The organism is Streptomyces sp. NPDC055025 (assembly GCF_053608565.1).
The window spans coordinates 14,117-69,059 of sequence record NZ_JBSGVS010000052.1; the positions used below are offsets into that span (position 1 = coordinate 14,117).

Below are 54,943 nucleotides of genomic sequence, written 5' to 3' on the forward strand. Positions count from 1 at the left end.
TGTGCGGCGGCGCGCGGGCCGGCGGGGGCGGGGGGCCCCCCCCGCTGCCCCGGGGCCCGCGCCTCCTTGCGCGGGGGTTGGGGGCCCGCCCACCGGCATCGGCGCCGCCCCCGCCGACCCGCCCCTCACAGCTGACCCGCACCCAGTCCCCGACCCGCACCCCGTCTCCGATTCGCGGCTCACCCCCGAGGAGCTCCGTACCCTCGCCTCCTGGGACCGCGATCTCGACGCCCTCACCGGTGAGCTGCGCCGCGCCCGCGCCACCGTCCGCGATGTACCCGTACCGCCCTCCCTCTCCGCCTCACAGCTCCTGCGTCTCGCGGCCGACCCCGACGGGTTCGCCCATGAGCTGGCCCGGCCCATGCCGCGTCCGCCGCAGCCCGCCGCCCGCCGGGGCACGCGGTTCCACGCCTGGGTGGAGTCGAGGTTCGAGGAGCTGCCGCTGCCGATGCTCGGCCCCGACGAACTTCCCGGTGGGGAGGAGGACGAGCCGGAGATCGCCGACGAGCGAGACCTGGCCGCGCTGAAGACCGCCTTCGAGCGCACTCCGTACGCCCGGCGCACGCCGTACCGCGTGGAGGCGCCCTTCCATCTCACCCTCGCGGGGAGGGTGATCCGGGGCCGTATCGACGCCGTCTACCGCCATGCCCGTACCGACCCGGTGACCAGCGCGGAGACGTACACGTACGAGATCGTCGACTGGAAGACCAGCCGGGCCCGCACCGCCGACCCCCTCCAGCTCGCCGTCTACCGCCTCGCCTGGGCCGAGCAGCACGGTCTCCCGCCGAGCGCCGTGACAGCCGCGTTCCTCTATGTGCGGACCGGGGAGGTCGTACGTCCCGAGCACCTCCCCGGCCGCCCTGAGCTGGAACGCATCCTCACCGGAGGCCCGCCCGGCGCGGAGAATCCGTACGATGACACAGGGCGTGGGCCGGACGGCACGGGACGTTCGTACGAGGACGCCGACATGCCCACGGACGGGGGATCCCCGGAACCGGCAGACGAGACCGCTCCCCGGGCCCGTTAGGCTCGACATCATGAGCGACACCCCGGACAGCGTCGTCCGTACGTACATCCGTACCCACCGCGCGGCATTTCCCGACGACCTCGCCGGCCGGCCGCGCGTTCCGTCCGTATCGGCACAGCCCGACCACGACGCTGATGTACGGCGCGGCACCGGCCGGCTCGTCGGGAAGCTCAAGGAGACCGGCTTCCCGGTCGCCGAGATCCGGAGGACCCCGCGCGGGCCCGCCGTCTCCGCCGAGCGGCCCTCCGCCGGCCCGGACACCCCCACCGGGCCGGTCCACGGCCATGACGGCATCCGGCGGGCCGCCCACGAGGACGGCCCGCACACGGACCATGTCTCCGTACCGTCCGGCGGCCGGCACGCGGCGAGCGAGAAGGCCGGACCGGTCCCGCCCCTCGAAGACGTACTCCTCGAAGACCTGCTGCTCAACGAGGGGGAAACGACGGCCCGCCCCGGGGGCGACCTTGCCACCGCGCCGCGCTGAGGGCGCCGCGCCCCGCACCCGGAGCGCGGCCGAAGACTTCACCACACACTCCGCTGATCAGAAACCCAATCCACCCGGGGGAGTTGGAAGTACCTGTGAGCACCATCAGCAGTGACGCCACCGCACACCGACCCATCGGCCTGACCGCTCCGAGCGGTATCGACCGCGCGGCGCACCACCGGCTCGACGAGGCCTGGCTCGCGGCGGCGTGGAGCCATCCGACGACCCGCGTCTTCGTGGTGTCGGGCGGCCAGGTGCTGATCGATGACACCCCGGACGGCCGTACCGAACTGGTCATGATCCCGTCCTTCGAGGCACCCGTCACCGAGGCCCACCGCTACTTCCTCGGTACGGGCGCGGACGGTGTCCGCTATTTCGCGCTCCAGAAGGACTCGCTCCCCGGCCGGATCGACCAGTCGGCGCGGGCCGCCGGGCTGCGCGAGGCCGGCATGCTGCTCTCCGCCCGTGACGCGGGCCTGATGGCACACGCGGTGGCGCTGGAGAACTGGCAGCGGCTGCACCGCTTCTGCTCCCGCTGCGGCGAGCGCACCGTGATCGCGGCGGCCGGGCACATCCGCCGCTGCCAGGCCTGCGGGGCCGAGCACTACCCGCGGACCGACCCCGCCGTGATCATGCTGGTCACGGATGAGGAGGACCGCGCGCTCCTGGGGCGTCAGGTGCACTGGCCCGAGGGCCGTTTCTCCACGCTGGCGGGGTTCGTGGAGCCGGGCGAGTCGATCGAGCAGTCAGTGGTGCGCGAGGTCTTCGAGGAGGCGGGCGTCACGGTCGGCGAGGTCGAGTACATCGCCAGCCAGCCGTGGCCGTTCCCGTCGAGCCTGATGCTGGGCTTCATGGCGCGTGCCACCTCGTCGGAGATCACGGTGGACGGCGAGGAGATCGAGGAGGCGCGATGGTTCTCCCGGGAGGATCTGCGGACCGCGATCGAGTCCGGCGAGATCCTCCCGCCGGCCGGAATCTCGATCGCCGCGCGTCTGGTGGAGCTGTGGTACGGCAAGCCCCTCCCGAAACCGGCCGGCTGAGCGCGACACGCGACACGTGCGTACGCGACAACGGACGACGGAGCCGTACGACGGCCGGACGTATGACGACGGCCGGACGTACGGCGACTGAGCGCCGTACGACAGCGTGACGACCGAGCCCCCGCCGGAATCGCTCCGGCGGGGGCTCGGTCGGTGGGCCGCTCGCGGCACCGCCGCGCGCGGTACGCGGTGCTCAGACGCCGATCTTCTGCTTGACCTGGGCCAGCGAGGGGTTCGTCAGCGTCGATCCGTCGGAGAACAGCACGGTCGGCACCGTCTGGTTGCCGCCGTTCGCCTTCTCGACGAAGGCCGCCGACTCCGGGTCCTGCTCGATGTTGATCTCGGTGTACGCGATGCCTTCGCGGTCCATCTGGCCCTTGAGCCGACGGCAGTATCCGCACCATGTGGTGCTGTACATCGTCACAGTGCCCGGCATGTCTCTCGCGCTCCTCTGTCTCGGTCCCGCCGAATGCGTCGTCCGCAATCTGTCGAACGTACGCGGCCCGGCCGCCATTCCCGTACGGACGCGGTACGGCCTTCGACGCGGTACGGGCTTCGCCGGGCGGCGGGCGGCGGGCGCAGGACGGTGGGTGCAGGACGGTGGGTGCAGGACGGCGGGGGTGGGTGCGGCGGGTGTGTTCATACGACCAATGCGGCTCCCCTGTGGACAACCGCCGCGTCCGTCCCGGGGGACCTGGCAGCATGGCGGGGTGACAGCAGCAACGCACTCCCCACTCTTCCCGCGTGAATCCGAGGGCGGCCAGATCGTGGCCCCGCCGCGCGACGCCGACGCGGTGCTCGACGGGCTCGACCCCGAGCAGCGCGAGGTGGCGACGGCTCTGCACGGTCCGGTGTGTGTGCTGGCGGGGGCCGGCACGGGCAAGACGCGCGCCATCACCCACCGGATCGCCTATGGCGTGCGCGCGGGCATACTCCAGCCCGCCAGTGTGCTGGCCGTCACCTTCACCAACCGGGCGGCGGGGGAGATGCGCGGACGGCTGCGCCAGCTCGGCGCGGGCGGTGTCCAGGCGCGTACGTTCCACTCGGCGGCGCTGCGCCAGCTCCAGTTCTTCTGGCCCAAGGCGGTCGGCGGGGACCTGCCGAGACTGCTCGACCGCAAGGTCCAGCTCGTCGCCGAGTCCGCGGCCCGCTGCCGCATCCGGCTCGACCGCAATGAGCTGCGTGATGTCACCGGCGAGATCGAGTGGGCGAAGGTCACCCAGACCGTCCCGGCCGACTATCCCGCCGTGGTGGCCAAGTCCGTCCGCGAGGCCCCGCGCGACCCGGCCGAGATCGGCCAGATCTACGGGACGTACGAACAGCTCAAGCGCGAGCGCTCGGTGATCGACTTCGAGGACGTCCTGCTGCTCACGGTCGGGATCCTCCAGGACCGGCACGACATCGCCGACCAGATCCGCCGGCAGTACCAGCACTTCGTGGTCGACGAGTATCAGGACGTCAGCCCGCTCCAGCAGCGGCTGCTCGACCTCTGGCTGGGGGACCGGGAGAGCCTCTGCGTGGTGGGCGACGCCAGCCAGACGATCTACTCCTTCACCGGCGCCACCCCCGACCATCTGCTGAACTTCCGCACCCGCCACCCGGGCGCCACCGTGGTCAAGCTGGTCCGGGACTACCGCTCCACGCCCCAGGTCGTCCATCTCGCCAACGGCCTGCTGAACCAGGCGCGCGGCCGGGCCGCCGAGCACCGGCTCGAACTGGTCTCGCAGCGTGATCCGGGCCCCGAACCGGTCCGCACGGAGTATGCGGACGAGCCCACCGAGGCCGAGGGCACCGCGCGCAGGATCCGCGATCTGATCGCCGCGGGCGTTCCGGCCGGCGAGATCGCCGTGCTGTACCGGATCAACGCCCAGTCGGAGGTCTATGAACAGGCCCTGGCCGACGCGGGGGTGCCCTATCAGCTCCGGGGCGCGGAGCGGTTCTTCGAGCGCCAGGAGGTGCGGGAGGCGGGCGCCGCGCTTCGGGGCGCGGCCCGCTTCGGGGGCAATGACTCCCTGCTCGACGATGTCGTCGAACTGCCCGCGCAGGTCCGGGCGGTGCTCTCCACCAAGGGCTGGACCACCGAACCTCCCGCGGGCTCGGGCGCGGTCCGTGACCGCTGGGAGTCCCTGGCCGCCCTGGTCCGTCTCGCCGAGGACTTCGTCCGGGCGCGGCCGGGGGCGACGCTCGCCGATCTGGTGGCCGAGCTGGACGAGCGCGCCGCCGCACAGCACGCGCCCATGGTGCAGGGCGTCACCCTCGCCTCGCTGCACGCGGCGAAGGGCCTGGAGTGGGACGCGGTCTTCCTGGTGGGTCTCGCCGAGGGCATGATGCCGATCACCTACGCCAAGACCGACGAGCAGATCGAGGAGGAGCGCCGGCTCCTCTATGTCGGGGTCACCCGGGCACGGCTGCATCTCTCTCTTTCCTGGGCGCTCTCCCGCTCCCCGGGAGGCCGGGCCTCCCGTCGCCCCACCCGCTTTCTGAACGGGCTTCGTCCGGGCTCCACGGCTCCCGGGGCACGGAGCGCGGGGGCGGTCCCGGGCGGCGCCCCGGAGCACGGCGGCGCGGTCGGCCGGCGCAAGCGCCGTGGCCCGGTGCTCTGCCGGGTCTGCGGCAAAACGCTCACCGACGCGGGCGAGATGAAGCTGATGCGCTGTGAGGACTGCCCGTCCGACATGGACGAGGCGCTCTACGAACGGCTGCGTGACTGGCGGGCGGACCAGGCACAGCGGCTGGGCCAGCCCGCGTATTGCGTGTTCACCGACAAGACGCTGATGGCGATCGCCGAGACGGTGCCGGGCGGCGACCGAGAGTTGGCCGCGATCGCCGGCGTCGGCGCCCGCAAGCTGGACCGCTTCGGAGCCGATGTACTCGCCATCTGCGCTGGTCAGGAGCGTGCGGGAGACGCCGGGGACGACTGATGCGAACTCGTCGGAAAAATAGTTTGCGCCCGCCCGGGGAATCCCCATAGGTTCTTAACCACGGGAACGGCGGGCTTCACCGAAGCCCTGTCCCCATGTTCTACTTATCCAAAGCAGTACTTGTCCGCTATACGTGCGACTGGCTCAGGCCGGTCCTTGAGACGCCGAGAGGAGGCGATTCCAGTGATCAGCATCAACCGCAGCAACTTTGTCAGCACCGACAAAATGACCGATCGCTCGGTCGTCTCCGCCTGCTCGCTCGGCTTCTCCGGTTCCGAACTCATTGGCAGTGGCCTGTCCGGCGTCTCCGCCGTCCGGCCCGTCTCCCTGTCGGGTCTCCCCGTCCGCGAGCGCAATGAGCGACCGACCAGGGCACTGGAAGCAGCAGTAGCGAAGGCAGCGGCCAAGGCCTATGCCTTTGCGGCGACCGGTGCCGAAACGAAGCAGCAGACGCAGCACCACTTGATGTGGGCCTTCCGTGGGCTCGAACCCTGGAGTGATCCAGTCTGATCGAGGATCAGACCGGCGCCTTCAGGGCCGCGGAACCCCACCCGGGATCCGCGGCCCTTCTGTTTGTCCCGAACGGGATGGACGGAACCGAAGGCGCCTCGGAACTAGCACTACTCGGTACCAGCCGACACCCGGTCAAACAGGCCGGACCGACCAGACGAGGAACGAAACCCGTGCAACTCGAAGCGCACGCCCCGTCCGTACCGCCTTCCGAAACGATCTCCCCGCCCGTCCCCACGGAGGACTCCACCTTGACTCCGCTCACCGCGCTCACCGCGCTCGACGACGCCATCGAGAGCCTCGGCGTACCCGTTCCCTGCCGTGCCTACGACCCGGAGGTCTTCTTCGCCGAGTCCCCGGCCGATGTCGAGTACGCCAAGGCACTCTGCCGCACCTGCCCGCTGATCGAGGCCTGCCTCGCCGGTGCCCAGGAGCGGCGTGAGCCGTGGGGCGTGTGGGGTGGCGAACTCTTCGTCCAGGGCGTGGTCGTGGCCCGCAAGCGGCCGCGTGGCCGTCCGCGCAAGAACCCGGTCACGGCATGAACGCCACCGGAACCATCGACCGTCCCTTCACGCACGATCCCCAGAAGCAGGCTCCGATGACCTCTTCCCTGAGCGAGCCGTCCGGCTCCGCGACCCCAGCAGTCACCACGATGGGCGCGAACGACTCGCGTCAGAACAGGACCCGCGAGATGCAACTCATCCCAGAAGCCATGGCACGCGCGCATATGAACGAGCGCCTGCGTGAAGCCGACGCGGAACGCCGGGCCGCGCGCCTGGTCGCCGCCCGGCGGATGCAGCGCCGTGCCGAGCGCGTATCGATGCGCGCCCGCCGCGCGCTGGCCATGGCCGTCATGCAGTAGGCAACCAGCCAGTCGGTGCGCGATCACTGTCACCACGTGGGGGGCCGGTCCCGAGGGACCGGCCCCCCACGCCGCTTTCCCCGGCCGGAACCGGCCTGACGGAACCTGCTGCCGGGACAGGGCCTAGGTTCTGTCCGACCGGACAGGGCTTAGTCGTCCACCTGCTCCGTCTCGCCCGGTTGTTCCGGTATGAACGGATCCGCCACGAACCCGGGCAGCCAGGCCTCCAGTTCGTCCCTCAGCCGTACGGTCGCGCTGAGCTGGCAGAGCACACCGATGGTGCTCAGCGTGACGCGGTGTATCAGCAGATACGACGGCGGGAGATTCAACTGCTTGCCCAACTGATGGGCGGGGGAGCGCGGATCCGCTATCCGGGCGGCCTGATCGCGCATCCAGCTCCGGGTGAAGGTGAACGCGTCCACCGCCGCCGGCTCGATGATCGGATGCAGATAGTCCAGCACCGCGTCCGGGTCGAGATCGATGGACTCCTTGACGAACCCTTCCTCGCGCAGCAGGTCGTACACCGCCTCGGCGTCGCTCTCCAGCGTCAGCCGCAGGGCCTCACCGATGGTGCCGGGAAGTCCGCCGGGCAGCCGGTCCACCGTGCCGAAGTCCAGCACCCCGAGCCGCAGTTCACCGCCCTCGCCGTCCGTGCCGTCCTCGTCGGAGGCCGCCGGGGGAAGCAGTCGGAAGTTGCCCGGATGCGGATCGGCGTGCAGCAGACCCGTGCGCGCCGGGCCCGAGAAGAGGAATCTGGCCAGGAGCTGCCCCGCCCGGTCGCGCTGCTCGGGCGTCCCGTCGGAGATCACCTCCGACAGCGGTATCCCGTCGATCCACTCCGTCACCAGCACCTGGTCGCCCTGGTGCACCACGTCGGGCACCACCACATCCGGGTCGTCCGCGAACTCCGCCGCGTGCTCGCGCTGTGACTCGGCCTCCAGCGCGTAGTCCAGTTCCTCCGAGACCCGGTCGCGCAATTCGGTGATCAGCGGCTTGATGTCCATCCCCGGAATCAGCGGCCCCAGCAGTCGGGCGAACCGGCTGAGCTGCGTCAGATCGGAGAGCAGCGCCTCACCGGCCCCCGGATACTGCACCTTGACCGCGACCTGGCGCCCGTCGTGCCACACCGCCCGGTGCACCTGGCCGATCGACGCGGCGGCCGAGGGCTTGTCCTCGAACTCCAGGAACAGCTCACGCCACTCCTCGCCGAGCCGCTCCGCCAGCACCGCGTGGACCGTACGGACGGGCATGGGCGGCGCCGCCTCCTGGAGCTTGGTGAGCGCCGCCCGGTAGGGCCCGGCGATCTCCTCGGGCAGCGCCGACTCGAAGACGGACAGGGCCTGCCCGAACTTCATCGCACCGCCCTTCAGCTCGCCGAGCACCTTGAAGAGCTGGTCCGCCGTGCGCTGCTGCAACTCCCGGGCGACGATCTCCGCGGACTTCCCGCCGATCCGCTTGCCGAGGCCCCAGGTGGCCCGGCCGGCGAAGCCCAGCGGCAGCGTGGCCAGCTTCGCGGTCCGGGTGACCGCCTTCCGGGGAAGATCAGACATGAAGCCCCTCCAAGTCCCAGACAGCCGAGCCGCCTGCGGCGGATACCCCGCCATTGTGTCGTGCGACGCCCCCGTCTCCGCCAGGCGCACCCCTCTGCGGCCTGTCGGCCGCCCCACAGAGGCAGTCCGGATGCGGCTCGGTCCGCTCCGATCGCCAGTCCAGCAGTGGAAGCGATGCCTCCCATCGTGCACCCGCGCTGGCGGGGAGCTCACCGTCCAGGAACGACAGCGCGTGAGCCGCCGCCAGCCCCGCCACCGTGGTGGCCAGCCCCAGATCACAGGCCGGCACGGCGGCCGCCCCGCGCCCCGAGCGCCACTGTGCCAGCATCCGGGGCCACCCCGGATCGCGGTCGGCCCGCGTCCGTGCCACACACCCGGCGCAGGCCGTGCCACCGGGCAGCACCAGCGGTCCGACCACGCCTGTGGCCTCGATCACCCCCGTGTAGAGATGGGGAGTGCCCGTGGCGATCCAGGGCTCGGCCGCCGTCTGGTCGGGGGCATAGGCGGCGAGCCCGTCCCGAGGAGCGACAATCACCAGGGAGAGGCCCGGCTCCGCCTCCTCGCGGGACGCCCCGCGCTCCGTCACACCCGGCGCCCGGCCGGGCGCGGACCGCCGGACCAACTGCCGAGCCGCCGTGTCCCTGCGCTCTCCCACACAGTGGGCGGGCAGCCCGGCGGGTGACACGTCCCACTCCTGCGTGAACCCGCCGTCGAGCACATCGACCCGCCCCACCCCGGAGGCGGCGAGCACCGCCGCGACAGCCGCCCCCACCCGCCCCGCGCCCCGCACCTGGACCCGAGTCGCCCGCCGCGCCGCCAGCCGCCGTGCCCCCGCCCCCGGCTCCCGGTGCAGCACGGAGAGGGACGCGAGATCCGACCGCACCCGGTCGAAGACGGCCGTCCGCTTCCGCAAATCCTCGGACGCCCTTCCTCCCGCGTCCGGATCGTCGAGCACCCCCGCCGTGGTCAGCCGCTTCACCAGCGAATCGGCCAGTCCGTCGGGCAGCCCCATCGCCCGTGCCTCCTCCCGCAGCAGCGGCAGTCCGCGAGTCCCGTCGAGGAGCTCCAGAAAGCTGCCCGTGGCCGTATCGACAGGACCCACCAGCACCGCGTGTGCGGGTGTGACCCCGAACTGCACGGTCTGCCGCTCCCGCCACGCACGCCGCAGCGCGGGTTTCACCATCGGATGCATATCGGTCTCCCCTCGATTTCCGCACGACGGACTTCTTCGGATCGCCTGTTCCGATCCGGTTCTCAGAATGCAAGGCGGCGCGCGGCGGTGCCGAAAGTTATCCACAGCCGAGGGCATTAATCGTTCAAATTCCGGGGACCGAAAAGTGGATCAAGATCGAACTGTCCCGGAGGCGGGACTTCCCCCACACGCAGCGGGTAACGTCGGGGCGTGTCCGCCGATTCTTCCCCTCGCCTCGCTGGGGAGCCCGCCCGCCGCCCGCCGCGCGGCTCGGGGACGAGCGCCGTAGAGGTCCGCAGGAGCGCCCGTCGCAGCAGAACGGTCTCGGCGTACCGCGAGGGCGACCGGACCATCGTGCTCATCCCCGCCCGGATGTCGGAGGCGGAGGAGCGCCGCTGGGTCACGGTGATGCTCGACAAACTCGCCGCGCAGGAGAGCAAACGCGTCCTCGGCGACAGCGAGCTGACCGAGCGGGCGGAGCGGCTGTCCGCTCTGTACTTCAACGGCGGAGCCAGGCCGGCCTCCGTGCGCTGGGTGACCAACCAGAACACCCGCTGGGGCTCCTGCACCCCGGCGGAAGGCAGCATCCGGCTGTCGCACCGGTTGCAGGGCATGCCGGAGTACGTCGTCGACTATGTCCTCGTCCACGAGCTGGCCCATCTCCTCGTACCGGGCCACGGGCCACGGTTCTGGCGGCTGCTGGAGGCCTATCCGCGCACCGAGCGCGCCCGCGGCTATCTCGAAGGAGTCGTCGCCGCCGACCGGCTGCCCTATCTGCCCGTCGCGCGTGGTGACGGGGACGACGGAGCGCCGGACGGGGACCCGGGCGCGGAATGAAACGCTCCGTACGCGCGGGATGATCTCCGCCCGCCGCTCGCGGCAGGGGAAACGGCGCTGACCGTGTGCCGAGTCCGTTGATCGTGTACCGAGTCTGTACCGGCTCGGCTCAATGTCGGACATAGCCGTTAGCCTGGCGCGACGCAGTCACATTCGGGATGGGGGACGGTCGTTACGCATGGCCAGGGAATTCCAGCGCGGCCACAAGGCCAGGATCAGTGATCTCACACCGGGGACGGATCTGTACGTAGGCGTGCAGATCGCCGCTCCCGGGCTGACCTTCGACATCAGCTGTTTCGGCCTCGACGCCAATGAACAGCTCTCGGACGACCGTTACTTCATCTTCTTCAACCAGCCCAAGTCACCTGAGGAATCAGTTCAGTTGCTGGGCGCCCAGGCCGGGGACACCGAGTCCTTCAGGGTGACGCTGGAGCGTATCCCGGCACAGATCCACAAGCTCTCGTTCACCGCCACCATCGACGGCGCGGGCCAGATGTCCCAGGTCGGCCCCGGATATATCCGGGTGGTCGCGGGCGGCGAGGAAGTCGTCCGGTACGCCTTCGACGGCTCGGAGTTCACCACGGAGCGCGCCGTCATGCTCGGCGACTTCTATCTCAAGGACGTATGGCGGTTCGCCGCCGTCGGCCAGGGTTTCGACGGCGGGCTCGACGCGCTGCTGAAGAACTTCGGCGGCAAGGTCGCCGAGGAGGAGCCCGCGCCGCCGCAGCCGCCGGCCGGTGGTCAGGTGCCGGGCTTCGCGCCGCCCGCGCAGAGCGCGCCCCCGCCCGCCCCGGCGTTCGGTGCCCCGCCCGCCCCGGCCGCCCCGCAGGCACCTCAGATCCCGCAGGCACCTCAGGCTCCACAGCCCGCGCCCTCGTTCGGCGCTCCGGCCGGGCCTCCGGTCCCTGCCCCTGTCCCCGCGCCTCAGCCGATGCATGGGGCGCCGACCATCGCCGCGCCCATGACCCCGCCCGGCGGCACCGTACCCCCGCCGCCCGCGCCCGCCCCGTACGGACAGCCGCCCCAGCAGCCGCAGTTCGGCCAGATCCCGGGGCAGACCGCGGGCCAGATTCCCGGTCAGGCACTGCCGCCGCCCGCACCGGCTCCGTACGGACAGCCCGTACCGGCTCCCTACGGCCAGCCCGCGCCCGCGCCTTACGGCCAGCAGCCGCCAGGTCCGCCCCTCGGCGGCGCCCCCCAGGGTGTGCCCCAAGGCGTGCCGCCCGGCGGGGCCGGTCTCCAGGCCGCCCTTCAGCCGTACAAGGAACTGCCCACGGGCCAGCGCTGGACCCCGCAGAACGGGCAGCTCATGCGGGTCGACCTCGGTATGGGCGGCACTCCGGTCCTCGCCCGCCAGGGCAGCATGGTCATGTACCAGGGCAAGGTCGACTTCAGCTACAAGGGCGCCGGTTTCGCCGGCCGTATCGTCGGCAACGCCACCGGCCAGGAGATGCAGCTCATGCGCTGCACCGGGCGCGGCCAGGTGTTCCTCGCCGAAGAGGGCGCGCATCTGCACCCGGTGGAGCTTCAGGGCGACGGCATCTGCGTCTCGGCGGAGAACGTCCTCGCCTTCGACGAGTCCCTCCAGTACGAGATCCGCCGTATCGAGGGCCACGGCATCCCCGGCGGCGCCCTGTTCACCATGCTCTTCCAGGGCACGGGCACCGTCGTCGTGAAGACCCACGGCACCCCGGTGGTCCTGCCCGTCACGCCCACGACCTTCGCCGACTGCAATGCCGTCGTCGCCTGGTCGGCCGCGTCCCAGGTGATCATCTCCAGCCAGGTCAGGCTGCGCCGCAACGCGTATCCGGGCCACAGCGGGGAGACCGTGAACCTCCAGTTCCGGGGTGCCCCCGGCAACTTCATCGTCGTCCAGCCGTACGAGGTCTGAGGGAGCCCGGACCATGAACCAACAGCTCGCGGGCTACGCCCCCACCCCCATCGCGGCCCGGATGGAGAACCACGGCCGTGCCATGCTCAAGGTCGCCATGGCCTCGGGGCACGACCTCTTCGCGCGGACCGGCTCGATGATCGCCTACGAAGGCTTCATCCAGTATGAGCCGAACCCGCCCGCCATCCGCCAGATCGCCTCGCAGTGGGTCACCGGCGAGGGAACGCCCCTCATGAAGTGCTCCGGCGACGGTCTGCTCTATCTCGCCGACTACGGCGCGGATGTCGTCGTCATCAACCTCGACAACGACGCCATCTCCGTCAACGGCACCAATCTGCTGGCTTTCGACGCCCATCTCCAGTGGGGCGTCGAGCGGGTGAAGGGCCTGGCCAAGTTCGCCGGCCAGGGGCTGTGGAACGTACAGATCTCCGGGACCGGCTGGGTCGCCCTGACCTCGCGCGGCACCCCGATCGTCGTCGACTGCGGCCGTGGCGAGGACGAGACCTATGTCGACCCGGACGCCCTTGTCGCCTGGTCCCCCGCCCTCAAGGTGAAGGGCAAGCGGAGCCTGAAGGCCTCCGCGCTGATCGGGCGGGGCAGCGGAGAGGCCTTCCAGATGGCCTTCTCCGGTCAGGGCATCGTCGTCGTGCAGCCCAGCGAGGACAGCACCGACCGTCTCCGGATCCAGGGCTGAGAGGAGCGAGAACACACCATGCAGAGTCCGCTTTTCGCCTATACGGAACAGCAGTCCCAGGAGCGGTACGCGGTGCAGAACCCGCAGCTCCTGCGGGTGGCGCTCACCGGCCAGGACGATGTCCTCGCCCGCAAGGGCGCGATGGTCGCCTACCAGGGGCTGATCGACTTCGACGGTGAGTACCAGTCGCAGAACCAGCGGCGGGCCCGCGCCCGGACCGGTGAGGGCCTCGACCTGATGCGCTGCTCCGGACAGGGCACGGTCTATCTGGCCAATCTCGCCCAGTACATCCATGTGGTGGAGGTCGAGCAGGAGGGGATGACGGTCGACAGCGCCTATGTGCTGGCGCTCGACTCCTCGCTGCACACCGAGGTCATCGCGGTGGACAGCCAGTACGGCATCTCCGGTTCCGGCAAGTACCAGCTCAATGTCTCCGGCCGGGGCAAGGTCGCCCTGATGACCTCGGGCCAGCCTCTGATGCTCCAGATCACACCCGAGAAGTACGTCAACGCCGACGCGGACGCGATCGTCGCTTGGTCCTCCTCCCTGCGGGTGCAGATGCAGGCCCAGACGCACTCCTCAGGGGTACGCAGGCGACGCGGCAACACCGGCGAGGGCTGGGAGCTGAGCTTTCTCGGGCAGGGGTTCGCGCTCGTACAGCCCAGTGAGGTCATGCCGCCGCAGAACGCGCAGCTCGGACAGGGGCTGGCCGCGCAGTTCGGCGTGGGCCAGCAGGGAGCGCACGGACAGAACCAGAACAACGCCTGGAGCAGGTGATCGCGCTCCGGCGCGAGCCGCGCGAGCCGCGCGAGCCGCGTGAGCGGAAGGGGGCGGCCGCCCGGGAGGCCGCCCCCTTCCGCTCACACCGGTCCGCTCGGCCCGACGGGGGCCGTCCAGCCCTCGCGTTGTCGCCACGTCCGGATCGGGCGGGGCTCAGGGCGTGTTTCGACCGTCCAGCGCGGCGCGGGTGCGCTCCACCAGCCGTACGACCGAGCCGTCGGCCACCCGCGCCGCCTCCTCGTAGGAGAACCAGCGCAGATCCAGTGACTCCTCGCTGATCCGCTCGATGGCCCCGGCCGGAGCCAGCGCCGCGTACTGGACATCGAGATGCCAGTGGCACGGTGCCGGGATGGCATGCCGGTCGAGCTGGACGGGACCGCCCGCCAGTGGTCGCAGACCGAGGATCCCGGACTCCTCCATGGCCTCCCGCAGCGCGGCACCCTCCAGGGTGTCGTCATCGGGCTCGCAGTGACCGCCCATCTGGAGCCACATACCGAGCTTCTTGTGCAGGGTCAGCAGCACCCGGCCCCGCTCCGGATCGATCACCAGCGCGCTGGCCGTGAGATGCCCCGCCGCGCAGGACTTCCACATCGCGTCCGGATGGGCGGACAGATGATCCAGATAGAGCCCACGCAGCAGGTCCTGGCCCTCGTACTCGCCTTCGTGGCCCTTCAGTACGAGGACGGCGTCGTCGTGCAGGCTCACTTGTCGGTGTCGTCCTTGTCGTCCCCGTCGTCCTTCTTGAGGTTCGGCCTGCCGTCCGGGCCGTCCGGGGTGTCCGCCGCCTCGCCGAGCATCCTGTCCAGCTCGGAGAAGTCCAACTGCTCGTGGTGGACGAAGCCGTCCGGGTCGTCGAGATCGGAGGCCGTCGGCAGCATGTCGGGGTGCTCCCACAGCCGGTCCCGGCCGTCGGCCCCGCGCGCGTCCGTGAGCGACGCCCACAGCCGCGCGGCGTCGCGCAGCCGGCGCGGACGGAGCTGAAGGCCGATGAGCGTGGCGAAGGTCTGCTCGGCGGGACCGCCGGAGGCCCGGCGCCTGCGCAGCGTCTCGCGCAGCGCGTCGGCTCCCGTGAGCCTTGTCTTCGCCGCCTCGTGGACCACCGCGTCCACCCAGCCCTCGACCAGCGCGAGCGCCGTTTCGAGCCGGGCCAGCGCGGCCTTCTGCTCAGGGGTGTCCTCAGGCTGGAACATGCCCTGCTGGAGCGCTTCCTGAAGCTCCTCGGGGTGGGTGGGGTCGAACTGGCCGACCACGTCCTCCAGCTTGGTGGTGTCGACCTTGATCCCCCGGGCATAGCCCTCGACCGCGCCGAACATATGCGACCGCAGCCAGGGCACATGCGCGAAGAGCCGCTGGTGGGCGGCCTCGCGCAGGGCCAGATAGAGCCGGATCTCGTCCTTGGGCACGCCAAGGTCCTTGCTGAACGCCTCGATGTTCAGCGGCAGGAGCGCGGCCTTGCCGGCCGGGCCCAGCGGCAGCCCGATGTCCGTGGAACCGACCACCTCACCCGCCAGCACACCCACGGCCTGCCCGATCTGCTGGCCGAACATGGCGCCGCCCATGGAGCGCATCATCCCGATCAGCGGGCCCGCCACGGACTGCATCTCCTCGGGCAGCACCTCGCCCATGGCCGTGCCCACCCGCTCCGCCACCGGGTCGACGAGCTGCTGCCACGCGGGCAGAGTCGCCTCGACCCACTCGGCGCGGCTCCACGCCACCGATGTGCTCGCGCCGGACGGCAGGGACGTCACACCGTCCAGCCACAGATCGGCCAGCCGTACCGCCTCGTCGACCGCGGCGCGCTCCGAGGGGCCGACACTGGCGTCCTTGGTGCCGTCGGGGGTGCCCTGCGCCACCGTCTGGCGGGCGATCTGCTTGGCCATGTCCCAGTTGACGGGACCGCCCTCATAGCTGAGCATCTGGCCGAGCTGCTGGAAGGCCGCGCCCAGATCGCTGGGGTTCAGCGAACCGAACATCGCGGCGAACGGATTGTCCGCACCGCCCGCGCCGCCCGGCAGCCCGAACCCGAAGTTTCCGAAGGGATTGCCGGGACCGCCCTGACCACCGGCACCCTGACCACCTCCGGCAGGGTCCTTCTTCTTGCCGTCGCCGTCCTCCGGCTCCTCCGGCGGAAGGCCGAATCCGAATGGGGTGTCACTCACGGGGTTCCTCGGCTCGTAGGGCCGCCGGCTTCTGCCGACGGCGGCTGCCCGACTACACCACCCAGCCTAAGCGGCACCGGGTGGACAAGGGCGGTGCCGCGTGCCGTCGGCCGGGCCCGGCCGTACGACCCGGACTCCGCCTTCGGCCTGCTCGGTCCGCCGCCTTCGGCGGCCTCGCACGGCTGCGACACCCGGGCGGCTTCCGGGCTCAGTGCTCCGCCGGCCTGTGGCCTGCGGCAGGATGGACGTCACCTGGTACGTACGCGTCATTCACGTACGTATTGAAGACAACCGCTGGAGACGCCCGGTGAGTTCCCCAGATCCGCAGGTTCGCGCAGCGCGAAACCGCTCAACCACGCACCCGTCCCGGGGCCCCGTCGTGGCGGTCACCGGCGCCGCCTCCGGCGTCGGTGACCTGCTCACCCGGCGCCTCGCAGCCTCCGACGAGATCAAGCAGGTCATCGCCATCGACGAGCGCCGGGGCGAGGTCTCCGAGGCGCAGTGGCACATCCTCGATGTGCGTGATCCGGCCATCGCGGAGAAGTTGCGCGGCGCGGACGTGGTGGTGCACATGGCGCTCGATCTCGATCTGGAGACCGATCCCGCCGCCCGGACGGCCTACAACGTGCGCGGCACGCAGACCGTCCTCACGGCCGCGGCCGCGGCGGGGGTCCACCGGGTCGTGCTGTGCACCTCGGCGATGGTCTACGGCGCGCTGCCCGACAACGACATCCCGCTCTCCGAGGACGCCGAGCTGCGCGCGACGGCGGAGGCCACGGGGGTCGGCGATCTGCTGGAGATCGAGCGGCTGGGCCGCCGGGCGCCCCGCGCGCACCCGGGGCTCAATGTGACGGTCGTACGGCCCGCCGTCCTGGTCGGCGGTACGGACACGGCCCTCACCCGCTATTTCGAGTCACCGCGGCTGCTCGTGGTCGCCGGATCCCGTCCCACCTGGCAGTTCTGTCATGTCGAGGACCTGGTGAGCGCTCTGGAGTACGCGGCGCTCGAAAAGGCCGACGGCGAGTTCGCGGTGGGCTGCGACGGCTGGCTGGAGCAGGAGGAGGTCGAGGAGCTGAGCGGTATCCGCCGGATGGAGCTGCCGTCCGCGGTCGCCCTGGGAGCCGCGGCAAGGCTGCACAGGATCGGTCTCACGCCCTCTCCGGCGGGGGATCTCGCGTACACGATGCATCCCTGGGTGGTCAGTGTCAGCAGGCTGCACGACGCGGGCTGGCGGCCGCGGTGGACCAACGAGGAGGTGCTCGCCGCGCTGCTGGAGGAGGTGGAGGGCCGGCACACGGTCGTGGGGCGCAGGCTCGGCCGCAAGGACGCCACCGCGGCGGGCGCGGCGGGCGCGACGGTGGCGCTGCTCGGTACGGCAGCGCTGGTACGGCGGGCCCGCAAGGCGAGACGAGGCCGCTGAGGCCGGGCCGGACCCCCGGCCGGACCGCCGCCGGACGTCCGCCGGACACCGGCAGGACCGCCTGCTGGAGCCCCCGGCCGACCGCCTGCCGGGCCCCGGCCGGGGAGGCGGTACGCGCTGTTCCTGGATGTCGGTGCCGTACGGCACGATGGGGACCATGGCGAGCACGCATTCCCATCCGGGCGAGCAGGCCGGGCAGGATCCCATCCGGCTGCTGGAGATCCGCGACACCCCGATCACCGTCGACGAGGTCTTCCGCGCGGTCGGGGACGACGCCTCGGGCGGTACGGCCCTCTTCGTCGGTACGGTGCGCAACCACGACGGGGGCGCCGATGTGGACACCCTCGGCTACTCCTGCCATCCCTCCGCGGAGACGGAACTGCGCCGCGTCGCCGAGAAGATCGTCGCCGGCCATCCGGTGCGCGCGCTGGCGGCCGTCCACCGAGTGGGCGATCTGGAGGTCGGAGATCTGGCGGTCGTCGTGGCGGTCTCCTGCCCGCACAGGGCTGAGGCGTTCGAGGCCTGCCGGAAGCTGATCGACGACCTCAAGCACGAGGTTCCGATCTGGAAACACCAGAAGTTCTCCGACGGAACCGAGGAATGGGTCGGCGCGTAGCGCCTCGTCGAGGGGACTGCCGAAGAGCTACGGCCGGGGCGCCTTGCCGCAGTGGGACCGGCCTGAAACCTGGTCCGTCCGGGACGGCCCGATTTGCGTAACCGCACCCCTGCCAGCAGCGTTGTCTCAGCAGATGGTTAATCTGCTGATCGGTCAGTTCACAGACGCTCATGCACGTCGGGAGGTCGGTATGGCCGCACTTGCCTGGTTGTTGATTCCGCTATTCGCTGTCGTAGGCGCAGCGATATGGGGAAGCTGGGCCTCAAGAGATCGCACGGTCGGGGATATCGCCGAGCTGAATGGCTACGCCCGCTTCCGTGATGCCATGGAAAAGGCGCACTCCGCTCCGGATCGGTTCTGACGTCGTACGCCGTGGCAGCCGCCCGTACGCATTCGCTACGCGGATCCGCGCGCAGCCCCGTACGGACGGCCCCAGCGGTGCACAGAGGGACGCTTACCGTACTGTCGTTCCATGCCACGCCGCACCGCGACGATGCTCGCCTCCACCCTCATCCTCATCGCGCTGCTCTGCGCGGGAGTGCTCATCAAAGTGCCGTATTCGGAGATGAGCCCGGGACCGACGGTGAACACGCTCGGCAACGCCGGTGGAGAACCGGTCCTTCAGATTTCCGGGCACAAGACCTATCCGACGTCGGGTCATCTCAATATGACGACGGTCAGGGTCACGGGCGCGGATTACAACATGAACATCGTCGAGGCGGTCTACGGCTGGCTGGCACACGACAACGTCGTGGTGCCGCACGACACGCTCTACCCGGGCGGCAAGACGGAGGAGCAGTCCACCCAGGAGAACGCCGAGGAGTTCAGCCAGTCCCAGGAGAGCGCCAAGGTCGCCGCCCTGAAGGAACTGGACATCCCGGTCTCCTCGCGCACTGTCGTCTCCTCGGTGATCAAGGACGGTGCCGCCGAGGGCACGCTGCACGCGGGTGACGTGATCAAGCAGGTGGACGGGTCGCCGGTGCGGGAGCCGGCCGATGTCGCCAGGCTCGTCACCAAGCACAAGCCCGGTGAGGACGTCATCTTCAGCATCGTCCCCGCGGCGGACGCGAAGGCGGCGGAGAAGCTCGGCAAGGAGCCCGAGGGCATCGAGCTGATCACGCTGACCACACAGCGGTCCGAGGAGGGTGACCGCGCGGTCGTCGGTATCCAGGCCGGGACCGACCACACCTTCCCGTTCGATGTCGACATCAAGCTCGCCGATGTGGGCGGCCCGAGCGCCGGGCTGATGTTCGCCCTCGGCATTGTCGACAAGCTCACGCCCGGTGCTCTCACCGGTGGCGAGTTCGTCGCCGGTACGGGCACGATCGACGACCAGGGTCAGGTCGGCCCGATCGGCGGTATCGAGATGAAGCTCGTCGGCGCGCGCGGCGCGGGCGCCGAGTACTTCCTCACCCCGGAGCAGAACTGCGCGGCGGCGGCCTCCGACGTCCCCGACGGCCTCACCCTGGTCAAGGTGAAGACGATCGACGACGCCAGGAAGTCGCTGAACAAGATCCGTGACGGGGACACCGGCGGTCTGCCGACCTGCGCGGCAGGCTGACCGGCCGTCTCCACCGCTCACGGCCACTCACGCGCGGAACTCCCCACGGGAGCGGCGCGCCCACGCGTAGCCGCCCTGGTCCGCGGCCGGATCTCCGCTGCGGACCAGGGCGGAGATCCGGCCGCGGACCCTGCCAGGCCGGGTCCGACGCCATGTGCCGGACGCGGCCTGCGCCTCGAAGCGGCCTACGCCTCGAAGGTGGCCGCCAGGGCCTCGGCCAGGCCCGGCACCAGACCCGAGCCGGTGAGCACCTCGTTCGGCGAGTCCTTCTCGCGCAGCCGCAGGGCCGACTCACGGGCGCCGTCACGCAGCACGGCGACCGTCATCCGGACCTCCTGGCGCTCCGGGTGGGCGGAGACCCACCGGGCGAGACCCGCGTCGTCGAGACCGTCCGGTACGGACGCCTCCGCCGACGGCGGCAGCATCAGCCGTTCCACCGTCATCGCGCAGCCCGCCACCGCCCCGGGCCACGCGATGGTGCCGAGGAACTCGTCCAGCGGGGTGCCGGACGGGATCTCGTCCTGCTCGATGGGCGTGAGCGGAGCGACCGCCCCGCCGTCGTCGAGACCGAGCTGGGCGGCCAGCTCCGGCTCGTCGGTGCGCAGCCGCGCGGTGTCGACGAGCGCGAAGAGCCGGGCGGGCTGGTCCCAGCCGAGCCCCGACGCGTACTCGTCGATTTCGAGCACCGCGCGGGTCAGCGGGCTCGCGGCCATGGGGGTACCTGAGGGAGAGACGTTGGACATGGTCGATATCCTGCCTCCTTCGGGCCCCGGTGCGGGAACTAGGTAAAGCCTCAGTAAGTTGCATGAGTGGGCCCTTACGATCGCGGGGCCCGCTTCACACGCTGAAACACGACCGCGAACTTCGAGGTGCGCACGTTGGCTTTCCAGATGCCGGACCGCGGCGGAGGCCCGACCGGGCCACGGATCAGAGTGGGCCGGCCGTCCCGTCGGGCCCGGACCCTGCTCATGACGCTGGGAGCGCTGGCCGTGCTGGCCATGCTCTTCGTCATGTTCGCGGGGTTCTGGACCGACTGGCTCTGGTACCGCTCGGTGAAGTACTCATCGGTTTTCACGACCACGCTCTGGACCAAGGTCGGCCTGTTCGCCGTCTTCGGACTGCTGATGGCCCTCGCCGTCGGTCTGAACATCTGGCTGGCGCACCGGCTGCGGCCGCCGCTGAGCGCGATGTCGATGGAGCAGCAGAACCTCGACCGGTACCGGATGGGGATCGCACCGTACAAGAAATGGGTGCTCCTGGCGATCACGGCGCTGGTCGGGCTGATCGCCGGCGCCTCCGCCTCCGGCCAGTGGCGTACGTGGCTGATGTGGGTCAACGGAGTGCCCTTCGGCCAGAAGGACCCCCAGTTCAAGATGGACGTGTCGTTCTACGCGTTCGATCTTCCCTGGTACCGCTTCCTGCTGGCCTTCGGTTTCGCCACCGCCGTGCTGTCGCTGATCGCCGCCGCGCTGACGCACTATCTGTACGGAGGGCTGCGGATCACCAGTCCGGGCGCGCGCGCCACGGCCGCCGCCACCGGCCATCTCTCGGTGCTGATCGGCGTCTTCGTCTCGCTGAAGGCCGTGGCGTACTGGCTGGACCGGTACGGGCTGGCGGTGAAGTCCAGTGACTTCAAGGCCGCGGGCAACTGGACCGGACTGCGGTATGTGGACGCCAACGCCTATCTCCCGGCGAAGACGATCCTCTTCTGCATCGCCGTCATCTGCGCCGTGCTGTTCTTCGCGACACTCTGGCGCCGCACCTGGCAGCTCCCGGTGATCGGCTTCGGTCTGATGGTGCTCTCGGCGATCCTCATCGGCGGCCTCTACCCGGCGATCGTGCAGAAGTTCCAGGTCCAGCCGAACGAGCAGGCCAAGGAAGCGCCGTACATCAAGAAGAACATCGACGCCACGCGCGCCGCGTACGGCATCGACGACGCCGATGTGCAGGACTACGAGGGCAAGGGCGACCCGGCCAAGAAGGCCGACCAGCGCCAGGCGGCCGACTCCGCCGCCAGTTACCGGCTGGTCGACCCCAATGTGGTCTCGCCCGCGTTCCAGCAGCTCCAGCAGGAGCGTAAGTACTACCAGTTCCCGGCCACGCTGGACGTCGACCGGTACACCGACACCGACGGCAAGATCCAGGACACGGTCGTCGGTCTGCGCGAGCTGAACATCACGGGTATTCCCAAGCGGAACTGGATCAACGACCACTTCACGTACACGCACGGGTACGGAGCGATCGCGTCCAAGGGCACGAACACCGTGACCGACGAGAACAAGGGCACGGTCGGCGCTCCCGACTTCACCGAGTCCGGTCTGCCGACGACGGGACAGCTCCCCGAGTACGAGCAGCGGATCTACTACGGCGAGAAGACCGAGCAGTACTCGATCGTGGGCGGCCCGCAGAAGGAGCTCGACTACGAGAAGAACGGCGAGCAGACCACGAGCTACGCGGGCAAGAGCGGAGTCGATCTCTCCAACCCGCTGAACCGCGCGGCGTACGCCGTGGCCTTCAGCGAGCCGCAGATGGTCTACTCCGGCGCGATCGGTGACGGCTCGCGCATTCTCTACAACCGCACGCCCAAGGAGCGCGTCGAAGCCGTCGCGCCCTGGCTGACGATCGACGGCGACGCCTATCCCGCGGTGGTCGACGGCCGTATCAAGTGGATCATCGACGCGTACACCACGACGAACGGCTATCCGTACGCGTCCCGTACGACGCTGGGCGACACCACGGCCGACTCGCTGACCGACAACCAGCGCGCGGTCGTCGCGCAGCAGAACCAGGTCAACTACATCCGGAATTCGGTGAAGGCCACCGTCGACGCCTATGACGGCACGGTCAATCTGTACCAGTGGGACACCGAGGACCCGGTGCTCAAGACCTGGATGAAGGCCTTCCCCGGCACGGTGAAGGCGCGGGACGAGATCAAGCCCGATCTGCTGGCCCACTTCCGGTATCCGCAGGACATGTTCAAGGTGCAGCGTGAGTTGCTCACCCGCTACCACGTCACCAACCCCGCGCAGTTCTACAGCGGCAGTGACGCGTGGCAGGTGCCGAACGATCCGACCAACAAGAACAGCAGCGCGGTCCCGCCGTACTATCTGAGCCTCAAGATGCCCGGTCAGGACGACCAGAGGTTCTCGCTGACGACGACCTTCACACCCAACGGACGCCCCAATCTCGGTGCGTTCATGGCGGTGGACGCCGACGCGACCAGTACGGACTACGGCAGGATCAGAGTGCTGAGGGTGACCTCCACCGTGCCAGGGCCGCAGCAGGTGCAGAGCGAGCTGAACGGTGTTCCCGAAGTCGCCACGTTCGTGCGGGACTTGAGAGGTACCGACTCGGACATCGAGTACGGCAATCTGCTGACCGTGCCACTTGAGGGGGGCTTCCTCTATATCGAGCCGGTGTACGCGCGCGGCGGCACCGCCAACTACCCGCTGCTGAAGAAGGTGGCCGTCTCCTACGGAGGCAAGCCCGTCTTCGAGGACGGACTCACCCAGGCGCTCAACGCCGTCTTCGGCGAGGAGAGTTCCGAGCCGCCGGTCACGACGCCGCCACCGTCCGACGGCGACACCACCAAGCCGCCCGCCACCGGCGACAAGGCGCTCCAAGAGGCCATCGCGGACGCGCAGAAGGCGTACGACGACGGCGAGGCGGCGCTGGCCAAGCAGGACTGGACGGCGTACGGCAAGGCGCAGGAGGCCCTCCAGGACGCCCTGCGACGGGCCGCCGCCGCGGACAGCACCCCGGCAGGCGGCTCGGAGAGCGCGTCGCCCGACGCGTCGGGCGACGGCGGCGCCGACAGCGGCTGAGCAGGCATCACTCCGCGTCGTGGTACGGTTGGGACACAACGACGCGGGGTGGAGCAGCTCGGTAGCTCGCTGGGCTCATAACCCAGAGGTCGCAGGTTCAAATCCTGTCCCCGCTACGCGAAGTCAAGGGCCCGGATCCAACAGGATCCGGGCCCTTGACGTGTGTCCGGCGTGTAAGCCCCCATGAACGGTGTTTCAAGGCGCGGGACTTGGGTCCGAGCGTGTTTGACTTGTCTCTCTGTGGGCATGTCGACAAAACGCTGAAGTGACCTTGTGGGTCGCGGTATACCTGCTGTACGCGGGTGGCAGGTGGTGCGACGATGGAAATTATGGGGGATAGGACAACTCTGTTGGAGACAGGGCGGTTTGTGCAGCGCCATGCGGCAGGCGCGGCCGACGCCGCGAGCGCCGCGGATTCTCCTGGTGCCACGAGCGCCCCGCTCACGTCCGGCGTGGAGGAGACCGCCGACGCCGAGACCGAGGCCCGCCACCGCCGCGCCGCGGACACCGGGGATGTCGCGTCGATGAGTGTGCTCGGCGCCCTTCTGCTGCGCCGCGGCGATCTCGACGGAGCCGAGCCGTATCTGCGGTCCGCGACCGCCGAGGGCGACCGCGCCGCCGCCAACAATCTGGGTGTTCTGCTGCACCAGCGCGGCTATCCGGACGAGGCGGCCGGCTGGTGGCGTATCGCCGCCGTCGCCGGATCCGCCGCCGCGGCCCACGCCCTGGGCCGCCACCACCGTGAGCTGGGCGACGAGCCGGCCGCCGAGTACTGGCTGCGCCAGTCCGCCGAGCAGGGTCACGCCCTCGGCGCCTATGCCCTCGCCGATCTGCTGGAGCACCGCAGCGATGTCGGGGCCGAGCGCTGGCTGCGCGCCGCGGCCGAGCAGGGGCACCGCGAGGCGGCGTACCGGCTCGCCAGGACACTGGAGCGCCGGGCCCGTGAGACCGGCCGCGCCGGAGCCGGCCCGGTCCACCGCAGGGGTACGGGCCCGACGGCCCCGGGCGGCGGCGGTACGGGCAGTCACCGGACCGGACGTATCGGCGCCCACCGCGACAGCACCGGTACGCGTATGAACACCGGCGCCCGTATGAGCACCGGCACCGGCACGGGTCCGAGCACCGGCCTGAGCACCGGCACCGGTACGGGCAGGGACGCCGCCGGTGGCGCCGACGCGCCCGCACTCCTCGCCGAGGCCGCCCAGTGGTACCGGCAGGCCGCCGCCCGGGGCCACCGCAGGGCCGCGCTGCACCTCGGCGCGATTCTGGAGAAGCGCGGTGAGCTGAAGGAAGCGGGCCGCTGGTATCTCACCTCTGCCAGGGACGGCGACGCGCGGGCGGCCTGCGCCCTCGGCTTTCTGCTGCGTGACGCGGGTGACGAGGAGAGCGCCGCCATCTGGTGGCTGCGCGCCGCGCAGGAGGGGAACGGCAACGCCGCCAACGCCCTCGGCGCGCTGCACGCCGCCCGGGGCGAGCAGCAGACCGCGGAGCGCTGGTACCGCGCCGCGATGGACGCGGGCGATGTCAACGGCGCCTACAACCTCGGGCTGCTCTGCGCCGCCCAGGACCGCACCGTCCAGGCCGAACAGTGGTACCGCCGCGCCGCCTACGCGGGCCACCGCGAGGCCGCCAACGCGCTTGCCGTGCTGCTGCTCCAGGCAGACGACCCGACAGGGGCCGAGCCGTGGTTCTCCAAGGCGGCCGAGGCGGGCAGTGTGGACGCCGCGTTCAATCTGGGCATCCTGTACGCCGGGCGGGACCAGGACCGTTCGGCCCTGCGCTGGTACGAGCGCGCGGCCGCCGCGGGCCATACGGAGGCGGCGCTCCAGGTCGGTATCGCCTGCCTGCGGGACGGCGACGAGCGCTCGGCGGAGCGCCATCTGCGCTGCGCCGCGGGCGGTGGCAGCGCCGAGGCCGCGTTCCGGCTGGCCACCCTGCTCGACTCGCGCCAGCCGCCGCCCGGTCCGCCCGCGCTCGGTGAGCCGTACGGCCTCAAGAGCGAGTGCGAGCAGTGGTACGAGCGGGCCGCCGAGCAGGGGCACCGCCGGGCTCAGGTACGGGTCGGCATGCTCGCCGCCGCCCGCGGGGACATCGGCGACGCCGCGCGCTGGTACCGCGAGGCCGCGGAGGCGGGCAGCCGCAACGGCGCCTTCAACCTCGGACTGCTGCTGGTACGCGAGGGCGGCGAGCGGGAGGCCGCCCTGTGGTGGAGCCGGGCCGCCCAGGCCGGCCATGGCCGGGCCGCGCTGCGCCTGGCGCTGCTCGCCGCGCGCCGGGGCGAGCTGACCGAGGGCCAGCGCTGGTGCGCCCGTGCCGTCGAGCTGGGCCCCGCCGAGGTGGCGGAGCGCGCCGCGCGACTGCGCGAGGCGCTCCACCAGGAACTGACCGCCTGAGACCCGGCCGCCGCGCCACCGAGCGTCGGCGTGCTACCGCGCGGGGGGTGTGGCCGGCTCGGACCGGCCGCGTTCCGACCGGCCGGCTTCCGACCCGTGGGGTTCCGGCCGGCTGAGTTCCGACCGGCAGGGCTCTTCCAGGCGCGCTACCCGCTCCTGGAGAGTGGCGATCTCCGAGCGCAGGTCGTCGATATGGCGGTGGAGTGCCTGGACGCAGACCAGAGCGACACCGTTGGCGTCGGTGGCGGAAATCGTGACGTTGTCGGCGCCGAGTCCGAAGGCGGCGTGCCAGTCCTGGGCCATCGGGCCCAGATGCCGGACATGCGGCGGGTCCCAGTGGTAGCGCCAGGTGCTGACCGGCAGACGGAGAACCTCGTCCAGGACCTCATAGCCGTTGAGGGCTTCGGCCGGTCCGGTGGTGTCCGCAGTGGCGGCGGAGGCCAGCCCCGCCGGACCGGCCGCGGCCAGTGCGCGGGAGAGGCGATCCGGTCGCGCCGTCCGCAAGCGATCCGGTCGCGCCGTCCGCAAGCGGCGGACGGCGCGACGCACGGTGTCGGTGATCAACGGTCCCAGCGCACCGGTGTCACATCGGTCTTGGCGTTACGGTCGGACAGACCGCCCAGGAGGCCGCCCAACAGAGGCAGACCGCCCAGAAGCCCGGTGACGGGTGCCAGCTGGCCGCCGGCGGGGGGCTGCGCCGCGGCCGGTGCCTTGCCGCTCACGATCGGGGCGGGGTCGACGGGGGCGGCCCAGCAGACCGGTGTCGCGGCCGCGGCCGCGATCCCGACGGCTGCGGTGACGGTCACGGCGGACCGCACGAACTTGCTGGACGGTGGCATGGGATTCCTCCGGGGGCAAGGTGATGACGCGGTTGTCCCGGGCCTAACGAAGAAGCCGGCCGGGAGGAAACGGCGTACCGGACCATCGAGCGCCGCCGTCCCACGTCCGTCCCACGTCCGGGGCCCGTCCGAAGGGATTTGCACCGCTCGGCGGGCGTGACGTAGTGTTGCGTTTAACGACGCGGGGTGGAGCAGCTCGGTAGCTCGCTGGGCTCATAACCCAGAGGTCGCAGGTTCAAATCCTGTCCCCGCTACTGATAGATCCGAGGCCCGGAACTCGAAAGAGTTCCGGGCCTCGGGTGTTTAGCCTTCGAGTGTTTCGCCTTCGGATGTTTCGCCTCAGGTGTTTCTCACGGTGAGGCGGGGCAGGGCGGGCGCGTGGCGCGGTCAGGCGGACGCGCAATCCGGGCAGGTGCCCCGGTAGGTCACCTCGACATCCGAGATCGTGAAGCCGAAGCGCTCCCCGTCCGGCAGATCCGCCAGCGGATCGCCCGTGGGATGGACATCGCGGATGGCTCCGCACCGGGCGCAGACGAGATGCTGATGGGGCCGGTGCGCGTTCGGGTCGTACCGCTTGGCGCGGCGGTCCGTGGAGACCTCGATCACCTCACCGAGCGTGACCATCTCGCCCAGGGTGTTGTAGACCGTGGCCCGGGAGATCTCCGGCAGCCGGGCGACGGCACGCGCGTGCACCTCGTCGGCCGTCAGATGCACATGCTCCCCGTCGAGGACCTCAGCCACAACACGCCGCTGGGCCGTCATACGCCAGCCTCGTCCGCGAAGTCGTTCCAACAGGTCACTCATGACAGCCAGTCTAACATTGAGGGGAGCCAGGTCCGGTATCTGTATGACTTTGGATGGCTGCTTGACTTAGACAAAGTCCATTGTAGGATCGGTCACGAAAGCCGCCCAGGCACAGGACCGGTGGCGAATGACGCAGGAGGCGCACGTGACGCAGGGACCGCTCACTACGGAGGCCGGGGCTCCGGTCGCCGACAACCAGAACAGCGAGAGCGCGGGCGCCGGTGGTCCCGTGCTGGTCCAGGACCAGGCGCTGCTGGAGAAGCTCGCCCACTTCAACCGTGAGCGCATTCCGGAGCGCATCGTGCACGCGCGGGGCGCCGGCGCGTACGGCACGTTCACGCTGACCCGCGATGTCTCGCGGTGGACGCGCGCCAAGTTCCTGTCCGAGGTCGGCAAGCGGACCGAGACGTTTCTGCGCTTCTCCACCGTCGCGGGCAACCTCGGCTCCGCCGACGCGGTACGCGACCCGCGTGGTTTCGCGCTGAAGTTCTACACCGAAGAGGGCAACTACGACCTCGTCGGCAACAACACCCCGGTGTTCTTCATCAAGGACGCCATCAAGTTCCCCGACTTCATCCACACCCAGAAGCGCGACCCGTACACGGGCTCGCAGGAGGCGGACAACGTCTGGGACTTCTGGGGGTTGTCGCCCGAGTCCACCCACCAGGTGACCTGGCTCTTCGGTGACCGCGGCATCCCGGCGACGCTGCGCCACATGAACGGGTACGGCTCGCACACGTACCAGTGGAACAACGAGGCCGGCGAGGTCTTCTGGGTCAAGTACCACTTCAAGACCGACCAGGGCATCAGGAACCTGACCTCGGCCGAGGCCGCGGTGCTCGCGGGCGAGGACGCGGACTCGCACCAGCGTGATCTGCGCGAGTCCATCGAGCGCGGTGACTTCCCGTCCTGGACGGTGCAGGTGCAGATCATGCCGGCGGACGAGGCGGCGGCCTACCGCTTCAACCCGTTCGACCTGACCAAGGTCTGGCCGCACGAGGACTACCCGCCGATCGAGATCGGCAAGCTGGAGCTCAACCGCAACCCGGAGAACATCTTCGCGGAGGTCGAGCAGTCGATCTTCTCGCCGGCCCACTTCGTGCCGGGCATCGGTCCCTCCCCGGACAAGATGCTCCAGGGCCGTCTCTTCGCGTACGGCGACGCCCACCGCTACCGCGTCGGCATCAACGCCGACCATCTGCCGGTGAACCGTCCCCACGCCACCGAGGCGCGCACCAACAGCCGGGACGGGGCTCTGTACGACGGCCGCCACAAGGGCGCCAAGAACTACGAGCCGAACAGCTTCGGCGGCCCGTTCCAGACGGACCGGCCGCTCTGGCAGCCGGTCGCGGTCGGCGGTGCCACGGGCAACCACGAGGCCCCGCGCCACGCCGAGGACAACGACTTCGTACAGGCGGGCAATCTCTACCGGCTGCTGTCCGAGGACGAGAAGGGCCGGCTGATCGAGAACCTCGCCGGATTCATCTCCAAGGTCTCGCGCGACGACATCGCCGAGCGCGCGGTGAACAACTTCCGCCAGGCGGACGGTGACTTCGGCAAGCGACTGGAAACCGCGGTCCAGGCCCTGCGCGGCTGACAGCCTCGCCGAGACGGAAGGGGCCGGTTCCCTCGGGATCCGGCCCCTTTTGCCGTGCCCCCGGGCGGGGGCGGGCCCCGGGCGGAGGCGGGGCCGGGCGGGCGTCAGCCGGTCAGCACCGCCGCCTCGCGCCGGGCCGGCGCCCAGCAGCGGATGATGTCCCGTACGGAGACGATGCCGACCGGCTCCCGGTCGTTGAGCACGATGAGATGGCGGAATCCGCCGCACGTCATGGCGGCCGCGGCTTCCTCCAGCGTCCAGGCGGGTGCGGCGAAGACGACATCGGTGGTGGTGTGGGTGCAGGCGGTCTCGGCGTCGGGGCTCTGGCCCGCACCGAGCGAGTTCAGGATGTCGCGCTCGGTGAGAATCCCGATGCCGCAGTGATCGGGATCGAGGACGACGGCGGCGCCGACGCGGCGTGCCGACATCAGCCGGGCCGCCTGGCGGAGCGTATGCGTGGGCCCGATGGTCAGGACCACCGAACTCATGGCGTCACGGACGAGCATGGGGTGAAGACACCTCCTTGGTAAACCGTCCCGTGCGAACCCTCCAATGAGAAACGATTCACAAGTTCACAAGCGGGGGGACTTTCAGAGTGACACTCCTTGGCCGGAGCAACAAGGGGGCGCGTGGAGTGCGAGGGGTGCGCGGCGGGGCAGCCGGGCGCCGTCCGCCGCCCGGCCGAGGGAGTGTGGTCAGGGGAGTGTGGTGCGGTTCGCGCCTCCGGCGCGGGCGCCGGGTCGCCAGTACCGCTGGTCAGTACCGAATGTCAGTACCGCTGGTTCAGATAGCCGAGCAGTTCCTCGTGGAGGATGCCGTTCGAGGCCGCCGCGTTGCCGCTGTGCGGGCCCACGCGGCCGTCCAGGCCCGTGAAGCTGCCGCCCGCCTCCTGGACGACGATCGTGGTCGCCGCCATGTCCCACAGGGACAGCTCCGGCTCCGCGCAGATGTCCACGGAGCCTTCCGCGACCATCATGTACGGCCAGAAGTCGCCGTAGCCCCGGGTGCGCCAGCAGGCGCGGGTCAGATCGAGGAAGCCGTCCAGCCGGCCCTGCTCCTCCCAGCCGGTCAGCGAGGAGTACGCGAACGACGCGTCCCGGATGCGCGAGACCTTCGAGACCCGCAGCCGGGTCGCGGAGGAGAGGCTGCGGCCCGTGTACGCGCCGCCGCCCTTCGCCGCCCACCACCGCCGGCCCAGCGCGGGCGCCGACACCACGCCGACGACCGGCTCGTAGCCGCCCTCGGCGGCCACCATCAGTGAGATCAGCGTCGCCCAGACCGGCACCCCGCGGACATAGTTCTTCGTGCCGTCGATGGGGTCGATGACCCAGCGGCGCGGGCCGGTGCCCTCGATGCCGTACTCCTCGCCCAGGATCGCGTCGCGTGGCCGGGCCCGCTGGAGATGGCCGCGGATCAGCTCCTCGGCCGATTTGTCGGCCTCGGTCACCGGGGTCATGTCCGGTTTGGTCTCGACCTTGAGGTCCAGGGCCTTGAAGCGGTCCATCGTCGCGGCGTCGGCGGCGTCCGCGAGGACATGGGCGAGACGCAGATCATCGTGGTAGTCGGACATGGTCACAGTATCCACCGAGGGGAAGATCCGGCCACGGGGCCCGTACCGGCAAGAAGCCGCCAATGGACGGCGGCCGTCGCCGCTGGTCTTGACAGCCGACGACGGCCCGTCAACTCTGAGCGCAGAGCCGCACGGCCCCGGAGGCGACGATGCCTACTGCGCGTGAAGCCCTGCTCGACGCCGGTCTCTCGGCACTCGCCCGGCTGCCCTGGTCCGCGGTCAGGATGGTCGATGTGGCCTCGGCCGCCGGGCTCTCCCGGCAGACCCTCTACAACGAGTTCGGCAGCAAGGACGGACTGGCCCGCGCGCTCGTGCGGCGCGAGGTCGACCTCTATCTGCGCGGTGTGGAACGGCAGTTGAGCGAGCGGAAGGACACCGTGGACCGGCTGGTGGCCGTCGCGGAGTGGACCGTCGCCGAGGCGCGGGCGCGGCCTCTGCTGCGCGCGCTGCTGACGGGTTGCTGGGGGCAGTGGCTGCCCGCGCCCGCCCCCGTACGGATCAGCGCCCCGCCCTCCGGTGTCCCGGCGCAGCGCCGCGCCGACGCGGGGCCGCCCGCGACGGGCGATCTGGTCGCGCTGGTACGGGACAGATCCGTGGCGGCGCTGGAACGGCACCGTACGGAACCGGGCCACCCGGACCGCGGCCGTACGGATCACTCCCGGACCGGCGCCGGCCGGGCCGAGTTGCTCTACCGCTGTGAGCTGGCCCTGCGGCTGGCGCTCGCCCATCTCGTCGCGCCCGGTGGGGAGTCCGTGGCACTGCTGGTCCGTACCGCCGTCACCGCGTCGCTGCCCGCGCCCCTCAGTGCGCCGAGCCCGAGAGCTGGAGCCCGATGACTCCGATGATGACCAGGGAGATCGAGACGAGTTTCAGTACGGAGACCACATCGCCGAGGAAGATCATCCCGTAGATCGCGGTACCGGCCGCGCCGATGCCCGTCCAGACCGCGTAGGCGGGACCGACGTCCAGTTTCTTCAGCGAGAGCGTCAGCAGACCGAAGCTGCCGAGTGCGAAGGCGGCGAACGCGACGGTCGGCCAGAGCCTGGTGAAGCCGTGGGAGAGCTTGAGGCAGACGGCGAACCCCGTCTCCAGGATTCCGGCGACGACAACCAGCAGCCACGCCATAGAGGCCTCCCCGTATCAGTGACTGCCCGGTCCCGACGGATTATGCCCTTACCAGCGCTACGGGATCGCAAACGTGTGCGCGTCAGTCCCCTTCGCGCCGCTCACGCGTGGCGAGAAGCCGCCGCAGGGAGTAGAGCCTGGCCGGATCGGCGTGTCCCTCGGCCACCCACGCGTCGAGCGCGCACTCCGGCTCGTCATGCCCGCACGCCCGCGGGCAGCCCTCCGTACCGGGCACCAGATCGGGGAAGGCGAGGATGACCCGGGACGGATCGACATGGTGCAGTCCGAAGGAACGGATGCCTGGGGTGTCGATCACCCAGCCGTCCGCCTTCTCCAGCGGCAGGGCCAGCGCCGAGGTCGTGGTGTGCCGGCCCCGGCCCGTGACCGCGTTGACCAGGCCGGTGGTCCGCCGCCGGTCGTCCGGCACCAGGGCGTTGACCAGTGTCGTCTTGCCGACGCCCGAGTGGCCGACGAAGGCGGTGACCCGGCCGTCGAGATACTCGCGTACGAGATCGGCGGCGTATCCGCTCGCCAACTCGTCGCGCCGGGTGACGACATGGCGGATACCGAGCGCGCGATAGGTCTCCAACAGCTCGTCGGGCGGGGCCAGATCGGACTTCGTCAGCACGAGCAGCGGTTCCAGCCCCCCGTCGTACGCGGCGACCAGACAGCGGTCGATCAGCCGGGGACGCGGCTCGGGGTCGGCGAGCGCGGTGACGACGGCCAACTGGTCGGCGTTGGCGACGACCACGCGCTCGTACGGATCGTCGTCGTCCGCCGTGCGCCGCAGCACGGAGTGGCGCTTCTCGATCCGTACGATCCGCGCCAGGGTGTCCTTCTTGCCCGACAGATCTCCGACCAGACCGACCTGATCCCCCACCACGGCCGCCTTGCGGCCCAGTTCGCGTGCCTTCATCGCCAGGACCACCCGGTCCTCGACGAGACAGGTGATCCGGCCGCGGTCCACGGTCAGGACCATGCCCTCCGAGGCGTTCTCGTGCTTGGGCCTGATGTGCGTACGCGGCCGGTTGCCCTTGGGGTTGGGGCGGGAGCGGATGTCGTCCTCGTCGGGGTTCTTGCCGTAGCGCCGCATCGCGTCAGGCTCCCGCTCCCGCCAGCATGTCGGTCCACATCCGCGGGAAGTCGGGCAGGGTCTTGGCGGTCGTGCCCACGTTCTCGATCTGTACTCCTTCGACGGCGAGGCCGATGATCGAGCCCGCCGTGGCCATCCGGTGGTCGTCGTAGGTGTGGAACACCCCGCCGTGCAGCGGGCGCGGGCGGATGTGCAGCCCGTCCGCCGTCTCGGTGACATCGCCCCCGAGTTCGTTGATCTCCTTGGTGAGCGCGGCCAGCCGGTCCGTCTCATGGAGCCGCAGATGCGCGACGCCGCGCAGGGTGGAGGGCGAGTCGGCGAGCGCGGCGACGGCGGCGATACCGGGTGTCAGTTCGCCGACCTCGCTCAGATCGACGTCGATGCCATGGATCGTGCCCGTGCCCCGGAAGGTGAGGCTGGAGCCCTCCGCCGTCATCACGTACTCGCAGGAGCCACCCATCTCGGTGAAGATCGCCCGCAGCGCGTCACCCGGCTGAGTGGTCCGCTCCGGCCAGTCGGGGACGGTGACCCGGCCCCCGGTGACGAGTGCGGCGGCGAGGAACGGCTGGGCGTTGGAGAGATCCGGTTCCACGGTCAGATCGCGGCCGAGCAGCGCGCTGGGGGAGACGCGCCAGACATTGGGCTCACCGCCGGTCTCGGGCTCGGCGACCTGGGCACCGACCGCGCGGAGCATGTCGACGGTCATCCGGATGTGCGGCATGGACGGCAGGACGGCACCCACATGCCGTACCTCCACGCCCTGGTTGAAGCGCGCGCCCGAGAGCAGCAGCGCGGAGACGAACTGGGAGGACGCGGAGGCGTCGATCTCCACCGGCCCGCCGTCCAGCGCGCCGCCGCCGTGCACGGTCAGCGGGAGCGCGCCACGGCTGTCGTCGTCGATACGGGCGCCGAGGGCGCGCAGGGCGTGGATGACACTGTGCAGCGGACGTTCGTAGGAGCGGGGATCGCCGTCGAAGCGGATGGGCCCGTCGGCGAGCGTCGCCACGGGCGGCAGGAAGCGCATCACCGTGCCGGCGTTGCCGACGTCGACGGTCGCCGGGCCGTGCAGCCCGGAGGGGATCACCCGCCACGCCTCACCGCCCGGCGCGGGGACGCCCGCGGCGGTGGAGCTGGACGAGAGGCCCTCCTCGATACCGACACCCATGGCACGCAGGGCGTCGGCCATCAGCAGGGTGTCGCGGGAGCGCAGCGGGCGGCGGAGCCAGCCCGGTTCGGCGGCCAGTGCGGCGAGGACCAGAGCGCGGTTGGTGACCGACTTCGATCCGGGCACGGTGACCGTCGCTTCGACGGCCCCGCGTGCGTAGGGGGCGGGCCAGAGGGCGGGCTGCACGGAGCTTTCGGTCATGGCCATCACTTTAGTGGTTCGTAACCGAAGCCGATCCTGAACAAAAGTGTCGAAACCAGGGCGTAACGAGAAGGTGATAGCAGGTGTACAGGGCGCTTACAGGCCCAGTAGCCAGCGCCCGCCGCCGATGAGTGAACAGACCGAGACGGCGTGGAAGAGGAACAGCCAGAGCGCCGGTGGTACATGCGTAAGCCGTCCGAGCTGGTCGGCGTCCGAATCCCCGGCTCCGCCGCGCCGGCGCTTGGACTGGAGCTCGAACGCCGGGCGTACGCCCCCCAGGAGCAGAAACCAGACAGCCGTGTACGCGAACGCCGACTGGACGACGGGTTCGGTCAGCCAGGAGATCAACAGGAACGCGGCACCGGTGAGGATCACGGTGAGCGCTCCGTACGCGTTGCGGATCATCACCAGCATCGCGATCAGCAGGGCCGTCGCCAGCCAGAGCAGCAGCGTGATGTGGTGTGCGGAGAGCAGCCAGGCACCGCCGAGACCGAGCAGCGGTGGCGCGGTGTATCCCGCGGCGGCGGTGAGGATCATGCCGAGGCCGGTGGGCCTGCCGCGGCTGACCGTCAGACCCGAGGTGTCCGAGTGCAGCCGGATGCCGTCGAGCCGGCGTCCGGTGACCAGGGCTATGAGCCCGTGACCGCCCTCGTGCGCGATGGTGATCGCGTTCCGGGAGAGCCGCCAGAGCGGACGCGGTACGACGGCTATGAGCGCGAGGGCACCGGTCAGGGCCACCAGCCAGTCGTCCGGCGCGGGCTGGGTGCCGAAGACGCGGTCCCACAGGTCGGCGAGCGAGGTCGAGTCGAAACTGGCCATTTCTCGGGCGGCTCCTCAACTGGGTTTGCGTCGTGGCAGTGTTGCATTTATGTGTGGACGGTATGCGGCGAGCCGGAGCCCGGAAGACCTTCAGGGGCTCTTCGGTGTGGAGAAGCGGGAACCCGAGGAGAGCCTCGCTCCCGACTGGAACGTGGCTCCTACGAAGGAGGTCTACGCGGTTCTGGAGCGTCCGGTGAAGGACGCCCCCGAACCCGGCCCGGTTCGCCAGCTGCGCAGACTGAGGTGGGGACTCGTGCCGTCCTGGGCGAAGACGCCCGAGGGCGGGGCGCGGATGATCAACGCGCGCGCGGAGACCGTGCACGAGAAGCCGTCGTTCCGCAGGCCCTTTCTCGCGCGGCGCTGCGTCCTGCCGGCCGACGGCTACTACGAGTGGGTCACCGGCTCCGACGAGCGTCAGCTCGAAGAGCAGGGCAAGAAGAAGCGCCCGCGCAAGCAGCCGTACTTCGTGACCCCCGCCGACGGCTCGGTGATGGCCCTGGCCGGGCTCTACGAGTTCTGGCGCGACCGCACCCTGGCGGACGACCATCCGCAGGCCTGGTGGGCGACCTGTTCGGTGATCACGACCGAGGCGGAGAAGACACCCCTGGCGGTCGCTCCCGCCACGGGGCCGGGCTCGCTGGCGGAGATCCACCCCCGGATGCCGCTGATGCTGGCACCGGAGCGCTGGGACGCCTGGCTGGACCCGGCCCGTACGGACCCCGACGAGCTGCGGGAGCTGCTCGAACCGCCGCCCGCCGGGCTGATGAGGGCGTACGCCGTCGCGACGGCCGTCAGCAATGTCCGCAACAACGGGCCCGAGCTGCTGGAGGAACTGGCGGCGCCGGAGGAGAGCACGCTCTTCTGACGCTGACGCTGACGCTGACGCTGACGCTGACGCTGACGCTGACGCTGACGCTGACGCCGCGGCGAGGGCGGTGCGACGGCGGTCGGGGGCGGTGCGACGGCGGTCGGGGTAGGCCGGTACGGGCCGTCCTCGGCGGCGCCGCCCCGGCTCGCACGGCAGGATGAGCCTGTGACGAGCGAGCCTGGAGACACCACCGCGTACGCGCCCGAGCGGGAGAGCGTCGGGACGCCGGCCGGGGACGCCCGTATCACCTGGTACGCGGCGAAGCGGCCCCGGCTCGTGCTCGCCGTCGGCCATGGCGCCGGCGGCGGGATCGAGGCGCGCGACCTCCAGGCCCTCGCCGCCGCGCTGCCCCCGCTGGGCGTCACCGTCGCCCTGGTGGAGCAGCCGTGGCGGGTCGCCGGCCGCCGGCTGGCGCCCGCGCCCAAGACCCTCGACACCGGCTGGCGGGCGCTCTGGCCCGCGCTGGAGAAGCCGGGACTGCCCGTTGTCGCGGGCGGGCGCAGCGCCGGGGCGCGCGTGGCCTGCCGTACGGCGCGTGAGCTGGGCGCGCGCTCGGTACTTGCGCTGAGCTTTCCGCTGCACCCGCCGGGCAGACCGGAGAAGTCGCGGGCCGCCGAGCTGCTGGGGACGGGCGTGCCGACGCTGGTCGTGCAGGGCGGGAACGACGCGTTCGGAAAGCCGGACGAGTTCCCGGGGGGCGCGTACGACTTTCTGGAGGTGCCGTACGGCGATCATGGCTTCGCCGTACCGAAAAGGGCGCCGCTGTCCCAGGAGGAGGCCCTGAGGATCCTCACCGAGGGGGTCGCGCGCCGGCTCACCGAACAGGACGGCACCGAACAGGACGGCCGCGGCGGCGGGGAGGCGGCAAAGAAGCGGTAAAGGACGGCCGCGGAAAAGACGGCCGCGACCGTGCGGCACAAGGGAATGCCGGGGGCGGGATCGCTGTTGTGGGGTGTGTAAGGACACAGGAGCATGGAGAGGGAGTCCGTCGTATGGGTTCGACCATCTGCCCGCGTCGCTCAGACGCCGCTGACCTGGAGTGGACGGTGCTTTCGGCGGCGAAGGCCGCTCCCGTCCGTACGGCGGGCGGAGCGGACCGACAGGCCCCGTCGCAGCAAGGTCGACTATTCTCCGATTCGAGTGGGTCCGCATTCGGTCCCACCACAGCGTTGGAGGAGGTGGGTCCGGTCACAGGGACCGACGCAGGGACCGACGACGGCGGCATCCGTGAGACCAGTACCGAGCGCAATGCCCGTTTCGAGCGGGATGCCCTGGGTTTCCTGGACCAGATGTACTCGGCCGCGCTGCGCATGACGCGCAATCCGGCCGACGCCGAGGACCTCGTACAGGAGACCTACGCCAAGGCGTACGCCTCCTTCCACCAGTTCCGTGAGGGGACCAACCTCAAGGCGTGGATGTACCGCATCCTCACCAACACCTTCATCAACTCGTACCGCAAGAAGCAGCGCGAGCCCCAGCGCAGTGCCGCGGAGGAGATCGAGGACTGGCAGCTCGCGCGCGCCGAGTCGCATATGTCGACCGGACTGCGCTCGGCCGAGTCGCAGGCGCTCGACCACCTTCCCGACTCCGATGTGAAGGCCGCGCTCCAGGCGATTCCCGAGGAGTTCCGCATCGCGGTGTATCTCGCCGATGTCGAGGGCTTTGCCTACAAGGAGATCGCGGACATCATGGGAACACCCATTGGTACGGTCATGTCACGACTGCACCGTGGCCGCCGTCAGCTGCGCGGCATGCTGGAGGATTACGCCCGTGACCGCGGGCTCGTCCCGGCGGGTGTCGGGGAGTCGTCGGACGATCGGAAAGGTTCGGACTCATGAGCTGCGGAGAGCCGCATGAGACGGATTGCGCCGAGGTTCTCGACCACCTCTACGAGTTCCTCGACCATGAGATGCCGGACAGCGACTGCACCAAGTTCGAGGTGCACTTCGAGGAGTGCTCCCCGTGCCTGGAGAAGTACGGCCTTGAGCAGGCCGTGAAGAAGCTGGTCAAACGGTGCTGCGGACAGGACGACGTGCCGAGCGATCTGCGGGCCAAGGTCATGGGACGGATCGACCTGATCAGGTCCGGTCAGGCCGTGCCGGACCAGGACGTGCCCACGCGTACGGGCGCGGATCTGCCGGGCGCCGCCGCCGAGTAGCCCCGCCCGCGCCGGCCCAGTAGCGCCGGCCGAGCCCGCCCGCGCCGGCCCGAGCGGTCCCGTCCCGCCCCGCGCGGGACACCGGTAACCCCCGGGAACATGTGCTGGACGCGCCTCTCTGTGCGCACGGACTCGTCTGTGCGCATGGAACGAACTGGTGTATGCGAATAGCACACAAGAACGTGGTGGTGTCGCCCCGATAGCGGCTGTTGTCACCCAAAGGTGCTAATCAGCTCTCTCCAGCCGCCCCTCGCCTCCCCGCTCGCTAGCCTGACCGTCTGTTCGGGCCGGGACGAGGAGGGGCGAGAACGCGTGAGGGCCATACCGGGTGCGGCGCGCGTGTACATTCTGGGCACCGTGCTCTGCGCCGCCGCGTGTGTCCGTCCGGCTTCGCGCTCCGAGACCCCCTGGTCGGCGGTCGCGATGCTCGCGCTGCTCTATGTCGTCTGCGAGCTGCCCGCGCGCTGCCGCTTCCTGGGGCGCTCGCCGAACGGCGCCCTCCCCGTCGTGGCCGGGTCCTTCTTCCCCGTCCTGCTCGCCGCGGCCTTTCTGCTGCCGCCCGCCGCCGCCGCGCTGGTCGCGGTGCCCGGCGCCCTGTGCGGACGGATCGAGCGGCGTCCCAGGGGCGCCCGGCGGATCTGGCGGGCCGCGCAGCTCTCCCTCGCCACCTGGGCCGCCGCCCGCGCCCAGATGCTCTTCGGCGGGCCCGTCGCGCTCGGCGGCGGCGGATACGGGCTCACCCGCCCCGACTTCCCGTATGTCCTGCTGCCCGCCGCGGCGGCGACCCTCGCCTTCTGTCTGGTACTGGCCGTGCTGGACGGCGGCATCCTCGCCACCGCCGAGCGGCTCCCGCTGCGTACGGCATGGCGCGGGCTGTTCCTGCGCTCCCTCGCCCCGTACGCCGCCCATGCGCTCGCCGGGCTGATGATGGCGGTCCTGTGGCGCAGCCCCTACGGGCCGGTCTCCGCGCTCTTCGTCCTGCTGCCGATGTACATCTCGTGCTGGGTCTTCGCCCAGTACCACCGGGAGCGCGCCGCCCACCAGGCCACCATCAGGGCCCTCGTCCAGGCGGTCGACATCAAGGACACCTACACGCGGGGGCACAGCGAGCGGGTGGGGCACGCGGCCGTGCTGATCGCCCATGAGCTGGGCATGGAGCCGGACCGGATCGAGATGCTCCGCTTCGCCGGGATCCTGCACGACGTCGGCAAGCTCGGCGTCCCGACCCGGGTGCTCCGCAAGGACGGTCCGCTGACACCGGAGGAGCGCCGGGTGATCGAGCTGCATCCCGAGTACGGGCATGAGATGGTGCGCGGCATCGGCTTCCTCGGAGAGGCCCGGACGGCGATCCTCCACCATCACGAACGGCTCGACGGCACCGGCTATCCATACGGTCTCGCCGGGCGGCAGATCCCCGAGTTCGCCCGGGTGGTGGCCGTGGCGGACGCCTTCGACGCGATGACCTCGACCCGGTCCTACCGGCGGGGGCGGCCGGTGCCCCTGGCGCTCGCGGAGCTGGAGCGGTGCGCCGGGACACAGTTCGATCCGGAGATGGTGCGGGCGCTGGGGAAGGCGCTGGACCGGCACGGCTGGCGTACGGCGGTCACGGCGGACGAGGAGGACGTCCTGCCGCCGCCCCCGAAGGCCGGCGCTTCCGCGTCGGCGTCGGCGTCCGCGCCCGGACAGCCCGGCCAGGCCCCCGATCCGGTCCCGGCCCAGGAACCACGCGGAAACGTCCCTTCCAGCCGTACCCCCGACACCGGCGGTATTCCCTCCACCGGACGAACGCCCTCCGCCCCCGCGCCCCACCGGGGCCGCGGATGACCACGACCGCTGCGCGCGCGGTGCCCGGCGCCGGACGCCCCGCCTCCCTCACCCTCGCCGGGCTCTACGGCGCCGCCGGTCTGCTCACCGTCGTCGCGCTCGGCCGCACGCTCTGGTACGGCCTGGCCGAACCCCGTATCGCCCTCGCCTTCGGTGTACTCATCGCCGTCGGGGAACTGGCCCGCTGGGGCGCGCTGCCCGGCGAACGCGAGCCCGCCCCGCTGGGCGCCGCCGGGGCCCTCGCGTACGCCCTGCTCGGCGAGCACGCCGGACGGCCGGTCACCCACGGGGTGCTCCAGACCGTCGGTGTGGTCGTCGCGGCCGGCCTCGCCGGTGCCGTACCGCATGTCGCGAGGGGGTGCGGCCCCGGACTCGGCCATCTGGCCAGACGGGTCCTGACCGTCGGCTTCGCCGCGGTCTGCTTCCAGCCCCTCTACGCGGCAGGTGAACTGCGGGAGTGGTTCGGGCCCGGCCCCGCCTACGCGCTGCTGCTGCTTCTGCTGCTCGGTCTCACCGCGCTCTGCGACGCCGTACTGGCCGCGCTGATGGTGCGCGCCCGTACCCGCCATCCCTTCGGCCCCCTGCTCCGCGACGAGTTGCGGGCGCTGCTCCACATCGGCTCGGCCGTGTGCGCCACCGGGGCGGTCATCGCGCTCGGCGTGGCCGTCGCGGGGCTCTGGGCGCTGCCGGTGTTCTGTGTGCCGCTGCTGCTCACCCAGCTCTCCTTCCGGCGGTACGCCGCCGTACGGACCACCTACCGGCAGACGATCGCCTCCCTCGCGCGGGCCACCGAGATCGCCGGATACACCCCCCACGGACATGCCCGCAGGGTCGCCGAGCTGAGCCACGCCGTCGGCCGCGAGCTGGGACTCTCGGGATCCGAACTGACCGTTCTGGAGTACGCGGCCCTCATGCACGACATCGGACAGCTCTCCCTCGTCGACCCCGTGCCCGAGGGCGCCACCGCCCTGCTGCCGGTGGCCGAGCAGCGGCGCATCGCCCTGCTCGGCGGCGCGGTGGTCCGCCAGACCGGGGTGCCCGCCGCCGTCGCCGTGGTGGTGGAGCGGCAGGCCGATCCGTACCGGGAACAGCCGCTGCCCGCCCGGATTGTCCGCGCCGTCAATGCGTACGACGACCTGGCCGGGGAATGTGCCAGTGCGAGTGGCCCGCTCAGCGCGCTGGAGCGGCTGCGGCTCGGGACGGCGTACGACTACCAGCCCGAAGTGGTGGAATCCCTGGCGCGTGTGCTGTCCCGGGGCGGTCCGGCCCCAGGTGGGGCGGGGTAACCCATGGGTAATGAGCGGGCGTCCGACCGGGCATGGTTGGATGCGAAGAAGAGGATGTCCGGGGGCACTGACCCGAGCGACCGGCAGGCGGGAATCGTGAGGATCTTCGGGAAGGTACGGCATCGGCCCTCCGCCTCGTGGCGGCAGGCCACCGACCGCGCGTTCACGCTGATCGGTGACGGCCGGTACGAGGACGCGGGCGCGCTGCTCACGCGCGCGGCGGACCTGGAGCCCTGGCTCTCGGAGTCCTGGTTCAATCTGGCGCTGCTCCACAAGTTCCGGCACGACTGGGAGCAGGCGCGCGCCGCCGGACTGCGCGCCGTCGCCCTGCTGGACAAGGAGAACGGCGCCCCCGACTGGTGGAACGTCGGGATCGCCGCCACCGCGCTCCAGGACTGGCCGCTGGCCCGCCGGGCCTGGCAGGCGTACGGGCTGAAGGTGCCCGGCAATCCGCACAGCGTCGAGGCCAACGGCGAGCCGGAGGGCATGGAGCTGGGCAGCGCGGCCGTCCGACTCTCGCCCGAGGGTGAGGCCGAGGTCGTCTGGGGCCGCCGGCTCGACCCGGCCAGGATCGAGGTGCTGTCGATCCCGCTGCCCTCGTCGGGCCGCCGCTGGGGCGAGGTCGTCCTGCACGACGGCGTACCGAACGGCGAGCGCACGACGTCCGCGGGCCCGGACGGCGCCACCCGCGCCTACCCCGTCTTCGACGAGATCGAGCTGTGGGCGCCCTCGCCCGTGCCCACCTGGGTGGTGCTGCTGGAGGCGGCGACGGAGGACGACAGGGACGCCCTGGAACGGCTGGCCGCCGACGCCGGGTTCGCCGCCGAGGACTGGTCGTCCTCGGTACGGCTGCTCTGCCGCGCCTGTTCGGAGAGCCGGATGCCGAGCGCCGAGGGCGACGGAGAGCATCTCGACCCGCACGACCACAGCGAGCCGGGCCACCCGGGACCGCTGGGCCACCGTACGGCGGGGGAGCTGTGGGCGCCGGAGCGCGAGTGCGGGATCGCCGCGCCGCCGGGACTGGTGCGCGGCCTGCTCGACGGCTGGGTCGCCGACAGCCCGGACACCCGCGAGTGGCGTGACCTCGAAGAGGTCTGCTGAGGTCTGCTGAGAGCCGGTCCTGAGCCCCGGGCGGGGCACGGCGACCGCACGGCGACGGCACGGCGATCCACGGGTGGGCGGCGGGCGGGCGGCGGTTGTCCACAGGGGGTGCGCGATGGATGACCACAGGCTTGGATGTTCGTGGACGGCGGATGTCCACAGAGCGCTGATGTCCGGGGAAAGGTGCCCTTAGGCTGTACGGGCACATCGCGCACAGCGCGCGGATCGTGCGGGCAGCATCGGGTACCGAGGAAGGCGTACTGCGGACATGGCGCAGCAGGAGACGGACCAGCGGATCGACAGTGAGGCCTCCGCGGCGGAGCCGGAGGACGGGTTCGTCGTGGACACGGAGGACGCCGAGGCGCGTGAGCTGGCGCATCGCGAGCGTGGTACGTCCCGTCCGATCACGGTCGTCGGGAATCCCGTGCTCCACCGGGAGTGCCGGGACGTCACGGAGTTCGACGACTCGCTCGCCGCGCTGATCGACGACATGTTCGCGAGCCAGCGCACGGCCGAGGGCGTGGGCCTCGCCGCCAACCAGATCGGTGTGGACCTGAAGGTCTTCGTCTACGACTGCCCGGACGACGACGGTGTACGGCACGTGGGCGCCGTCTGCAATCCCGTGCTGGAGGAGCTGCCCCCGGAGGAGCGGCATCTCGACGACTCCAACGAGGGCTGCCTGTCCGTGCCGACGGCGTACGCGTCGCTCGCGCGCCCCGACTATGCGGTGGTGCGCGGCCAGGACGCCCAGGGCAGGCCGATCACGGTGCGCGGCACGGGGTACTTCGCCCGCTGCCTCCAGCACGAGACGGACCATCTCTACGGGCGTCTGTACATCGACCGGCTCTCGAAGCGCGACCGCAAGGACGCGCTGCGGCAGATGGCGGAGAACACCCCGCGCTACGAGACCGTGCCGAACGACTGAGGACCGCGACCGGGGCGCCGCGTCGGGGCCGGCGCGACCGGGCTGCCACGACTGGGCCGGCGCGACCGGGGCGCCGTGTCCGGGGTCCCGTGTCCGGGGTGCCACCCGGGGGTCCCGTCTCCGAGTGCCACCCGGCGAGCGGGGCGTCACCCGGCGAGCGGCGCGCCGTGGCGGGGTCCGGCCGGGTGGCTGCCGTCGGCCCCGTAGCGGCGGTGTCGTGCTCGCCTGGGTATCGCGATGCGTGCGTAGACGAGCGCGACGAGTCCCACGTGGTCGTCCCGTTCGCGGAATCTCCACAGCGCGCGGCCTCAACGGGAGCCCGCGGAAGCCCGGTTGACGCGCGTCGACCCGTGCGCCAGTCTCTCCGTACACCACCGCCCCACCATCATTCCCACGAGGAGGACCGATGCTCCGACGCACCGCGAGACTTCTGCTCAGCCTTGTCATGGCCATGTCTTTTGCCTGGGCCGGTACGCTGGTCACGGCCGGTACGGCGCACGCCGACGGCTGTTACACCTGGTCCCGCACCCTCTCCCAGGGAACCTCCGGCGCCGATGTCACCCAGCTCCAGATCCGGGTCGCCGGCTACCCGGGCAGCGGCGGTGTACTCGCCGTCGACGGCGCCTTCGGACCGGCGACCGCCGCGGCCGTCCAGCGCTTCCAGTCGGCGTACGGGCTGGCGGCCGACGGGGTCGCGGGTCCGGCCACCTTCAGCAAGATCTACTCCCTCCAGGACGACGACTGCACCCCGATCCACTTCAGCTACGCCGAGTTGAACGACTGCAACACCACCTGGGCGGGCGGCGCGGTGGACGCGGCCACCGCCAGGTCGAACGCCCTGCGCACGATGTGGAAGCTGGAGGCCCTGCGGCACGCGCTGGGCGACCAGCCCATCCGGGTCACCAGCGGCTTCCGCTCGCAGGCCTGCAACAGCTCGGTCGGCGGGGCGTCGAGCAGCCGCCATCTCTACGGTGACGCCGCCGATCTCGGCTCGGGACCGCACTCCCTGTGCACCCTGGCGCAGACGGCGCGCAACCACGGCTTCAACGGGATCCTCGGCCCCGGCTACCCGGACCACAACGACCACGCCCATGTCGACCACCGGCCCAGCCGCTTCTGGTCGGCGCCGAGCTGCGGCATCTGACACACCGACCCGGGCGACGCCCCGGGCATGACGGCGATCAGCGGTACGGGGCCCCACGCGGCGTGCGTGGGGCCCCGGCGCGTACGCCGGCCGGTACGTGTTCGGGGTCGTCCCGAGCCTCGGCCGTCCGCCCCTGCTGCTACCCTTCGTCGCGAATCGATCACTTTGCGTCACTGAAGGGAGTGCGTGTGAAGGTCGCCTGCGTCGGTGGCGGGCCCGCCGGCCTGTACTTCTCGATCCTGATGAAGCGGCAGGACCCGTCCCATGACATCACCGTCTACGAGCGGAACCCGGCCGGGTCGACATACGGCTGGGGCGTGACCTACTGGGGCGGCCTCATCGAGAAACTCCGCCGCAACGACCCCGAGTCCGCGCGTGCCATCAGCGAGAACTCGGTCCGCTGGAACGACGGGACCGCGCATGTCCGGGACCGTACGACGGTGCACCACGGCGACGAGGGCTTCGGCATCGGCCGCCGCGGACTGCTCGACCTTCTCGCCGACCGGGCCGGATCGCTCGGTGTGCGCGTGGAGTTCGAGCACGCGATCGACGGCGCGGCCGAGCCGCCCGAGGCCGATCTGGTCGTCGCCTGCGACGGTGTGGGCAGCGGACTGCGCGAGCGCCACGCCGACCACTTCGGCACGGAGTCCTCGGCCGGCCGGAACATGTACATCTGGCTCGGCACCACCAAGGTCTTCGGCTCCTTCACCTTCGCTTTCGTGGAGACCGAACACGGCTGGATCTGGTGCTACGGCTACGGGTTCAGCGCGGAGCACAGCACCTGCATCGTGGAGTGCTCCCCGGCCACCTGGCGGGGACTCGGGCTCCACCGGGCGAGCGAGGCCGAGGGCCTGGCCCTGCTGGAGCGGCTCTTCGCCGGCCCCCTGGACGGGCACCGGCTGATCGGCCGGTCGCACACCGACCGCGCCGCGCAGTGGCTCACCTTCCGTACCCTCACCAACCGGACCTGGTACCGGGGCAATCTCGTCCTCCTCGGCGACGCCGCGCACACCACGCACTACTCCATCGGCGCGGGCACCACCCTCGCACTGGAGGACGCCATCGCCCTGGCCGAAGCGCTGCGCGGCCACACGGACCTCCGCCCCGCCCTCGCCCACTACGAGCGCGAACGCAAGTCCGCCCTCCTCCCCGTCCAGAGCGCGGCCCGCTACAGCGCCCAGTGGTACGAGAACCTCCCCCGCTACATCAATCTCGCCCCGGCCCATATGTTCGCCCTCCTGGGCCAGCGCCACTCCCCCCTGCTCCCCCATGTCCCGCCCCAGCTCTACTACCGAATCGACAGAGCCGCCGAGCAGCTGGAGCCCCTGCGCAAACTCAAGCGCTGGCTGGGCCCCAGGGTCGCCCGCACCCTCCACACCCGCTCCCAGGCACCCCGGGGGTAGCGCCGCGGACCGTGCCGCCTTCGCATCGGAACGGCGGATCAGCGTTGCTCACCGCCCACAGGACCGGGGACGGTTGTCGTGGGTCAGTCGGGTTGGGGGGCGGGGGAGCGGAGGTCCAGGGTGTAGGCCAGGAGGGGCAGCCCGGGGTACGGTTCCCAGTCGCGGTCGGGGGTTCTGGTGAAGCCCAGGCGCTCGTAGATCCGGTGCGCCTGGCGCATGGACGACTGGGTCGACAGGACGATCCGTATACAGCCCTCCGTGTCCTGCGCGCGGGTCACACAGGCGCGGACGAGTGCCTCGCCCACGCCTCTGCCCCGGGCCGCCCGGTCGACCGCCAGCATCCGGAACTCGGTCTCGCCGTCCCGGGCGATGTCCGCCCACGGTCCGCCGGACGGGACGAAGGTGACCCCGCCCAGCACCGTCCCGTCCGGGTCCACGGCCGCCAGGACCACCGCCTCGGCCGCCCGGCGGGCCACATCGCGCAGTGTGGGCAGATACGAGTCGTCCTCACCGAAGTCCAGCAGACCGTCCCCGAGATACGCCCGTGCGGTGATCTCCCCGAGCCGCGGGTACTCCCCGGGCTCGGCCTCTCTGATCGTGAAGTCCATGAACCGATTGTGCGGTACGGGTACGACAACGGGCGGGTGGCCTCGAAGCCGTCAGAAGTCGTCGTCGAAGCCGACCGTGCCCTCCACCGCGACCTGGTACGCCGACGGGCGGCGTTCGAAGAAGTTCGTCAGCTCCTGGACGCCCTGGAGTTCCATGAAGGAGAACGGGTTCTCCGAGCCGTAGACCGGGGCGAAGCCAAGGCGTTGGAGGCGCTGGTCGGCGACGCACTCCAGGTACGCCCGCATCGACTCGGTGTTCATGCCCGGCAGGCCCTCGCCGCACAGATCGCGGCCGAATTGCAGTTCCGCCTCGACGGCCTCCTTCAGCATGTCCGTGACCTGCTGCCGGAGGTCCTCGTCGAACAGCTCAGGCTCCTCCTTCCGTACCGTGTCCACGACCTCGAAGGCGAAGTCCATATGCATCGTCTCGTCGCGGAACACCCAGTTGGTGCCGGTGGCCAGGCCGTGCAGCAGGCCCCGGGAGCGGAACCAGTAGACGTAGGCGAACGCGCCGTAGAAGAACAGCCCCTCGATACAGGCCGCGAAACAGATCAGATTGAGCAGGAAGCGCCGGCGGTCCGACCGGGACTCCAGCCGGTCGATCGTCTCGACCGAGTCCATCCAGCGGAAGCAGAACTGCGCCTTCTCACGGATCGACGGGATGTTCTCCACCGCCGCGAAGGCCGCCGTGCGGTCCTCGGGATCGGGGAGATAGGTGTCGAGCAGCGTCAGATAGAACTGGACGTGCACGGCCTCCTCGAAGAGCTGGCGCGAGAGATACAGCCGCGCCTCGGGGGAGTTGATGTGCCGGTAGAGCGTCAGCACCAGATTGTTCGCCACGATCGAGTCGCCCGTCGCGAAGAACGCGACCAGCCGGCCGATCATGTGCTGCTCGGCGGGGGTGAGCTTGGCGAGGTCGGCCACGTCGGAGTGGAGGTCGACCTCCTCCACCGTCCAGGTGTTCTTGATCGCGTCGCGGTAGCGCTCGTAGAAGTCCGGATACCGCATGGGCCGAAGGGTCAGTTCGAAGCCCGGGTCCAGCAGGTTCTTGGTCTTCGGCGTCGTCTTCTCAGCAGTCACAGCAGTCACAGCAGTCTCAGCGGTTGTCTCGGTGGTCATTACTGGCACGCCTCACAGGACTCGGGGTTCTCCAGGGAGCAGGCGACGGCTTCCTCGGCCGTGGCCGCCGGGGCCGTCGCCTGAGCGGGTACGGCCGCTCTCGCCGCTCTCGCGATCCTCGTCGCCGGGCGCGAGCGCAGGTAGTACGTCGTCTTGAGGCCCTTCTTCCAGGCGTACGCGTACATCGAGCTGAGCTTCCCGATGGTCGGCGTCTCCAGGAACAGGTTCAGCGACTGGCTCTGGTCCAGGTACGGCGTACGGGCCGCCGCCATGTCGATCAGTCGGCGCTGCGGGATCTCCCACGCCGTGCGGTACAGATCGCGGATCTCCGCCGGGATCCAGGTGAAGTCCGCCACCGAGCCGTTGGACTCGCGCAGCGCCTCGCGCGAGCGCGCGTCCCAGACGCCCAGTCGCTTCAGGTCCGCCACCAGATACGAGTTGACCTGGAGGAACTCACCGGAGAGCGTCTCGCGCTTGAAGAGATTGGAGACCTGCGGCTCGATGCACTCGTACACACCGGCGATCGAGGCGATGGTCGCCGTCGGGGCGATCGCCAGGAGCAGGGAGTTCCGCATGCCCGTCGCCGCGACGCGGGCGCGCAGTGCCGCCCAGCGCTCGGGCCAGGCCCGCTCCACGTCGTAGTGGTCGGGGTGCAGTACGCCACGGGCCGTGCGCGTACGGTCCCAGGCGGGCAGCGGGCCGTTGCGCTCGGCGAGGTCGCAGGACGCCTCGTACGCGGCGAGCATGATCCGCTCGGCGATCCTGGTGGAGAGCGCGGCGGCCTCGGGGGAGTCGAAGGGCAGCCGCTTCTTGAAGAAGACGTCCTGGAGACCCATCGCGCCCAGGCCCACCGGACGCCATTTCGCGTTCGAGCCGGCGGCCTGCTCGGTCGGGTAGTAGTTGATGTCCACCACCCGGTCGAGGAAGGTCACGGCCGTACGGACGGTCTCGTCGAGCCGCTCCCAGTCGATCTCGCCCGACTCCAGGACGAAGGCGCCGAGGTTGACTGAGCCGAGGTTGCACACGGCCGTCTCGCCGTCGTCGGTCACCTCCAGGATCTCCGTGCAGAGATTGGAGGAGTGGACGACGCTGCCGGGCTCGGCGGTCTGGTTGGCCGTACGGTTCGAGGCGTCCTTGAAGGTCATCCAGCCGTTGCCGGTCTGGGCGAGGGTACGCATCATCCTGCCGTACAGCTCGCGCGCGGGCAGGGACTTGCGGGCCAGGCCCGCCGCCTCGGCGGCCCGGTACGCCGCGTCGAACTCGTCGCCCCACAGATCGACCAGTTCCGGCACGTCGACGGGGGAGAAGAGCGACCACCGGCCGTCCGTCTCGACGCGCCGCATGAACTCGTCGGGGATCCAGTGCGCGAGATTCAGATTGTGGGTGCGCCGCGCCTCCTCACCGGTGTTGTCCCGCAGCTCCAGGAACTCCTCCAGATCGGCGTGCCAGGTCTCCAGATAGACACAGGCCGCGCCCTTGCGCCGGCCGCCCTGGTTGACGGCCGCGACCGAGGAGTCGAGGGTGCGCAGGAACGGGACGATGCCGTTGGAGTGCCCGTTGGTGCCCCGGATCAGCGAACCGCGCGAGCGGATACGGGAGTACGAGAGGCCGATGCCGCCCGCGTGCTTGGAGAGCCTGGCCACCTGGTGGTAGCGGTCGTAGATGGAGTCCAGCTCGTCGAGCGGGGAGTCCAGCAGATAGCAGGAGGACATCTGGGGGTGGCGGGTGCCGGAGTTGAAGAGCGTCGGCGAGGACGGCAGATAGTCCAGCCGGCTCATCAGCCGGTACAGCGCGGCGACCTCCTCCAGCGCGCGCACGCTCTCGTCCTCCGCGAGGCCGGACGCCACGCGCAGCAGGAAGTGCTGCGGGGTCTCGATCACCTGACGGGTCAGCGGATGGCGGAGCAGATAGCGGCTGTGGAGCGTGCGGAGCCCGAAGTAGCCGAAGCGGTCGTCGGCGGCGGGGTCGATCAGCTGGTCGAGGCGGTCGGCGTGGCGCGTGACGAAGGCGGCCGTACGGTCGGCGATCAGGCCCTCGCGGTGACCGGTCGCGACCGACGCGGAGAACGACACCGCGCCCTGGCCGGCGGCCTCGTCGGCGATGGCGCGGGTGAGCAGCCGGGCGGCGAGCCGGGAGTACGCGGGGTCCTCGGAGATCAGCCCGGCCGCCGCCTCGGTGGCGAGCCCGCGCAGCTCGGCCTCGTCCGATGCGGCGTTACGGCCCCGGAGCGCGGCGGCGGCGACCCGGCCCGGGTCGGTGTCGGGCAGATCGGCGGTCAGTTCCGTCAGGGTCCGCAGCAGAACGGCCCCGGGGCCGTCGGCAGGTCCGGCGGTTCCGGTGGTCCCGGTGGTCCCGGTGATTTCGGGGCGGAGTGAAGCCGGGGCTGGAGCCGGGGCTGAAGCCGGATCGGCTGGCGCGATGGTCACGTGGTGCTCTCCCTCGCTCGGCTCCGGGCCGGTGCGGGGGATACGGGGGCGCGCACAGCCGTACGGACCCTCCCCGGGCAGCACGGTGTACGGCGTCCACCGGCCCAACCGCGAGGCCCGGACGTCTCGGCGCCCGGATCGGTCGAACCGGACGCACCGTCGGCAGGTATTCGGACTCGCGGGCATGACAAAACACGCCACAGCACACCGTTGCGGGACAGTTCCGGATTCCCACCGGATTCCCCTGCGTCGACAGCGAGGTCGAGCATACATCTGGTGGGTGGTCGCTGCGTCACCCCCCAGATGTAGTGTCGTGCGTCGGTTCGGTGCTTGTTGTCGGCCTCGTCCGTTCCGGGCGCGCGCCGCATACGGAAGGGCCGCCGCTTCCTTCCGGGAGTCGCGGCGGCCCTTCCACGGCCGTACGGCGGGCGTACGCGGTCGGCGTACCGGGTGGCTCAGGGGTCAGCGCACCGGGTCGCCCGAGGTGGTCGCCGCCGGGAGTTCCACCTGGACGCCCGGGTCGCCCGCGTCCGCCGTGTAGTCGGAGGGGGAGGTCTCGTCGACGCCCTCGGGGGCCCTGAGCGCCCGCATGACGAAGGTGAGCACCACCGTCACCACCACATTCAGCACGAACGCGGTGAGACCGATGTAGCCGATCTCCCCGAGCCCCGGGATCTCCGCGGAGGAGCCGCCGAAGTGCTTCTGGGTGGGGCTCGCGACGCCGTACGCCGCCGCCGTGCCGTACACCATGCCGACGCCCCAGCCGACGAGCAGCGCCCAGCGGTGGAACCAGCGGGTGAACAGCCCGCCGACCAGGGCCGGGAGCGTCTGGAGGATCCAGATCCCGCCCAGGAGCTGGAAGTTGATCGCCACCGTCTTGTCCATGGTGAGGACGAAGGCCAGCGCCCCCACCTTCACCAGCAGTGAGACGATCTTCGAGACCTTCGTCTCCTGCGCCGGTGTCGCGTCCGGCTTGATGAAGTCCTTGTAGATGTTGCGGGTGAAGAGATTGGCCGCCGCGATCGACATGATCGCGGCCGGCACCAGCGCGCCGATACCGATGGCCGCGAAGGCCACCCCCGCGAACCAGGCGGGGAACATGGTCTCGAAGAGCTGCGGGATCGCGAGCTGTCCGTTCTCGACCTCGATCCCGGCCGCGATCGCCATGAAGCCGAGCAGCGCCAGCAGCCCCAGCATCAGTGAGTACAGCGGCAGGATCGTGGTGTTGCGGCGGATCACATCGCGGCTGCGGCTGGACAGTGTCGCCGTGATGGAGTGCGGATACATGAAGAGCGCGAGCGCGGAACCGAGCGCCAGCGTGGCATAGCCCCACTGCCCGGCCTCGCCCGGCACGAGCGCGCCGCGTGGCTGGCCGGTCGCGGAGTTGGGCTGTGCGAAGGCCTCGCCCGCCTTGGCGAAGATGTCGTCGAAGCCGCCCAGTTTGATCGGGATGTAGATGATCGCCACGGCGATCACCAGATAGATCAGGGTGTCCTTGACGAAGGCGATCAGCGCGGGCGCGCGCAGCCCGGACGAGTAGGTGTACGCGGCGAGCACACCGAAGGCGATCAGCAGCGGGAGGTCCTTGACGAACCAGTTGGTGTCCTCACCGCCGCCGAGGCCCATCACATCCAGCACCGCCTGGATACCGACGAGCTGGAGCGCGATGTACGGCATGGTGGCGAGGATGCCGGTGACGGCGACCGCCAGCGAGAGCCCCTTCGAGCCGAAGCGTCCCCGGACGAAGTCCGAGGTGGTCACATAGCCGTGCTTGTGGGACACCGACCACAGCCGGGGCAGGAAGGTGAAGATCAGCGGGTAGATGAGGACGGTGTACGGCACGGCGAAGAAGCCGGACGCGCCCGCCGCGTAGATCGCCGCCGGGACGGCCACGAAGGTGTACGCCGTATAGAGGTCGCCGCCGAGCAGGAACCAGGTGACCCAGGTGCCGAACGACCGGCCGCCCAGGCCCCATTCGTCGAGACTGTGCTCGTTCTCGGCCTTGCGCCAGCGGGTGGCGAGGAAGCCCATGACCGTGACGGCCAGGAAGAAGAAGATGAAGACGGTGAGCGCGACACCGTTCACGCCGTCGGTCATCGCGACGCACCTCCCTCGCGGGAGCCACCGGAGCCACCGGAGCCGCGGGAGCCATGGGCGCCACGGGCACTGCCGGTGGCGCGGGCGCGCTGGTCACGCTGCCAGAGCTGATAGGCGGTCATGGTCAGCACCGCCGAGAGCAGTACCCAGGCCATCTGGTACCAGTAGAAGAACGGGATACCGATGAAGGCGGGGTCGGTCCTGGCGTAGGAGCTCACCCAGAGCAGGGCCACGAAGGGCGCGAAGAGACAGAGCGCGATCACCACGCGTACGGGAGTGACCGTCGGAGGTCGTGTCGTGGGCGGTTTTTCTTCCTGGACTTCTGACACAGCGGATCCGTCCCCTCACTGATCGCCATTGATGAGCGCGCAGGAAATCTACGGCAATGGCATCAGCGGCGGGTAGGTCCGGATGTGAAGGACTGGGAGGTGAACGCGGAGGAACCGGGCCCCGGGGCCCGGTTCCTGACCGTACGTCCGATCCTTCCGCCCGCCGCGGTCCGGGGTCAGCGGGCCGGGCGCTTCAGCCGCGCCACGAACTTGTAGCGGTCGCCGCGGTAGACCGAGCGCACCCACTCCACCGGCTCACCGGCGGCGTCCAGCGAGTGCCGCGAGAGCATCAGCATCGGCAGGCCGACATCCGTGCCGAGCAGTCCGGCCTCGCGCGGAGTGGCCAGCGAGGTCTCGATCGTCTCCTCGGCCTCGGCGAGATGGACGTCGTACACCTCGGCCAACGCCGTATAGAGCGAGGTGTACTTGACGAGCGAGCGGCGCAGGGCGGGGAAGCGCTTGGCCGACAGATGCGTGGTCTCGATGGCCATCGGCTCACCGCTGGCCAGCCGCAGCCGCTCGATCCGCAGGACGCGTCCGCCCGCGGTGATGTCGAGCAGTCCCGCCAGGGTGTCGTCGGCGGTGACATAGCCGATGTCCAGGAGCTGGGACGTCGGTTCCAGGCCCTGGGCCCGCATGTCCTCGGTGTACGAGGTGAGCTGGAGGGCCTGGGAGACCTTGGGCTTGGCGACGAACGTCCCCTTGCCCTGGATCCGTTCGAGCCGGCCCTCGACGACCAGTTCCTGGAGCGCCTGGCGCACGGTGGTGCGCGAGGTGTCGAACTCGGCGGCGAGCGTGCGCTCCGGAGGCACCGGGGTGCCTGGCGGCAGAGTTTCCGTCATATCCAGCAAGTGCCGCTTCAGGCGGTAATACTTAGGCACGCGTGCCGTACGGGTGGGGATCCCGTTGTCGGTCTCCGTGACGTTTCCGCCCCCGTCCGCGGCCATGGCCTGCCTTCCCGACTCCTGCGCTGCTGCCGTCACCGGCTCCTCCGTCTGTCGCGGCTCACATGGTGGCACGGTCCGGCCACGGGTCGTCGCCCTCCCTCAGGTGTCGGTCCGATAACGGACACGACTGCCCTTCTTATACACCCTTGACACCCCTAAAGGTCTAGGCCAAGCTCCCCGTACTGGTCTAAACCATTAAAGACCAGGTCCCAGCCCCAGCAGTACTCGTCGTAAGTCTTCGCGGTCTTCGCGGTGGGCAGGGGTTGCAGGCATCCCTGAGGAGGGTGGCGTGAAGCGCAAGCTCATCGCGACGGTCGGCGTCGCGGGCATGATGGTCGGTATTGCCGCGTGTGGCTCGGACGACAGCACGGCGTCGAAGGATCCCAAGGACCGTAAGGAGACGCTGACCGTCTGGCTCATGTCGGACGCGCAGAGCACCTGGCCGGAGCTGGTCAAGGACGTCAACGACCAGTTCAAGGCGAAGTACCCGAACGTGACGGTCAAGGTCCAGTACCAGCAGTGGGCGGACAAGGCCAAGAAGCTCGACGCGGCGCTCGCCGGCGACAAGTACCCCGATGTCGTCGAGCTGGGCAACACCGAGACGATGACGTACATCCTCAACGGCGCGCTCGGTGAGATCGACCCGGCCAAGTACGAGAACTCGGACACCTGGATCAAGGGTCTGAAGGACACCTGCACCTTCGAGGGCAAGCAGTTCTGTGTCCCCTACTACGCGGGTGCCCGGGTCGCGCTCTACAACAAGGACATGTTCAAGGCCGCCACCGGCTCGGACGTGCTGCCCACCACCGAGGCGGACCTGACCAAGGCCCTCGGCCAGGTCGGCACCAAGTACGGCAAGGACAAGGCGTTCTCGCCGCTCTACCTGCCGGGCCGCTACTGGTACGCGGCGCTGTCGTACGTCGCGGCGTACGGCGGGTCGGTGGCCAAGTACGACGAGGGCGCCAAGGAGTGGAAGGCCAGCCTCTCCACCCCCGAGGCCCAGAAGGGCATCCAGCACTTCGTCGACCTGGTGAACAAGTACAACCACGGCGACAAGACCAAGGACGAGGCGGACCACGCCAACGTCCTGGCCAACGAGAAGACCGCGCTCCTCTACGGCCACGGCTGGGAGGCCGGCAGCGTCATCGACCCGGCGTCGAACGGCAACCCGAAGCTGAAGGACAAGATCGGTACGGCCGCCATGCCCGGCCCCGAGGGCAAGACCCTGCCGTCCTTCATCGGCGGTTCCGACCTCGCCACCATCTCCAAGTCCAAGGTCCTGGACCTCGGTGAGGAGTGGATCGCGGCCTTCACCAGCGCCAAGTCGCAGGAGGTCCTCGCCTCCAAGAACATCCTGCCGAACAACACCAAGCAGCTTGAGCCGCTGCAGGCGAAGCCGGAGACCGCGCCGATAGCCAACGCCGTTCCCGACGCGTGGTTCACGCCGATCGCCCCGGGCTGGACGGCCATCGAGAAGAAGGAAACGCTCGAGGTCATGCTGCTCGACATCATCAAGGGCAAGTCGGTAGCGGAGGCCACGAAGGCGGCCGACGCGGAGATCGACCAGCTGATCAACGAAGAGTCCTGATCCCGGACTCCCTGAGTCCGAACCCTCCGGAACTCCGGACCGGTTGAGACTCATCTGATCGCCTGGGTCCTGTCCGGCCGGTCTTCGCGGATCAGTCCGCGCGGACCGGCGGACAGTACCCGCGGGGGGTGGCGGGCCCGTGAGGG

Annotated in this window: 51 protein-coding genes, 2 tRNA genes and 1 riboswitch; of the genes, 32 read left to right on the top strand and 21 right to left on the bottom strand. The window is 70.5% G+C overall.

Translation table 11 applies throughout. The features are described from left to right. The 3 genes from ACWGDX_RS28075 to nudC all read left to right on the top strand — a co-directional run. Positions 1 to 1,027 (top strand): PD-(D/E)XK nuclease family protein (locus tag ACWGDX_RS28075; protein ID WP_453629945.1); only part of this gene is annotated, 1,027 nt, incomplete at its 5' end. A gap of 10 nt (positions 1,028 to 1,037) precedes the next feature. Continuing rightward, a complete protein-coding gene (locus ACWGDX_RS28080) occupies positions 1,038 to 1,511 on the top strand; it encodes a hypothetical protein (protein WP_453629946.1) in 474 nt (157 codons plus the stop codon). 95 nt (positions 1,512 to 1,606) lie between these two features. Continuing rightward, positions 1,607 to 2,551: an NAD(+) diphosphatase gene (gene nudC, locus ACWGDX_RS28085; protein WP_453629948.1), complete on the top strand. Its 945-nt coding sequence runs from the start codon at positions 1,607 to 1,609 to the stop codon at positions 2,549 to 2,551. Positions 2,552 to 2,744: 193 nt separating this feature from the next. Here nudC and ACWGDX_RS28090 read toward each other — a convergent pair whose 3' ends face one another. Further along, complete coding sequence (locus ACWGDX_RS28090) at positions 2,745 to 2,987, bottom strand: mycoredoxin (protein ID WP_161230460.1); 243 nt, start codon at positions 2,985 to 2,987, stop codon at positions 2,745 to 2,747. 214 nt (positions 2,988 to 3,201) lie between these two features. Here ACWGDX_RS28090 and ACWGDX_RS28095 point away from each other — a divergent pair, with 214 nt between their 5' ends. The 4 genes from ACWGDX_RS28095 (at position 3,202) to ACWGDX_RS28110 (ending at position 6,844) form a co-directional block, all read left to right on the top strand. Then, positions 3,202 to 5,472, top strand: coding sequence for an ATP-dependent DNA helicase UvrD2 (locus ACWGDX_RS28095; RefSeq protein WP_453630011.1), 2,271 nt, complete (start codon positions 3,202 to 3,204; stop codon positions 5,470 to 5,472). Between the two features lie 183 nt (positions 5,473 to 5,655). Continuing rightward, positions 5,656 to 5,982 carry a hypothetical protein gene (locus ACWGDX_RS28100; RefSeq protein WP_453629950.1) on the top strand — a complete coding sequence of 109 codons (327 nt, stop codon included), beginning with the start codon at positions 5,656 to 5,658 and terminating at the stop codon, positions 5,980 to 5,982. 173 nt (positions 5,983 to 6,155) lie between these two features. Next, positions 6,156 to 6,524, top strand: a complete 369-nt coding sequence (locus tag ACWGDX_RS28105) for a WhiB family transcriptional regulator (RefSeq protein ID WP_453629952.1) — start codon at positions 6,156 to 6,158, stop codon at positions 6,522 to 6,524. Continuing rightward, entirely contained in the window at positions 6,521 to 6,844 is a 324-nt protein-coding gene (locus ACWGDX_RS28110) for a hypothetical protein (RefSeq protein WP_363085751.1), read from the top strand. The genes ACWGDX_RS28105 and ACWGDX_RS28110 overlap by 4 nt, the downstream gene beginning before the upstream one ends. A gap of 149 nt (positions 6,845 to 6,993) precedes the next feature. Here the strand turns inward: ACWGDX_RS28110 and ACWGDX_RS28115 are convergent, their stop codons facing one another. Further along, a complete protein-coding gene (locus ACWGDX_RS28115; RefSeq protein ID WP_453629954.1) occupies positions 6,994 to 8,394 on the bottom strand; it encodes an ABC1 kinase family protein in 1,401 nt (466 codons plus the stop codon). Beyond that, positions 8,387 to 9,586 (bottom strand): ThiF family adenylyltransferase, encoded by a 1,200-nt coding sequence (locus ACWGDX_RS28120; protein ID WP_453629956.1) that lies wholly within the window; start codon positions 9,584 to 9,586, stop codon positions 8,387 to 8,389. The genes ACWGDX_RS28115 and ACWGDX_RS28120 overlap by 8 nt, the downstream gene beginning before the upstream one ends. 210 nt (positions 9,587 to 9,796) lie before the next feature. On the opposite strand from ACWGDX_RS28120, the gene ACWGDX_RS28125 reads away from it, so the two are divergent. The 4 genes from ACWGDX_RS28125 (at position 9,797) to ACWGDX_RS28140 (ending at position 13,785) form a co-directional block, all read left to right on the top strand. After that, entirely contained in the window at positions 9,797 to 10,423 is a 627-nt protein-coding gene (locus tag ACWGDX_RS28125; RefSeq protein ID WP_453629958.1) for a M48 metallopeptidase family protein, read from the top strand. Between the two features lie 178 nt (positions 10,424 to 10,601). After that, complete coding sequence (locus ACWGDX_RS28130) at positions 10,602 to 12,314, top strand: TerD family protein (RefSeq protein WP_453629959.1); 1,713 nt, start codon at positions 10,602 to 10,604, stop codon at positions 12,312 to 12,314. A gap of 13 nt (positions 12,315 to 12,327) precedes the next feature. Then, positions 12,328 to 13,008, top strand: coding sequence for an AIM24 family protein (locus ACWGDX_RS28135; RefSeq protein WP_363083790.1), 681 nt, complete (start codon positions 12,328 to 12,330; stop codon positions 13,006 to 13,008). A gap of 18 nt (positions 13,009 to 13,026) precedes the next feature. Then, the gene (locus tag ACWGDX_RS28140; RefSeq protein ID WP_363083789.1) at positions 13,027 to 13,785 is read left to right on the top strand and encodes an AIM24 family protein; all 759 of its coding nucleotides are present in this window, start codon (positions 13,027 to 13,029) and stop codon (positions 13,783 to 13,785) included. A 156-nt stretch (positions 13,786 to 13,941) separates the two neighbouring features. Here ACWGDX_RS28140 and ACWGDX_RS28145 read toward each other — a convergent pair whose 3' ends face one another. Together ACWGDX_RS28145 and ACWGDX_RS28150 are read right to left on the bottom strand one after the other, a co-directional pair. Then, positions 13,942 to 14,493, bottom strand: a complete 552-nt coding sequence (locus ACWGDX_RS28145) for an NUDIX hydrolase (protein WP_453629962.1) — start codon at positions 14,491 to 14,493, stop codon at positions 13,942 to 13,944. Further along, positions 14,490 to 15,947 (bottom strand): zinc-dependent metalloprotease, encoded by a 1,458-nt coding sequence (locus ACWGDX_RS28150; RefSeq protein ID WP_453629963.1) that lies wholly within the window; start codon positions 15,945 to 15,947, stop codon positions 14,490 to 14,492. The genes ACWGDX_RS28145 and ACWGDX_RS28150 overlap by 4 nt, the downstream gene beginning before the upstream one ends. 307 nt (positions 15,948 to 16,254) lie before the next feature. Between ACWGDX_RS28150 and ACWGDX_RS28155 the strand changes: the two genes are divergently transcribed. From ACWGDX_RS28155 to ACWGDX_RS28170, 4 genes are all read left to right on the top strand, one after another. Next, positions 16,255 to 17,367, top strand: a complete 1,113-nt coding sequence (locus tag ACWGDX_RS28155) for an SDR family oxidoreductase (RefSeq protein ID WP_363083786.1) — start codon at positions 16,255 to 16,257, stop codon at positions 17,365 to 17,367. A 157-nt stretch (positions 17,368 to 17,524) separates the two neighbouring features. After that, on the top strand, positions 17,525 to 17,983 hold the full coding sequence (locus tag ACWGDX_RS28160) for a molybdenum cofactor biosynthesis protein MoaE (protein WP_453629965.1): 459 nt from the start codon (positions 17,525 to 17,527) through the stop codon (positions 17,981 to 17,983). Between the two features lie 133 nt (positions 17,984 to 18,116). Continuing rightward, a complete protein-coding gene (locus tag ACWGDX_RS28165) occupies positions 18,117 to 18,344 on the top strand; it encodes a hypothetical protein (protein ID WP_453630017.1) in 228 nt (75 codons plus the stop codon). 111 nt (positions 18,345 to 18,455) lie between these two features. After that, a complete protein-coding gene (locus ACWGDX_RS28170) occupies positions 18,456 to 19,544 on the top strand; it encodes a YlbL family protein (RefSeq protein WP_363083783.1) in 1,089 nt (362 codons plus the stop codon). Between the two features lie 185 nt (positions 19,545 to 19,729). On the opposite strand, the gene ACWGDX_RS28175 is transcribed toward ACWGDX_RS28170, so the two are convergent. Next, entirely contained in the window at positions 19,730 to 20,287 is a 558-nt protein-coding gene (locus ACWGDX_RS28175; RefSeq protein WP_363085931.1) for a PPA1309 family protein, read from the bottom strand. Positions 20,288 to 20,434: 147 nt separating this feature from the next. Between ACWGDX_RS28175 and ACWGDX_RS28180 the strand changes: the two genes are divergently transcribed. The 3 genes from ACWGDX_RS28180 (at position 20,435) to ACWGDX_RS28190 (ending at position 25,761) form a co-directional block, all read left to right on the top strand. After that, positions 20,435 to 23,368 (top strand): UPF0182 family membrane protein, encoded by a 2,934-nt coding sequence (locus ACWGDX_RS28180; RefSeq protein ID WP_453630013.1) that lies wholly within the window; start codon positions 20,435 to 20,437, stop codon positions 23,366 to 23,368. 42 nt (positions 23,369 to 23,410) lie between these two features. Then, positions 23,411 to 23,484, top strand: a tRNA-Met gene (locus ACWGDX_RS28185). Positions 23,485 to 23,688: 204 nt separating this feature from the next. Next, positions 23,689 to 25,761: a tetratricopeptide repeat protein gene (locus ACWGDX_RS28190; protein ID WP_453629966.1), complete on the top strand. Its 2,073-nt coding sequence runs from the start codon at positions 23,689 to 23,691 to the stop codon at positions 25,759 to 25,761. 33 nt (positions 25,762 to 25,794) lie between these two features. Here ACWGDX_RS28190 and ACWGDX_RS28195 read toward each other — a convergent pair whose 3' ends face one another. Further along, positions 25,795 to 26,265: a tail fiber domain-containing protein gene (locus ACWGDX_RS28195; protein WP_453629968.1), complete on the bottom strand. Its 471-nt coding sequence runs from the start codon at positions 26,263 to 26,265 to the stop codon at positions 25,795 to 25,797. Positions 26,266 to 26,321: 56 nt separating this feature from the next. Beyond that, positions 26,322 to 26,600, bottom strand: coding sequence for a hypothetical protein (locus ACWGDX_RS28200; RefSeq protein ID WP_453629969.1), 279 nt, complete (start codon positions 26,598 to 26,600; stop codon positions 26,322 to 26,324). A gap of 180 nt (positions 26,601 to 26,780) precedes the next feature. Between ACWGDX_RS28200 and ACWGDX_RS28205 the strand changes: the two genes are divergently transcribed. Beyond that, a tRNA-Met gene (locus ACWGDX_RS28205) sits at positions 26,781 to 26,854 on the top strand. A 133-nt stretch (positions 26,855 to 26,987) separates the two neighbouring features. Here the strand turns inward: ACWGDX_RS28205 and ACWGDX_RS28210 are convergent. Continuing rightward, positions 26,988 to 27,404 carry a Fur family transcriptional regulator gene (locus ACWGDX_RS28210; protein ID WP_453629971.1) on the bottom strand — a complete coding sequence of 139 codons (417 nt, stop codon included), beginning with the start codon at positions 27,402 to 27,404 and terminating at the stop codon, positions 26,988 to 26,990. A gap of 127 nt (positions 27,405 to 27,531) precedes the next feature. Between ACWGDX_RS28210 and ACWGDX_RS28215 the strand changes: the two genes are divergently transcribed. Further along, complete coding sequence (locus tag ACWGDX_RS28215; RefSeq protein WP_453629972.1) at positions 27,532 to 29,001, top strand: catalase; 1,470 nt, start codon at positions 27,532 to 27,534, stop codon at positions 28,999 to 29,001. Between the two features lie 104 nt (positions 29,002 to 29,105). Here the strand turns inward: ACWGDX_RS28215 and ACWGDX_RS28220 are convergent, their stop codons facing one another. Then, entirely contained in the window at positions 29,106 to 29,507 is a 402-nt protein-coding gene (locus tag ACWGDX_RS28220; RefSeq protein WP_363079684.1) for a CBS domain-containing protein, read from the bottom strand. Between the two features lie 263 nt (positions 29,508 to 29,770). Then, entirely contained in the window at positions 29,771 to 30,571 is an 801-nt protein-coding gene (hisN, locus tag ACWGDX_RS28225) for a histidinol-phosphatase (RefSeq protein WP_363079683.1), read from the bottom strand. 149 nt (positions 30,572 to 30,720) lie between these two features. Here hisN and ACWGDX_RS28230 point away from each other — a divergent pair, with 149 nt between their 5' ends. Further along, positions 30,721 to 31,407, top strand: a complete 687-nt coding sequence (locus ACWGDX_RS28230) for a TetR/AcrR family transcriptional regulator (protein WP_453629975.1) — start codon at positions 30,721 to 30,723, stop codon at positions 31,405 to 31,407. Here ACWGDX_RS28230 and ACWGDX_RS28235 read toward each other — a convergent pair. From ACWGDX_RS28235 to ACWGDX_RS28250, 4 genes are all read right to left on the bottom strand, one after another. Next, entirely contained in the window at positions 31,373 to 31,696 is a 324-nt protein-coding gene (locus ACWGDX_RS28235; RefSeq protein ID WP_453629977.1) for a DMT family transporter, read from the bottom strand. The genes ACWGDX_RS28230 and ACWGDX_RS28235 overlap by 35 nt on opposite strands. 82 nt (positions 31,697 to 31,778) lie before the next feature. After that, positions 31,779 to 32,789, bottom strand: a complete 1,011-nt coding sequence (rsgA, locus tag ACWGDX_RS28240; protein WP_453629979.1) for a ribosome small subunit-dependent GTPase A — start codon at positions 32,787 to 32,789, stop codon at positions 31,779 to 31,781. Positions 32,790 to 32,793: 4 nt separating this feature from the next. After that, the gene (aroA, locus tag ACWGDX_RS28245; protein ID WP_453629981.1) at positions 32,794 to 34,155 is read right to left on the bottom strand and encodes a 3-phosphoshikimate 1-carboxyvinyltransferase; all 1,362 of its coding nucleotides are present in this window, start codon (positions 34,153 to 34,155) and stop codon (positions 32,794 to 32,796) included. Positions 34,156 to 34,251: 96 nt separating this feature from the next. Beyond that, the gene (locus tag ACWGDX_RS28250; protein ID WP_453629983.1) at positions 34,252 to 34,974 is read right to left on the bottom strand and encodes a M50 family metallopeptidase; all 723 of its coding nucleotides are present in this window, start codon (positions 34,972 to 34,974) and stop codon (positions 34,252 to 34,254) included. A gap of 49 nt (positions 34,975 to 35,023) precedes the next feature. Here ACWGDX_RS28250 and ACWGDX_RS28255 point away from each other — a divergent pair, with 49 nt between their 5' ends. The 10 genes from ACWGDX_RS28255 (at position 35,024) to ACWGDX_RS28300 (ending at position 45,683) form a co-directional block, all read left to right on the top strand. Beyond that, a complete protein-coding gene (locus ACWGDX_RS28255; RefSeq protein WP_453629985.1) occupies positions 35,024 to 35,839 on the top strand; it encodes an SOS response-associated peptidase in 816 nt (271 codons plus the stop codon). Positions 35,840 to 36,007: 168 nt separating this feature from the next. Then, positions 36,008 to 36,721, top strand: a complete 714-nt coding sequence (locus tag ACWGDX_RS28260) for an alpha/beta hydrolase family protein (protein WP_453629987.1) — start codon at positions 36,008 to 36,010, stop codon at positions 36,719 to 36,721. Positions 36,722 to 37,020: 299 nt separating this feature from the next. Beyond that, the gene (locus ACWGDX_RS28265) at positions 37,021 to 37,680 is read left to right on the top strand and encodes a sigma-70 family RNA polymerase sigma factor (protein WP_363079676.1); all 660 of its coding nucleotides are present in this window, start codon (positions 37,021 to 37,023) and stop codon (positions 37,678 to 37,680) included. Then, the gene (gene rsrA / locus ACWGDX_RS28270; protein ID WP_363079675.1) at positions 37,677 to 38,000 is read left to right on the top strand and encodes a mycothiol system anti-sigma-R factor; all 324 of its coding nucleotides are present in this window, start codon (positions 37,677 to 37,679) and stop codon (positions 37,998 to 38,000) included. The genes ACWGDX_RS28265 and rsrA overlap by 4 nt, the downstream gene beginning before the upstream one ends. A 312-nt stretch (positions 38,001 to 38,312) precedes the next feature. After that, entirely contained in the window at positions 38,313 to 39,824 is a 1,512-nt protein-coding gene (locus ACWGDX_RS28275) for an HD-GYP domain-containing protein (protein ID WP_453629990.1), read from the top strand. Then, positions 39,821 to 41,110, top strand: a complete 1,290-nt coding sequence (locus tag ACWGDX_RS28280; RefSeq protein ID WP_453629992.1) for an HD-GYP domain-containing protein — start codon at positions 39,821 to 39,823, stop codon at positions 41,108 to 41,110. The genes ACWGDX_RS28275 and ACWGDX_RS28280 overlap by 4 nt, the downstream gene beginning before the upstream one ends. A 96-nt stretch (positions 41,111 to 41,206) precedes the next feature. After that, the gene (locus ACWGDX_RS28285) at positions 41,207 to 42,211 is read left to right on the top strand and encodes a tetratricopeptide repeat protein (protein ID WP_453630015.1); all 1,005 of its coding nucleotides are present in this window, start codon (positions 41,207 to 41,209) and stop codon (positions 42,209 to 42,211) included. A 268-nt stretch (positions 42,212 to 42,479) separates the two neighbouring features. Then, positions 42,480 to 43,136 (top strand): peptide deformylase, encoded by a 657-nt coding sequence (gene def / locus ACWGDX_RS28290; RefSeq protein ID WP_453629994.1) that lies wholly within the window; start codon positions 42,480 to 42,482, stop codon positions 43,134 to 43,136. A gap of 406 nt (positions 43,137 to 43,542) precedes the next feature. After that, positions 43,543 to 44,280, top strand: a complete 738-nt coding sequence (locus ACWGDX_RS28295) for a D-Ala-D-Ala carboxypeptidase family metallohydrolase (protein ID WP_453629996.1) — start codon at positions 43,543 to 43,545, stop codon at positions 44,278 to 44,280. Positions 44,281 to 44,468: 188 nt separating this feature from the next. Beyond that, positions 44,469 to 45,683, top strand: a complete 1,215-nt coding sequence (locus tag ACWGDX_RS28300) for an FAD-dependent monooxygenase (RefSeq protein WP_453629998.1) — start codon at positions 44,469 to 44,471, stop codon at positions 45,681 to 45,683. 83 nt (positions 45,684 to 45,766) lie between these two features. Here the strand turns inward: ACWGDX_RS28300 and ACWGDX_RS28305 are convergent, their stop codons facing one another. The 6 genes from ACWGDX_RS28305 to ACWGDX_RS28330 all read right to left on the bottom strand — a co-directional run bounded on the left by ACWGDX_RS28305 (position 45,767) and on the right by ACWGDX_RS28330 (position 53,209). After that, the gene (locus ACWGDX_RS28305) at positions 45,767 to 46,291 is read right to left on the bottom strand and encodes a GNAT family N-acetyltransferase (protein WP_453630000.1); all 525 of its coding nucleotides are present in this window, start codon (positions 46,289 to 46,291) and stop codon (positions 45,767 to 45,769) included. Positions 46,292 to 46,342: 51 nt separating this feature from the next. Beyond that, on the bottom strand, positions 46,343 to 47,410 hold the full coding sequence (locus ACWGDX_RS28310; protein ID WP_453630001.1) for a ribonucleotide-diphosphate reductase subunit beta: 1,068 nt from the start codon (positions 47,408 to 47,410) through the stop codon (positions 46,343 to 46,345). Beyond that, positions 47,410 to 49,836 carry a ribonucleoside-diphosphate reductase subunit alpha gene (locus tag ACWGDX_RS28315; RefSeq protein WP_453630003.1) on the bottom strand — a complete coding sequence of 809 codons (2,427 nt, stop codon included), beginning with the start codon at positions 49,834 to 49,836 and terminating at the stop codon, positions 47,410 to 47,412. Before ACWGDX_RS28315 ends, ACWGDX_RS28310 begins: the two co-directional genes overlap by 1 nt. A 144-nt stretch (positions 49,837 to 49,980) precedes the next feature. Next, positions 49,981 to 50,122, bottom strand: a riboswitch (cobalamin riboswitch). Between the two features lie 176 nt (positions 50,123 to 50,298). Next, entirely contained in the window at positions 50,299 to 51,933 is a 1,635-nt protein-coding gene (gene mctP / locus ACWGDX_RS28320; RefSeq protein WP_453630005.1) for a monocarboxylate uptake permease MctP, read from the bottom strand. Continuing rightward, the gene (locus tag ACWGDX_RS28325; protein ID WP_453630007.1) at positions 51,930 to 52,262 is read right to left on the bottom strand and encodes a DUF3311 domain-containing protein; all 333 of its coding nucleotides are present in this window, start codon (positions 52,260 to 52,262) and stop codon (positions 51,930 to 51,932) included. The genes mctP and ACWGDX_RS28325 overlap by 4 nt, the downstream gene beginning before the upstream one ends. 176 nt (positions 52,263 to 52,438) lie before the next feature. Then, positions 52,439 to 53,209, bottom strand: coding sequence for a GntR family transcriptional regulator (locus ACWGDX_RS28330; RefSeq protein ID WP_363079691.1), 771 nt, complete (start codon positions 53,207 to 53,209; stop codon positions 52,439 to 52,441). Positions 53,210 to 53,498: 289 nt separating this feature from the next. Between ACWGDX_RS28330 and ACWGDX_RS28335 the strand changes: the two genes are divergently transcribed. Further along, positions 53,499 to 54,797: an extracellular solute-binding protein gene (locus ACWGDX_RS28335; RefSeq protein WP_453630009.1), complete on the top strand. Its 1,299-nt coding sequence runs from the start codon at positions 53,499 to 53,501 to the stop codon at positions 54,795 to 54,797. Positions 54,798 to 54,943 lie beyond the last annotated feature (146 nt).

What these genes read in the sequence shown, in the direction of transcription:
- ACWGDX_RS28080 (WP_453629946.1), top strand. Translation starts at nt 1,038, where the DNA reads ATGAGCGACACCCCGGACAGCGTCGTCCGTACGTACATCCGTACCCAC.
- ACWGDX_RS28090 (WP_161230460.1), bottom strand. Translation starts at nt 2,987, where the DNA reads ATGCCGGGCACTGTGACGATGTACAGCACCACATGGTGCGGATACTGC.
- ACWGDX_RS28095 (WP_453630011.1), top strand. Translation starts at nt 3,202, where the DNA reads ATGCGGCTCCCCTGTGGACAACCGCCGCGTCCGTCCCGGGGGACCTGG.
- ACWGDX_RS28110 (WP_363085751.1), top strand. Translation starts at nt 6,521, where the DNA reads ATGAACGCCACCGGAACCATCGACCGTCCCTTCACGCACGATCCCCAG.
- ACWGDX_RS28115 (WP_453629954.1), bottom strand. Translation starts at nt 8,394, where the DNA reads ATGTCTGATCTTCCCCGGAAGGCGGTCACCCGGACCGCGAAGCTGGCC.
- ACWGDX_RS28120 (WP_453629956.1), bottom strand. Translation starts at nt 9,586, where the DNA reads ATGCATCCGATGGTGAAACCCGCGCTGCGGCGTGCGTGGCGGGAGCGG.
- ACWGDX_RS28130 (WP_453629959.1), top strand. Translation starts at nt 10,602, where the DNA reads ATGGCCAGGGAATTCCAGCGCGGCCACAAGGCCAGGATCAGTGATCTC.
- ACWGDX_RS28135 (WP_363083790.1), top strand. Translation starts at nt 12,328, where the DNA reads ATGAACCAACAGCTCGCGGGCTACGCCCCCACCCCCATCGCGGCCCGG.
- ACWGDX_RS28140 (WP_363083789.1), top strand. Translation starts at nt 13,027, where the DNA reads ATGCAGAGTCCGCTTTTCGCCTATACGGAACAGCAGTCCCAGGAGCGG.
- ACWGDX_RS28160 (WP_453629965.1), top strand. Translation starts at nt 17,525, where the DNA reads ATGGCGAGCACGCATTCCCATCCGGGCGAGCAGGCCGGGCAGGATCCC.
- ACWGDX_RS28165 (WP_453630017.1), top strand. Translation starts at nt 18,117, where the DNA reads ATGGTTAATCTGCTGATCGGTCAGTTCACAGACGCTCATGCACGTCGG.
- ACWGDX_RS28170 (WP_363083783.1), top strand. Translation starts at nt 18,456, where the DNA reads ATGCCACGCCGCACCGCGACGATGCTCGCCTCCACCCTCATCCTCATC.
- ACWGDX_RS28175 (WP_363085931.1), bottom strand. Translation starts at nt 20,287, where the DNA reads ATGTCCAACGTCTCTCCCTCAGGTACCCCCATGGCCGCGAGCCCGCTG.
- ACWGDX_RS28180 (WP_453630013.1), top strand. Translation starts at nt 20,435, where the DNA reads ATGCCGGACCGCGGCGGAGGCCCGACCGGGCCACGGATCAGAGTGGGC.
- ACWGDX_RS28190 (WP_453629966.1), top strand. Translation starts at nt 23,689, where the DNA reads ATGGAAATTATGGGGGATAGGACAACTCTGTTGGAGACAGGGCGGTTT.
- ACWGDX_RS28200 (WP_453629969.1), bottom strand. Translation starts at nt 26,600, where the DNA reads ATGCCACCGTCCAGCAAGTTCGTGCGGTCCGCCGTGACCGTCACCGCA.
- ACWGDX_RS28210 (WP_453629971.1), bottom strand. Translation starts at nt 27,404, where the DNA reads ATGAGTGACCTGTTGGAACGACTTCGCGGACGAGGCTGGCGTATGACG.
- ACWGDX_RS28215 (WP_453629972.1), top strand. Translation starts at nt 27,532, where the DNA reads ATGACGCAGGAGGCGCACGTGACGCAGGGACCGCTCACTACGGAGGCC.
- ACWGDX_RS28220 (WP_363079684.1), bottom strand. Translation starts at nt 29,507, where the DNA reads ATGCTCGTCCGTGACGCCATGAGTTCGGTGGTCCTGACCATCGGGCCC.
- hisN (WP_363079683.1), bottom strand. Translation starts at nt 30,571, where the DNA reads ATGTCCGACTACCACGATGATCTGCGTCTCGCCCATGTCCTCGCGGAC.
- ACWGDX_RS28230 (WP_453629975.1), top strand. Translation starts at nt 30,721, where the DNA reads ATGCCTACTGCGCGTGAAGCCCTGCTCGACGCCGGTCTCTCGGCACTC.
- ACWGDX_RS28235 (WP_453629977.1), bottom strand. Translation starts at nt 31,696, where the DNA reads ATGGCGTGGCTGCTGGTTGTCGTCGCCGGAATCCTGGAGACGGGGTTC.
- rsgA (WP_453629979.1), bottom strand. Translation starts at nt 32,789, where the DNA reads ATGCGGCGCTACGGCAAGAACCCCGACGAGGACGACATCCGCTCCCGC.
- aroA (WP_453629981.1), bottom strand. Translation starts at nt 34,155, where the DNA reads ATGACCGAAAGCTCCGTGCAGCCCGCCCTCTGGCCCGCCCCCTACGCA.
- ACWGDX_RS28250 (WP_453629983.1), bottom strand. Translation starts at nt 34,974, where the DNA reads ATGGCCAGTTTCGACTCGACCTCGCTCGCCGACCTGTGGGACCGCGTC.
- ACWGDX_RS28255 (WP_453629985.1), top strand. Translation starts at nt 35,024, where the DNA reads ATGTGTGGACGGTATGCGGCGAGCCGGAGCCCGGAAGACCTTCAGGGG.
- rsrA (WP_363079675.1), top strand. Translation starts at nt 37,677, where the DNA reads ATGAGCTGCGGAGAGCCGCATGAGACGGATTGCGCCGAGGTTCTCGAC.
- ACWGDX_RS28280 (WP_453629992.1), top strand. Translation starts at nt 39,821, where the DNA reads ATGACCACGACCGCTGCGCGCGCGGTGCCCGGCGCCGGACGCCCCGCC.
- def (WP_453629994.1), top strand. Translation starts at nt 42,480, where the DNA reads ATGGCGCAGCAGGAGACGGACCAGCGGATCGACAGTGAGGCCTCCGCG.
- ACWGDX_RS28295 (WP_453629996.1), top strand. Translation starts at nt 43,543, where the DNA reads ATGCTCCGACGCACCGCGAGACTTCTGCTCAGCCTTGTCATGGCCATG.
- ACWGDX_RS28305 (WP_453630000.1), bottom strand. Translation starts at nt 46,291, where the DNA reads ATGGACTTCACGATCAGAGAGGCCGAGCCCGGGGAGTACCCGCGGCTC.
- ACWGDX_RS28310 (WP_453630001.1), bottom strand. Translation starts at nt 47,410, where the DNA reads ATGACCACCGAGACAACCGCTGAGACTGCTGTGACTGCTGTGACTGCT.
- mctP (WP_453630005.1), bottom strand. Translation starts at nt 51,933, where the DNA reads ATGACCGACGGCGTGAACGGTGTCGCGCTCACCGTCTTCATCTTCTTC.
- ACWGDX_RS28330 (WP_363079691.1), bottom strand. Translation starts at nt 53,209, where the DNA reads ATGGCCGCGGACGGGGGCGGAAACGTCACGGAGACCGACAACGGGATC.